This is a genomic window from Asticcacaulis endophyticus (assembly GCF_014652575.1).
Lineage (GTDB): Bacteria > Pseudomonadota > Alphaproteobacteria > Caulobacterales > Caulobacteraceae > Asticcacaulis > Asticcacaulis endophyticus.
Genome location: NZ_BMZB01000003.1, coordinates 286,006 through 343,676, shown reverse-complemented (window position 1 = coordinate 343,676; position 57,671 = coordinate 286,006). Strand labels below are relative to the sequence as shown.

At 52.6% G+C, this 57,671-nt stretch carries 55 protein-coding genes and 6 tRNA genes (2 of these 61 only partly in view); 38 read left to right on the top strand and 23 right to left on the bottom strand.

Features of this window, described 5'->3' with window-relative positions; translation table 11 throughout:
- From nuoE to IE102_RS12670, 14 genes are all read left to right on the top strand, one after another.
- On the top strand, positions 1-466 hold the 3' portion of the coding sequence (gene nuoE, locus IE102_RS12735; protein WP_189487242.1) for an NADH-quinone oxidoreductase subunit NuoE. The gene continues 200 nt to the left of window position 1, outside the view; 466 of the gene's 666 nt are visible here — the last part of the coding sequence; its start codon lies beyond the left edge, outside the window; its stop codon occupies positions 464-466.
- A gap of 1 nt (position 467) precedes the next feature.
- Positions 468-1,790: an NADH-quinone oxidoreductase subunit NuoF gene (nuoF, locus tag IE102_RS12730; RefSeq protein ID WP_189487241.1), complete on the top strand. Its 1,323-nt coding sequence runs from the start codon at positions 468-470 to the stop codon at positions 1,788-1,790.
- Positions 1,791-1,795: 5 nt separating this feature from the next.
- The gene (locus IE102_RS12725) at positions 1,796-2,236 is read left to right on the top strand and encodes a TM2 domain-containing protein (RefSeq protein ID WP_189487239.1); all 441 of its coding nucleotides are present in this window, start codon (positions 1,796-1,798) and stop codon (positions 2,234-2,236) included.
- 66 nt (positions 2,237-2,302) lie between these two features.
- Entirely contained in the window at positions 2,303-4,354 is a 2,052-nt protein-coding gene (nuoG, locus tag IE102_RS12720) for an NADH-quinone oxidoreductase subunit NuoG (protein WP_189487237.1), read from the top strand.
- A 12-nt stretch (positions 4,355-4,366) separates the two neighbouring features.
- Positions 4,367-5,428, top strand: coding sequence for an NADH-quinone oxidoreductase subunit NuoH (nuoH, locus tag IE102_RS12715; RefSeq protein WP_189487235.1), 1,062 nt, complete (start codon positions 4,367-4,369; stop codon positions 5,426-5,428).
- On the top strand, positions 5,425-5,916 hold the full coding sequence (nuoI, locus tag IE102_RS12710; protein ID WP_189487233.1) for an NADH-quinone oxidoreductase subunit NuoI: 492 nt from the start codon (positions 5,425-5,427) through the stop codon (positions 5,914-5,916). The genes nuoH and nuoI overlap by 4 nt, the downstream gene beginning before the upstream one ends.
- Before the next feature lie 11 nt (positions 5,917-5,927).
- Entirely contained in the window at positions 5,928-6,542 is a 615-nt protein-coding gene (locus IE102_RS12705) for an NADH-quinone oxidoreductase subunit J (protein ID WP_189487231.1), read from the top strand.
- Complete coding sequence (nuoK, locus tag IE102_RS12700; RefSeq protein ID WP_189487229.1) at positions 6,539-6,847, top strand: NADH-quinone oxidoreductase subunit NuoK; 309 nt, start codon at positions 6,539-6,541, stop codon at positions 6,845-6,847. Before IE102_RS12705 ends, nuoK begins: the two co-directional genes overlap by 4 nt.
- 6 nt (positions 6,848-6,853) lie before the next feature.
- On the top strand, positions 6,854-8,899 hold the full coding sequence (gene nuoL, locus IE102_RS12695) for an NADH-quinone oxidoreductase subunit L (protein ID WP_189487227.1): 2,046 nt from the start codon (positions 6,854-6,856) through the stop codon (positions 8,897-8,899).
- Between the two features lie 19 nt (positions 8,900-8,918).
- Positions 8,919-10,421, top strand: coding sequence for an NADH-quinone oxidoreductase subunit M (locus IE102_RS12690; protein WP_189487225.1), 1,503 nt, complete (start codon positions 8,919-8,921; stop codon positions 10,419-10,421).
- A gap of 12 nt (positions 10,422-10,433) precedes the next feature.
- A complete protein-coding gene (gene nuoN, locus IE102_RS12685) occupies positions 10,434-11,870 on the top strand; it encodes an NADH-quinone oxidoreductase subunit NuoN (protein WP_189487223.1) in 1,437 nt (478 codons plus the stop codon).
- A 29-nt stretch (positions 11,871-11,899) separates the two neighbouring features.
- The gene (locus IE102_RS12680) at positions 11,900-12,655 is read left to right on the top strand and encodes a biotin--[acetyl-CoA-carboxylase] ligase (RefSeq protein ID WP_189487221.1); all 756 of its coding nucleotides are present in this window, start codon (positions 11,900-11,902) and stop codon (positions 12,653-12,655) included.
- Between the two features lie 38 nt (positions 12,656-12,693).
- Positions 12,694-13,473 carry a type III pantothenate kinase gene (locus IE102_RS12675; protein ID WP_189487219.1) on the top strand — a complete coding sequence of 260 codons (780 nt, stop codon included), beginning with the start codon at positions 12,694-12,696 and terminating at the stop codon, positions 13,471-13,473.
- Positions 13,474-13,481: 8 nt separating this feature from the next.
- Positions 13,482-15,149 (top strand): ribonuclease J, encoded by a 1,668-nt coding sequence (locus IE102_RS12670; protein ID WP_189487217.1) that lies wholly within the window; start codon positions 13,482-13,484, stop codon positions 15,147-15,149.
- Here IE102_RS12670 and IE102_RS12665 read toward each other — a convergent pair.
- A complete protein-coding gene (locus IE102_RS12665; RefSeq protein WP_189487215.1) occupies positions 15,138-16,151 on the bottom strand; it encodes an Ldh family oxidoreductase in 1,014 nt (337 codons plus the stop codon). The two genes, IE102_RS12670 and IE102_RS12665, sit on opposite strands and share 12 nt — an antisense overlap.
- A gap of 62 nt (positions 16,152-16,213) precedes the next feature.
- Positions 16,214-18,262, bottom strand: a complete 2,049-nt coding sequence (gene phaC / locus IE102_RS12660) for a class I poly(R)-hydroxyalkanoic acid synthase (RefSeq protein WP_189487214.1) — start codon at positions 18,260-18,262, stop codon at positions 16,214-16,216.
- Between the two features lie 177 nt (positions 18,263-18,439).
- Here phaC and IE102_RS12655 point away from each other — a divergent pair, with 177 nt between their 5' ends.
- From IE102_RS12655 to IE102_RS12600, 12 genes are all read left to right on the top strand, one after another.
- Positions 18,440-18,949, top strand: coding sequence for a hypothetical protein (locus IE102_RS12655; protein ID WP_189487213.1), 510 nt, complete (start codon positions 18,440-18,442; stop codon positions 18,947-18,949).
- A gap of 44 nt (positions 18,950-18,993) precedes the next feature.
- Positions 18,994-19,956, top strand: a complete 963-nt coding sequence (glpX, locus tag IE102_RS12650; protein WP_189487212.1) for a class II fructose-bisphosphatase — start codon at positions 18,994-18,996, stop codon at positions 19,954-19,956.
- 142 nt (positions 19,957-20,098) lie between these two features.
- Positions 20,099-21,823: a single-stranded-DNA-specific exonuclease RecJ gene (gene recJ, locus IE102_RS12645; RefSeq protein ID WP_229807756.1), complete on the top strand. Its 1,725-nt coding sequence runs from the start codon at positions 20,099-20,101 to the stop codon at positions 21,821-21,823.
- Positions 21,824-21,905: 82 nt separating this feature from the next.
- Positions 21,906-21,980: transfer RNA gene (locus tag IE102_RS12640), tRNA-Glu, on the top strand.
- 38 nt (positions 21,981-22,018) lie between these two features.
- Positions 22,019-22,093: transfer RNA gene (locus tag IE102_RS12635), tRNA-Glu, on the top strand.
- A gap of 273 nt (positions 22,094-22,366) precedes the next feature.
- Complete coding sequence (locus tag IE102_RS12630; protein ID WP_189487210.1) at positions 22,367-22,933, top strand: cold-shock protein; 567 nt, start codon at positions 22,367-22,369, stop codon at positions 22,931-22,933.
- Between the two features lie 41 nt (positions 22,934-22,974).
- Positions 22,975-23,535, top strand: a complete 561-nt coding sequence (locus tag IE102_RS12625; RefSeq protein ID WP_229807741.1) for a DUF192 domain-containing protein — start codon at positions 22,975-22,977, stop codon at positions 23,533-23,535.
- An 80-nt stretch (positions 23,536-23,615) separates the two neighbouring features.
- Positions 23,616-23,692, top strand: a tRNA-Pro gene (locus IE102_RS12620).
- Positions 23,693-23,836: 144 nt separating this feature from the next.
- Positions 23,837-23,913, top strand: a tRNA-Pro gene (locus IE102_RS12615).
- 129 nt (positions 23,914-24,042) lie between these two features.
- Positions 24,043-24,348 carry an ETC complex I subunit gene (locus IE102_RS12610; protein WP_189487208.1) on the top strand — a complete coding sequence of 102 codons (306 nt, stop codon included), beginning with the start codon at positions 24,043-24,045 and terminating at the stop codon, positions 24,346-24,348.
- A gap of 20 nt (positions 24,349-24,368) precedes the next feature.
- A tRNA-Arg gene (locus tag IE102_RS12605) sits at positions 24,369-24,445 on the top strand.
- Between the two features lie 267 nt (positions 24,446-24,712).
- The gene (locus IE102_RS12600; protein ID WP_229807740.1) at positions 24,713-25,690 is read left to right on the top strand and encodes an amino acid ABC transporter substrate-binding protein; all 978 of its coding nucleotides are present in this window, start codon (positions 24,713-24,715) and stop codon (positions 25,688-25,690) included.
- A 2-nt stretch (positions 25,691-25,692) separates the two neighbouring features.
- Here IE102_RS12600 and sseA read toward each other — a convergent pair whose 3' ends face one another.
- Positions 25,693-26,520 (bottom strand): 3-mercaptopyruvate sulfurtransferase, encoded by an 828-nt coding sequence (sseA, locus tag IE102_RS12595; protein WP_189487206.1) that lies wholly within the window; start codon positions 26,518-26,520, stop codon positions 25,693-25,695.
- Between the two features lie 36 nt (positions 26,521-26,556).
- A complete protein-coding gene (locus tag IE102_RS12590; RefSeq protein WP_189487204.1) occupies positions 26,557-28,026 on the bottom strand; it encodes a cryptochrome/photolyase family protein in 1,470 nt (489 codons plus the stop codon).
- A 111-nt stretch (positions 28,027-28,137) separates the two neighbouring features.
- On the opposite strand from IE102_RS12590, the gene kdsA reads away from it, so the two are divergent.
- The 3 genes from kdsA (at position 28,138) to IE102_RS12575 (ending at position 31,233) form a co-directional block, all read left to right on the top strand.
- Positions 28,138-29,013 carry a 3-deoxy-8-phosphooctulonate synthase gene (gene kdsA, locus IE102_RS12585; protein WP_189487202.1) on the top strand — a complete coding sequence of 292 codons (876 nt, stop codon included), beginning with the start codon at positions 28,138-28,140 and terminating at the stop codon, positions 29,011-29,013.
- Positions 29,014-29,067: 54 nt separating this feature from the next.
- On the top strand, positions 29,068-29,991 hold the full coding sequence (locus IE102_RS12580) for a lysophospholipid acyltransferase family protein (protein WP_189487200.1): 924 nt from the start codon (positions 29,068-29,070) through the stop codon (positions 29,989-29,991).
- A 93-nt stretch (positions 29,992-30,084) separates the two neighbouring features.
- A complete protein-coding gene (locus tag IE102_RS12575) occupies positions 30,085-31,233 on the top strand; it encodes a DUF3089 domain-containing protein (protein ID WP_189487421.1) in 1,149 nt (382 codons plus the stop codon).
- On the opposite strand, the gene recG is transcribed toward IE102_RS12575, so the two are convergent.
- Positions 31,230-33,293: an ATP-dependent DNA helicase RecG gene (recG, locus tag IE102_RS12570; protein WP_189487198.1), complete on the bottom strand. Its 2,064-nt coding sequence runs from the start codon at positions 33,291-33,293 to the stop codon at positions 31,230-31,232. The two genes, IE102_RS12575 and recG, sit on opposite strands and share 4 nt — an antisense overlap.
- Before the next feature lie 100 nt (positions 33,294-33,393).
- On the opposite strand from recG, the gene IE102_RS12565 reads away from it, so the two are divergent.
- Both IE102_RS12565 and mfd read left to right on the top strand, forming a co-directional pair.
- Positions 33,394-33,681: a succinate dehydrogenase assembly factor 2 gene (locus IE102_RS12565; protein WP_189487196.1), complete on the top strand. Its 288-nt coding sequence runs from the start codon at positions 33,394-33,396 to the stop codon at positions 33,679-33,681.
- Positions 33,682-33,687: 6 nt separating this feature from the next.
- The gene (gene mfd, locus IE102_RS12560; protein ID WP_189487194.1) at positions 33,688-37,170 is read left to right on the top strand and encodes a transcription-repair coupling factor; all 3,483 of its coding nucleotides are present in this window, start codon (positions 33,688-33,690) and stop codon (positions 37,168-37,170) included.
- 10 nt (positions 37,171-37,180) lie between these two features.
- Here mfd and IE102_RS12555 read toward each other — a convergent pair whose 3' ends face one another.
- The 3 genes from IE102_RS12555 to IE102_RS12545 all read right to left on the bottom strand — a co-directional run bounded on the left by IE102_RS12555 (position 37,181) and on the right by IE102_RS12545 (position 40,253).
- Positions 37,181-38,506 carry a diguanylate cyclase domain-containing protein gene (locus tag IE102_RS12555; RefSeq protein ID WP_189487192.1) on the bottom strand — a complete coding sequence of 442 codons (1,326 nt, stop codon included), beginning with the start codon at positions 38,504-38,506 and terminating at the stop codon, positions 37,181-37,183.
- 51 nt (positions 38,507-38,557) lie between these two features.
- A complete protein-coding gene (locus IE102_RS12550) occupies positions 38,558-38,827 on the bottom strand; it encodes a sulfurtransferase TusA family protein (RefSeq protein WP_189487184.1) in 270 nt (89 codons plus the stop codon).
- 94 nt (positions 38,828-38,921) lie between these two features.
- A complete protein-coding gene (locus IE102_RS12545) occupies positions 38,922-40,253 on the bottom strand; it encodes a glycoside hydrolase 5 family protein (RefSeq protein ID WP_189487182.1) in 1,332 nt (443 codons plus the stop codon).
- Positions 40,254-40,402: 149 nt separating this feature from the next.
- Here IE102_RS12545 and IE102_RS12540 point away from each other — a divergent pair, with 149 nt between their 5' ends.
- The gene (locus IE102_RS12540; protein ID WP_189487180.1) at positions 40,403-41,182 is read left to right on the top strand and encodes a DUF3313 family protein; all 780 of its coding nucleotides are present in this window, start codon (positions 40,403-40,405) and stop codon (positions 41,180-41,182) included.
- Between the two features lie 64 nt (positions 41,183-41,246).
- Entirely contained in the window at positions 41,247-41,894 is a 648-nt protein-coding gene (locus IE102_RS12535) for a trimeric intracellular cation channel family protein (RefSeq protein ID WP_189487179.1), read from the top strand.
- Here the strand turns inward: IE102_RS12535 and nfi are convergent.
- Positions 41,883-42,566 (bottom strand): deoxyribonuclease V, encoded by a 684-nt coding sequence (gene nfi, locus IE102_RS12530; protein ID WP_229807739.1) that lies wholly within the window; start codon positions 42,564-42,566, stop codon positions 41,883-41,885. The two genes, IE102_RS12535 and nfi, sit on opposite strands and share 12 nt — an antisense overlap.
- A gap of 166 nt (positions 42,567-42,732) precedes the next feature.
- Here nfi and IE102_RS12525 point away from each other — a divergent pair, with 166 nt between their 5' ends.
- Positions 42,733-42,990: a hypothetical protein gene (locus IE102_RS12525; protein WP_189487177.1), complete on the top strand. Its 258-nt coding sequence runs from the start codon at positions 42,733-42,735 to the stop codon at positions 42,988-42,990.
- On the opposite strand, the gene IE102_RS12520 is transcribed toward IE102_RS12525, so the two are convergent.
- The 7 genes from IE102_RS12520 to IE102_RS12490 form a co-directional block, all read right to left on the bottom strand.
- Complete coding sequence (locus tag IE102_RS12520; protein ID WP_189487175.1) at positions 42,979-43,950, bottom strand: 2-hydroxyacid dehydrogenase; 972 nt, start codon at positions 43,948-43,950, stop codon at positions 42,979-42,981. The two genes, IE102_RS12525 and IE102_RS12520, sit on opposite strands and share 12 nt — an antisense overlap.
- A 75-nt stretch (positions 43,951-44,025) precedes the next feature.
- Entirely contained in the window at positions 44,026-44,517 is a 492-nt protein-coding gene (locus tag IE102_RS12515) for a glycine zipper 2TM domain-containing protein (protein ID WP_229807738.1), read from the bottom strand.
- A gap of 197 nt (positions 44,518-44,714) precedes the next feature.
- Positions 44,715-45,401 carry an MBL fold metallo-hydrolase gene (locus IE102_RS12510; RefSeq protein ID WP_308429926.1) on the bottom strand — a complete coding sequence of 229 codons (687 nt, stop codon included), beginning with the start codon at positions 45,399-45,401 and terminating at the stop codon, positions 44,715-44,717.
- Between the two features lie 125 nt (positions 45,402-45,526).
- Positions 45,527-46,315, bottom strand: coding sequence for a TatD family hydrolase (locus IE102_RS12505; RefSeq protein ID WP_189487171.1), 789 nt, complete (start codon positions 46,313-46,315; stop codon positions 45,527-45,529).
- Between the two features lie 2 nt (positions 46,316-46,317).
- Entirely contained in the window at positions 46,318-47,334 is a 1,017-nt protein-coding gene (locus IE102_RS12500; RefSeq protein WP_189487169.1) for a DNA polymerase III subunit delta', read from the bottom strand.
- A 2-nt stretch (positions 47,335-47,336) separates the two neighbouring features.
- Positions 47,337-47,975, bottom strand: coding sequence for a dTMP kinase (gene tmk, locus IE102_RS12495; protein ID WP_189487167.1), 639 nt, complete (start codon positions 47,973-47,975; stop codon positions 47,337-47,339).
- 79 nt (positions 47,976-48,054) lie between these two features.
- Complete coding sequence (locus IE102_RS12490) at positions 48,055-48,834, bottom strand: septal ring lytic transglycosylase RlpA family protein (RefSeq protein WP_189487165.1); 780 nt, start codon at positions 48,832-48,834, stop codon at positions 48,055-48,057.
- A 139-nt stretch (positions 48,835-48,973) separates the two neighbouring features.
- Between IE102_RS12490 and IE102_RS12485 the strand changes: the two genes are divergently transcribed.
- The 3 genes from IE102_RS12485 to IE102_RS12475 all read left to right on the top strand — a co-directional run bounded on the left by IE102_RS12485 (position 48,974) and on the right by IE102_RS12475 (position 50,647).
- Positions 48,974-49,063 (top strand) — tRNA-Ser (locus IE102_RS12485).
- 232 nt (positions 49,064-49,295) lie between these two features.
- Positions 49,296-49,934 (top strand): DarT ssDNA thymidine ADP-ribosyltransferase family protein, encoded by a 639-nt coding sequence (locus IE102_RS12480; RefSeq protein WP_189487163.1) that lies wholly within the window; start codon positions 49,296-49,298, stop codon positions 49,932-49,934.
- 8 nt (positions 49,935-49,942) lie between these two features.
- Positions 49,943-50,647, top strand: a complete 705-nt coding sequence (locus tag IE102_RS12475; protein WP_189487161.1) for a DarT1-associated NADAR antitoxin family protein — start codon at positions 49,943-49,945, stop codon at positions 50,645-50,647.
- A gap of 66 nt (positions 50,648-50,713) precedes the next feature.
- On the opposite strand, the gene mazG is transcribed toward IE102_RS12475, so the two are convergent.
- From mazG to IE102_RS12460, 3 genes are all read right to left on the bottom strand, one after another.
- Positions 50,714-51,529, bottom strand: coding sequence for a nucleoside triphosphate pyrophosphohydrolase (mazG, locus tag IE102_RS12470; protein WP_189487159.1), 816 nt, complete (start codon positions 51,527-51,529; stop codon positions 50,714-50,716).
- Positions 51,501-52,841, bottom strand: a complete 1,341-nt coding sequence (locus tag IE102_RS12465) for an MFS transporter (RefSeq protein ID WP_189487157.1) — start codon at positions 52,839-52,841, stop codon at positions 51,501-51,503. The genes mazG and IE102_RS12465 overlap by 29 nt, the downstream gene beginning before the upstream one ends.
- Before the next feature lie 136 nt (positions 52,842-52,977).
- Positions 52,978-53,217: a hypothetical protein gene (locus IE102_RS12460; RefSeq protein ID WP_189487155.1), complete on the bottom strand. Its 240-nt coding sequence runs from the start codon at positions 53,215-53,217 to the stop codon at positions 52,978-52,980.
- A 358-nt stretch (positions 53,218-53,575) separates the two neighbouring features.
- On the opposite strand from IE102_RS12460, the gene IE102_RS12455 reads away from it, so the two are divergent.
- A complete protein-coding gene (locus IE102_RS12455; RefSeq protein ID WP_229807737.1) occupies positions 53,576-54,007 on the top strand; it encodes a winged helix-turn-helix transcriptional regulator in 432 nt (143 codons plus the stop codon).
- A gap of 8 nt (positions 54,008-54,015) precedes the next feature.
- Here the strand turns inward: IE102_RS12455 and hflX are convergent, their stop codons facing one another.
- The 4 genes from hflX to ntrX all read right to left on the bottom strand — a co-directional run.
- Positions 54,016-55,350, bottom strand: a complete 1,335-nt coding sequence (hflX, locus tag IE102_RS12450; protein WP_189487149.1) for a GTPase HflX — start codon at positions 55,348-55,350, stop codon at positions 54,016-54,018.
- Positions 55,351-55,382: 32 nt separating this feature from the next.
- A complete protein-coding gene (hfq, locus tag IE102_RS12445) occupies positions 55,383-55,631 on the bottom strand; it encodes an RNA chaperone Hfq (protein WP_189487146.1) in 249 nt (82 codons plus the stop codon).
- A 124-nt stretch (positions 55,632-55,755) separates the two neighbouring features.
- Positions 55,756-56,613 carry a D-amino-acid transaminase gene (locus IE102_RS12440; RefSeq protein ID WP_189487130.1) on the bottom strand — a complete coding sequence of 286 codons (858 nt, stop codon included), beginning with the start codon at positions 56,611-56,613 and terminating at the stop codon, positions 55,756-55,758.
- 19 nt (positions 56,614-56,632) lie between these two features.
- Positions 56,633-57,671 carry the 3' portion of a nitrogen assimilation response regulator NtrX gene (ntrX, locus tag IE102_RS12435; RefSeq protein ID WP_189487127.1) on the bottom strand. The gene runs 365 nt beyond the window's last position, so the window shows 1,039 of its 1,404 coding nt (coding positions 366-1,404); the start codon falls outside the window, past its right edge; the stop codon is at positions 56,633-56,635.

The window sequence follows — 57,671 nt, the reverse complement described above, 5'->3', positions numbered from 1 at the left end:
CATGGCACAGATCCGTGTTTATGAGGTCGCGACCTTCTACACCATGTTCATGCTGGAGCCGGTAGGCTCTGCGGCGCTCATTCAGGTGTGTGGTACGACACCATGCATGTTGCGGGGCTCCGACAAGCTAATGGAAGTTTGTAAATCCAAGATCGGTGCCAAAGACAAGCTGTCTGCCGACGGTAAATTTACCTGGCAGGAAGTTGAGTGTCTGGGGGCCTGCACCAATGCGCCGATGGCCCAGATTAATGATTACTTCTACGAAGACCTGACGCCGGAAAATCTGGCGCAGATCATTGATGATTTTGCCGCGGGTAAGTCGCCCAAAGTTGGGCCTTATAACGGTCGTCACACGTCTGAGCCGATTGGTGGGGCGACGACCTTGCTCGATCCCAAGCTTTATGATGGCTCAGCCACCAAGCCGATCAAAATTCCGAATGCACCCGTTCCGGAGGCAAATGCGTAAAATGGCCAAAACACTGGGTATTCTCGAAGATAAAGATCGCATTTTCACCAATTTGTATGGCTTCCAGGATTGGGGTCTTGAGGGTGCGAAGCAACGCGGCTGCTGGAACGCGACCAAGGATATTCTGTCCTATGGGCGCGAGTGGATCATCACCAACGTCAAGAACTCTGGTCTGCGCGGCCGGGGCGGGGCGGGCTTTTCGACCGGCCTGAAGTGGTCGTTCATGCCGAAAGAGGTGAAGGAGCGTCCGCACTATCTGGTGGTCAATGCTGACGAATCCGAGCCCGGCACCTGCAAAGACCGGGAGATCATGCGCCACGATCCTCATCTGCTGATCGAAGGTTGCCTTATCGCCTCGTTCGCCATGCAGGCGCATGCCTGTTATATCTATCTGCGCGGCGAATATGTCTTTGAACGTGAGCGGTTAGAGGCGGCGGTTAAACAAGCCTATGAAGCGGGGCTCATCGGCAAAAACAATGTCCATGGCTGGGATTTTGACGTTTACGTCCATCACGGGGCCGGGGCCTATATCTGCGGCGAAGAAACCGCCCTTTTGGAATCGCTGGAAGGCAAAAAAGGCCAGCCGCGTCTAAAGCCACCGTTTCCTGCGGGCGCGGGGCTTTATGGCTGCCCGACGACCGTGAACAATGTCGAATCGATCGCGGTTGTTGGCACGATCCTGCGCCGCGGTGCCGAATGGTTCGCTGGTTTTGGCGCACCAAATAATACCGGCACGAAGCTGTTCTGCATTTCCGGTCACGTTGAGCGACCTTGTAACGTCGAAGAGGCCATGTCGATCCCGTTCCGTCAGTTGATCGAAGATCATTGCGGTGGGATTCGTGGCGGTTGGGGCAACCTCAAGGCCGTTATTCCGGGCGGATCATCGGTGCCGATGATTCCGGCCGAGCAGTGTGAAAATCTGCCGATGGACTTCGACAGTCTCCGAGCCTTGCGTTCTGGTTTGGGAACGGCGGCGGTTATCGTCATGGATAAATCCACCGATCTGATCCGAGCGATTGCCCGCCTCAGCTATTTTTATAAGCACGAAAGCTGCGGCCAATGCACGCCCTGCCGCGAAGGCACGGGCTGGATGTGGCGGGTGATGGAGCGCATGGTCAAGGGCGATGCCGATCCGTCCGAAATCGACATGCTGCTTGAAGTTACTACGCAAGTCGAAGGTCACACGATCTGCGCGCTGGGTGATGCCGCAGCCTGGCCGATTCAGGGGCTTATCCGTCATTTTCGCCATGAAATCGAAGATCGCATCACGCTTTACCGTTCACGTAAGTCTAACGTGGCCGGTCATTCTATAGCGGCGGAGTAGGGGATATGCGCGGAAAAGTCCTGTCATACGACGATAGCCTGGCTCAGGGCCTCATCAGCGGTGATGACGGCATGCGCTATGGCTTTACTCGCGCAGATCTTATGGGTGGTGCCCGTTCAGTCGCGACCGGATCAACCGTCGATTTTGAAGCGTCCGATGGCCGGGCCGTTAGCGTTTATGTCGTCTCCACAGGCTTGTCCGACAAGAACAAATGGGTAGCCGCCCTTTTGACCTTCTTTTTTGGCATCTGGGGCGTGCACAAGTTTTATCTGGGTAAGAACACCGCCGGTGTCATCATGCTGGTGTGCGGGACGGTGGGATGGTTTCTGGTCATCCCCGGTATCGCCGTGGCGCTGATATCGTTTATCGAGCTTATCATCTACCTGCTCAAATCCGAGCAGCAGTTCCACGAAGACTATGTCGCTGGCGACCGGTCCTGGTTCTGATAAATTGTTAGTATTTTCGCGCAGTTATCTTACGGTAGCTACGTTACTGAATGAGGTTTGAAGCCTATGGCGAAAGCAAAAGTCAACGGCGTTGAGGTCGAATTCGATCCCGGCATGACCGTGCTTCAGGTAGCTGAACTGGCGGGGGAAGAAATCCCGCGTTTCTGCTACCATGAGCGCCTGTCGATCGCGGGCAACTGCCGGATGTGTCTGGTCGAGGTCAAGCCTGGCCCGCCGAAGCCGCAAGCCTCATGCGCGCTGCCAGCCGCCGAAGGTCAGGAAATTTTCACCAATACGCCGATGGTCAAAAAGGCCCGCGAAGGGGTGATGGAGTTCCTGCTGATCAATCACCCGCTCGATTGCCCGATTTGCGATCAGGGCGGCGAATGTGATCTTCAGGATCAGGCTATGGGCTATGGCCGTGGCGGTTCGCGATATGCCGAGAACAAGCGCGCCGTTGAAGAAAAATATCTTGGCCCAACGATCAAGACCTTTATGACCCGCTGCATTCAATGCACCCGCTGCGTGCGCTTTAGCACTGAAGTCGCCGGTGTCACCGAAATGGGTATGATTTCACGCGGGGAAAATGCAGAGATCACCTCCTATCTGGAACAGGCGGTGTCGTCGGAACTGTCGGGTAATCTGAACGATCTGTGCCCGGTCGGTGCTCTGACTCATAAACCGTGGTCATTTAACTATCGCCCGTGGGAACTGCAAAAAGTTGAGTCGATCGACGTGATGGATGCGCTGGGCGCGCACATTCGTCTGGACTATCGCGGGCCGACGGTTCTGCGCGCCCTGCCGCGCCTTAAGGAAGACATCAACGAAGAATGGATCACCGACAAAACGCGCTATGCGGTCGATGGTCTGTCGCGTCAACGCCTTGATAAACCTTACGTTCGTAAAGCTGGCGGTTTGCAAGCGACCACGTGGTCGGAAGCCCTGAGCGAGGTCGCTGGCAAATTGAAAGCGACTTCGCCTGAGAAAATCGGCGTGATTGCCGGTGACCTGATCGATGCCGAAGGTTTGAAGGCAACCAAGGATATGTTCTCCTCATTGGGCGTTAACAATTTGGATTGCCGTCAGGACGGCTCCAAGATCGGTCGCGGCGCTCGCGAAACCTACCTGTTCAATACGGGCATTGCCGGCATTGAAGATGCTGACGCGATCCTGATGATCGGCACTGACCTGCGCAATGAAGCGTCGCTGATTAATGCCCGTATTCGTAAATCGTGGCTCAAGGGTGACGTGCAGGTGGCGGTTATCGGTGAGCCCTATGATCTTACCTATGATTACGTCCACTTAGGTGCAGGGCCGAAGGCACTGAAAGACCTTAAGAAGCACGCTTTCCGTGATGTGCTGAAAAACGCGGAAAAGCCCGTCGTTCTGGTGGGTAACGGCGCGATTTCGGGTAGTGACGGAGCCGCGGTTCTGAACCTGATCGCTTCTGAAGTCCTGAGTGCTTATGATGTCGTGCGCGCTGACTGGAACGGCTTCAATATCGTCCACCAAGCTGCGTCGCGTGTTGCCGGGTTGGATATCGGCTTCGTGCCTCATGGCGATGGCCTCGACACTGAGGCGATGCTGGCTGGTGGGTTAGACGTTGTCGTACTGCTAGGGGCCGATGAAATAGATACGTCTAAGCTTAAAGGCAGCTTTGTCGTGTATATCGGTCATCACGGTGATGCAGGTGCTGCTATTGCGGATGTGATCTTGCCATCAGCTGCTTACACCGAAAAGTCAGGCATCTATGTTAACCTTGAGGGCAGGGTTCAGATCGCTGAACGCGCAGTGTTCCCAAAGGGGGATGCCAAAGAGGAATGGGCCATCATGCGGGCCCTGTCCGAAGCTGTGGGCAAGACCTTGCCTTATGACAGCCAGTCTGATCTTCGGGCCAAACTGATCGCCGATCATCCAACCTTTGGGCGGATAGATGTGAAGCCTTCACAAAAAAGCTTTGATGTCAAAACCCTGGGTGCTAAGGGCGAGGTCTCTGACCGAGTCTTCGCGTCAAATATCAAGGATTTCTACCTGACCAACCCGATAGCCAGAGCCAGCGTGGCCATGGCGGAATGTTCCGCTGCCCGTGCGCCGAAGCTATCTGTGGCCGCCGAGTAAGAGAGACGACTGATGGAAGCAACTTCATTTTGGGCCACACCTTGGGGCTGGACGATCATTACGATCGGGCAGGCTCTGGCGGTTATTGTGGGTGTGATGGTCTCTCTGGCCTTCCTGCTATGGGGCGACCGTAAGGTCTGGGCGGGCGTGCAGATGCGTAAAGGGCCCAACGTCGTGGGTCCGTTCGGTCTGATGCAATCCTTTGCTGACTTCTTCAAGTTTGTGCTGAAGGAAGTCGTCATCCCGGCTGGTGCCGATAAGATCGTGTTCCTGCTGGCGCCGCTGATCACCTTTATTCTGGCGTTTATGTCATGGGCGGTTATTCCATTCGCGCCGGGCTGGGTCGTATCGGACATCAATGTCGGCATTCTTTACCTGTTTGCGATCTCATCTCTGGGTGTCTACGGCATCATCATGGGCGGTTGGGCATCGAACTCAAAGTATCCCTTCCTGGGGGCGCTGCGCTCGGCGGCTCAGATGGTGTCTTATGAAGTCTCTATCGGTCTGATCGTCATCTGTGTGATCCTGCTGGTCGGCGACATGAACCTGTCGCGGATCGTAGAGCATCAGGCCGGCGGCTTCTGGAACTGGCATGCGTTTGCGCCCAAGACCATCATCGTCATGTTTCCGGTTATGATCATGTTTTATGTGTCGGCACTCGCGGAAACTAACCGTCCGCCGTTTGACTTGCCGGAAGCTGAATCGGAGTTGGTGGCGGGTTATCAGGTCGAGTATTCCTCGACTCCGTATCTGCTGTTCATGATCGGTGAATATGCCAACATCGTGCTGATGTGCGCGCTCATCACCATTCTGTTCTTTGGCGGCTGGCAGGCGCCATATCCAACGGCTGGTTTTATCGAACCCGGCTCGGTGTTTGAGGCTATTCACGGCCTGCTGTGGTTTATCATTAAAGTCGTGTTCTGGTTTGTGATGTTCGCCATCGCTAAAGCTATCGTTCCGCGTTATCGCTACGACCAATTGATGCGTTTGGGGTGGAAAGTGTTCCTGCCCGCCTCATTAGTGGCTGTGGTTTTGATTGCGGCCTACCGCGTATTCGGAGGTGATTTGATATGATGTCCCGTATCGGCCAAGCCATCAAAGGCGCCATGCTGATGGATTTCATCGGGGCCACAGGCCTTGCAGTGAAATACATGTTCAAGCCCAAGGCGACGATCAACTATCCGTTTGAAAAAGGCCCGATCAGCCCGCGCTTTCGCGGTGAGCATGCGCTGCGCCGCTATGCCAATGGCGAAGAACGCTGCATTGCCTGTAAGCTGTGCGAAGCCATCTGCCCGGCTCAAGCTATCACTATCGAAGCTGAGCCGCGTGATGACGGTTCGCGCCGCACGACACGTTACGATATCGACATGGTTAAGTGCATCTATTGCGGCCTGTGTCAGGAAGCCTGCCCGGTTGATGCGATTGTCGAAGGGCCGAACTTTGAATTTGCGACCGAAACCCGTGAAGAACTCTACTACGACAAGGAACGCCTGTTGGCGAACGGCGACCGTTGGGAACGCGTTATTGCGCGTAACCTCGAACTTGACGCGCCTTACCGGTAAAGGATGACGCTATGACTTTGATGGCTATAGCCTTTTACATCATGGCCCTGATTACGGTCGCATCCGGGTTTTTGGTGATTACCGCCAAAAACCCGGTGCATTCGGTGCTGTTTCTGATCCTGGCCTTCTTTTCGGCAGCCGGACTGTTTGTACTGCTGGGGGCGGAGTTCCTGGCCATGCTTCTGGTCGTGGTCTATGTCGGCGCGGTGGCGGTTCTGTTCCTGTTCGTCGTTATGATGCTGGATGTGGACTTCAGCAAGCTGCGCCAAGGGTTTGCTAACTATCTGCCGATTGGCGGTGTTGTGGCGTTACTGTTGATGACGGAACTGATCATGATCAGCTTTGCTGTCGCTGATCGCGGTGCGGCCGCAGGTAATGAGCCGCAAGCCTTTACGGCTGATGCGACCAATATCGAAACCATCGGTCGCGTACTTTACACAGACTATGTCTATCTGTTCCAGGCGGCAGGGTTTGTGCTGCTGGTGGCTATGATCGGTGCCATCGTGCTGACGCTCAAGCATCGCACCAATGTCAAGCGTCAGGATATTTCTAAACAGGTCGGTCGTCAGCGCAAAAACGCTGTGGCCATCGTCAAGGTCAAAACCGGCGAAGGGATCAAAGAATGACTATCGGCCTCGCGCACTATCTCACCGTTTCGGCCATCTTGTTCACAATCGGGGTGCTGGGCATCTTCGTGAACCGTCGCAACGTCATTATCATCCTGATGTCGATCGAACTGATCCTTTTGGCGGTCAATATCAACTTCGTGGCGTTCTCAAGCTATCTGCATAATGTGCAGGGGCAGATCATGGCCATGTTTGTCCTGACGGTTGCCGCCGCCGAGGCCGCGGTCGGTCTGGCTATCCTCGTCACCTTCTTCCGTAATCGCGGCGATATCGAAGTCGATGACGCCAGCATGATGAAAGGCTAATCCATCATGCCGAGCATAGTTACTGTTCTGGTTCTGGCGCCGATGGTCGGCGCGCTGATTGCGGGCCTGTTTGGCCGCCGCATTGGCAATATTGCCTCCCAAGGGGTAACGACCGGGCTGTTGTTCCTGTCGTGCGCCCTGTCGTGGTATGTATTCGGGGCCCACACTTGGGGCGGCATGTCGGATTTTACCGTCAAGTTGCTGGACTTCATCAATATCGGTACCTTCCAATCGGCGTGGTCGATCCGGATCGATGCCCTATCGGCCACCATGCTGATCGTCGTGACGTCGGTGTCTTCGCTGGTTCACCTCTATAGCTGGGGCTATATGGCCGAAGACCCGTCGCGGCCGCGCTTCTTTGCCTATCTGTCTCTGTTTACCTTCGCCATGCTGATGTTGGTGACAGCGGCTGACTTCATGCAGTTGTTCTTTGGCTGGGAAGGGGTAGGGCTGGCGTCCTATCTGCTGATCGGCTTCTGGTTCAATAAGGCTAGTGCAAACAATGCGTCCATCAAGGCGTTCGTCGTCAACCGGGTCGGGGATTTCGGCTTCGCGCTGGGGATCATGACCGTTTACTGGATGTTCGGCACGATAAATTTCGCCGAACTCTTCCCGATGATCGAAGCCAAGGCCGGGACGACCTGGATGTTCCTTGGCTATTCACTCAGTGCCATTGATCTGGCCTGCTTTCTGCTGTTCATCGGTGCCATGGGTAAGTCGGCGCAGTTCTTCCTGCACACATGGCTGCCAGACGCGATGGAAGGCCCGACCCCTGTGTCGGCCCTGATCCATGCGGCAACCATGGTGACCGCCGGTGTCTATATGGTCTGCCTGTTGTCACACATGTTTGAATATGCGCCGGTCGCCAAGATGATTGTCGCTTATGTTGGCGCGATTACGGCGATCTTTGCGGCCTCGATCGGCTTTACCCAAAACGACATCAAGCGGGTCATCGCGTTTTCGACCTGTTCTCAACTTGGCTACATGTTCTTTGCCGCCGGTATTGGCGCCTATCAGGCCGCCATGTTCCACCTGTTCACGCACGCTTTCTTTAAAGCGCTGCTGTTTCTGGGCGCCGGTTCGGTTATCCACGGCATGCATCATGAGCAAGATATGCGCAAAATGGGCGGACTATATAAGTATATGCCGATCACCTATGCTGTCATGACCATTGGCACCATCGCCATTACCGGCCTTGGGATTCCGGGCACGCAGATCGGCTTTGCGGGCTTCTTCTCCAAAGATGCGATCATCGAATCCGCCTGGGCGATGAGCCAAACCCCGCAAGGTATGTTCGCCTTCATCATGGGCCTGTCGGCAGCGCTTTTGACATCATTCTATAGCTGGCGTCTGGCCTTCATGACCTTCCACGGCAAGAAGCAGTGGGAACATGCGCACGACGATCATCATGCCCACGCAGAGGCTCACGGCCATGACGATCACGCCGATGCGCATGGGCACGATGATCATGGACACCACGCTCATAAGCCTCACGAAAGTCCTTTGATCATGCTGGTGCCTTTGCTGGCCTTGGCTGTGGGGGCGGTCGCAGCCGGCTTTATCTTCGCGCCTTACTTTGTCGGTGATCACGCTCACGATTTCTGGGGGCATGCGATCTTTACCGCACCGACCAATCACGTTATGCACGACGCGCACCATGTTGAGACGTGGGTTAAGTTTGCGCCATTGGTTGTGACCTTGCTGGGTCTGGTGCTGGCTTGGTTCTTCTACCTTAAGCGCCCGGATCTGCCGAGGAAGATGGCCGCGAACGAGGGGCCGCTCTATACCTTCCTGTATAATAAGTGGTTCTTTGATGAGATTTATAAGGCCACGTTGGTTAAGGGCTTGCGCGCAATAGGTAATGTCTTCTGGAAAATCGGTGATGTTAAAATCATTGATGGTCTGGGTCCCAATGGGGCGGCGTGGTCAGCCTTGAAAGCCGCTAAGAATCTGGTCAAGACCCAGACGGGTTATGTCTATCACTATGCGTTCGTTATGTTCTTAGGTGTCGCGGGTCTTTTGACCTGGGTCGTATTCTGGCTGGCCGCTTAAGAGGGGATAAGTTTCAACAATGTCACTGGTTATACCTAATCTCCTGAGCGTCATTACCTTCCTGCCTTTGGCGGGGGCGCTGGTCATACTTGTTCTGCGAGCGATGTCGCGCAAGGATGATGAAGCCGCGATCGACACCAATGCCAAGTGGATCAGCCTGTGGACGACACTGGCGACGCTGGCTTTGAGCGTGGTCATGCTGGTGGGCTTTGACCGCACCACGACCGAATATCAGTTTGTCGAGAAAATTCATTGGTTTGGGCCCTTGTCCTACCATTTGGGTATCGACGGCATTTCGATCCTGTTTGTGGCCTTGACCGCATTCCTGATGCCGCTGTGTATCCTGGCGTCCTGGACCTCGATCAAAACGCGTCTGGTCGAATACATGATCGCGTTTCTTATTCTGGAAACCCTGGTCATTGGCGTGTTCACTGCGCTTGATCTGTTCCTGTTCTACGTCTTCTTCGAAGGCGGTCTGGTGCCGATGTTCCTGATTATCGGTATCTGGGGCGGTAAGAACCGAATCTACGCCGCCTATAAGTTCTTCCTCTATACCCTGCTGGGGTCGGTGCTGATGCTGGCCGCCATGCTCTACATGGTGAATGTCGCTGGCACCTCCAGCATTCCTGAATTGTCTAAATTCGCCTTTGCTGAGAATGCCCAGCCGTGGCTGTGGTTTGCCTTCTTTGCCTCATTTGCGGTCAAAATGCCGATGTGGCCGGTACATACCTGGTTGCCGGATGCCCACGTTGAGGCGCCGACCGCGGGTTCGGTCATGTTGGCGGGTATCCTGCTGAAACTTGGCGGTTACGGCTTCATACGCTTTAACCTGCCTATGTTCCCGCAGGCATCGGAAATGTTCACGCCGTTCGTGCTGGCCTTGTCGGTGATCGCCATTGTCTATACGTCACTGGTCGCCTGGCGTCAGACCGATATCAAAAAGCTGATTGCTTACTCGTCTGTTGCGCACATGGGTTTTGTGACCATGGGTATCTTCGCCGGCAATCAGGCAGGTATTCAGGGCGCGGTCTATCAAATGATCAGCCACGGCATCATTTCTGGCGCTTTGTTCCTCTGTGTTGGCGTGGTTTATGACCGGATGCACACCCGTGAGATCAGCTTCTACGGCGGCCTGACTAACCTGATGCCGCACTATGCCTTTGTGTTCCTGCTGTTTACGATGGCCAATGTCGGCTTGCCGGGGACATCGGGGTTTGTCGGGGAAATCCTGACCATGACGGGGGCTTATCAGGCCTCGACCTGGACGGCCCTGATCGCAGCCTCTGGTGTGATCTGGTCAGCGGTCTATGCGCTCAATTTGTTCAAGAATGTCATGTACGGGCCGGTAACCAATCCGAAGCTTGACGGCATTAAGGACCTGAACGCGCGCGAAACTCTGATTTTTGTGCCGCTGGTTGCGGGGACGCTGCTGCTGGGTATCTATCCGGCGTTTATATTTGATTTTACGACCGTCAGTGTGGATGCCCTCGTTGGCGTCTACCAAGCGGCTATCGGCGGTTAAGGGTGGCTTGAAATGGACTTGAACCTCGGTCTGAATTTGGCGCTGCCAGAACTGATCATCGCCGTGGGTGCGCTGGTTATTCTGGTATTTGGTGCCTTCCGCGGCGATAAAGGGATGACATCAGTCAGCGCCTTGTGCGGCGTGGTGCTTATTGCCGCTGCTTATTTTGCCGCTTTTGTTGAACACGGCACGGCTTTTTCCGGTTCGTTCGTCATTGATGGCGTGGCGGCTTTTGCTAAGGTCTTCATCTACATTTCTGCCGTTTTTGTGATTGTGCTGGGGCAGGGTTATTTTGACCGTGTCGGCAATCGCCGCTTTGAGTTTCCGATCCTGATCTTGCTGGCGACGCTGGGCATGAGCATGATGGTGTCGGCGGGTGATCTGATTGCGCTCTATATCGGTATCGAACTGCAATCGCTGGCGCTTTATGTCCTGGCCGCCTTCCGTCGCGATGACCCGAAGGGCTCCGAAGCTGGCTTGAAATATTTCGTACTTGGGGCGCTGTCGTCCGGCTTGCTTCTCTACGGTGCATCGCTGGTGTATGGCTTCACCGGCTCGATGAATTTCAATGACATCGCGGTCGCGGCGGCAGCTAATCAACAAACGGGTCTGATCTTTGGTCTGGTGTTCCTGATCTGTGGTCTGGCGTTCAAAATTTCAGCCGCGCCCTTCCATATGTGGACGCCGGATGTCTACGAAGGTGCACCGACCCCGGTTGTGGCCTTTGCGGCAGGCGCGCCTAAATTTGCGGCTTTAGTGCTGATCGCCCGTGTCCTTATGGGCGGCTTTGAGGATTCGATCGAGCAATGGCGTCAGGTCATTCTGGCCATTTCAGTTATGTCGTTTATCGTCGGTGGCTTAGGCGGCTTGATGCAAAAGAACATCAAGCGTCTGATGGCCTATTCATCTATCGCCAATATGGGCTATGCGTTGCTGGCCATCGCCGCCGGTACTGAATACGGCGTTCAGGCGCTGCTGCTGTTCTCTGTACTTTACATGGTCGATACGCTCGGCATGTTCGCCGTGCAAATGGCTCTGTCGCGCAAAGGTCAGCCGGTTGAAAATGTTGCCGATCTTACCGGCATGTCCAAAATCAGCATGCCCACGACCATCGTCATTACTATTCTGATGCTGTCGCTGCTGGGTATGCCGCCACTGGGCGGGTTCTGGGGCAAGTATTACATCTTTGGTTCGGCTTTGGCGGTCGAGGGTTTGTGGCCATTTGCGGCGCTCGGTCTGGCCGCATCAGTTCTGTCGGCCTTCTACTATCTGCGCATCCTTAAGGTTATGTGGTTTGATGCCCCGACCGATGAACTGGATAAAGCACCGGCTGAGGCCAAATGGATTGCCTATGGGGCGGCGGCGTTTGCCTTCCCGATCGCCATGTTGGCCCTTCACTGGCTTGATCCGTTAGCGCAAATGGCGGCCAGCAGTTTCGGTCTTAAATAAAGAAAGGTGTCCGGGTACGGTCGGCGACTATGGCATCTTACTCTTCGTCCCGAATTGAAGTTTTTGATGTCCTGCCGTCCACCCAGACGCTGGCTGTAGAACGGCTGCGATCCGGGGCCGTTGGATCAGGCTGGATTCAGGCTCGGATGCAAACGGACGGCATCGGTCGCCGGGGGCGGGCGTGGCTTGGTTTCTCCGGGAACCTGATGGCGTCCTGGTACGGCCTGCTGCGCTTAGATGTCGGTCATGTGACCCAACTCTCGTTTGTGGCAGCCCTTGCCGTTACTGATTTATTGCGGCCGCTGGTGCGTGACAAGGCCGATCTGGCGATCAAATGGCCCAACGATATCCTTTATAAAAACCAAAAACTTTGCGGCATTTTAGTGCAGAGTGAACCGACCGAAGTCGAAGGCTATCTAGGCATCGTCGTCGGCATCGGTCTGAATGTCGCCGCTGCACCAGAACTTGAAGCCTATGCGACCGCGGCCTTAAAGCACGTTGTTCTGACGCCCGAAGATTTTGATCCCTTACTTTTGCTTGAAGACCTGAGCGTTTATTTCGATCAGCGCTTAAAGCTTTGGCAGGAAGCGGGGTTTGGCCATGTCGCTCAGGATTGGCTTGAACAGGCCTATGGTCGCGATCATCTGATTGAAGCCGAAGATGCGAGTGGCCCCATTACGGGTAAACTTCAAGGCCTTGACCAATATGGTGCCCTTAAGATCATGGGCGCATCGGGCGTGGTTCATCACTTTAGCGGCGGTGAAATTGCCTATAAAGCGATCTAACGGACGCAACTCACTGCGGAACCGGCGAAAGAAATGATATGCTGTTAGCTATTGAACAGGGCAATACCAACACTTTGTTTGCTGTCCATGACGGGGATACCTGGGTCGCACAGTGGCGCGCGTCGACCGATTCGACCAAGACGGCGGATGAATATGCCGTCTACCTGTACCAGTTGCTGCAAATGAGCGGGCTTGATTTCAAATCGATAACCGACTGTATCATCTCATCGGTTGTGCCGCAGTCTTTGTTTAACTTACGCAAACTGGCGCAGCGTTATTTTCACAAACAACCCTATGTCGTCGGTGATAATACCGTGCTTGGCATCGAAGTGCGCATCGATAAGCCGAAAGAGGCGGGGGCTGATCGACTGGTCAATGCTATTGGGGCTCATATCGCCTACTCAGGGCCATTGATCGTCATCGATTCCGGTACGGCCACCACCTTTGATGTCGTCGCCGCCGATGGCGCGCTGGAGGGTACCGCGATTGCCCCCGGCATCAACCTGTCCGTTCAGGCCCTTCACCTCGCGGCCGCTAAACTGCCACGCATAGCTATTGAGCGACCGGCGCACATAATCGGCAAAGATACGGTCTCGGCCATGCAGTCGGGCATATTCTGGGGCTATGTCGGCCTGATTGAATACCTTGTGACCTCTATTCAGGCAGAGTATGGTCAAAAAATGAGTGTAATCGCAACGGGCGGCGTTGCCTCTCTGTTTGAGGGCGCAACCGACAAAATCGACCACTTTGATCCCGATCTGACCTTGCGCGGCCTCCTTGAAATTTACCAGCGCACCGTAGGCGCTTCAAAAGCATAAAAGAAAATATGAAAAAACATAAAGATGAACTCGTGTTCCTGCCGCTAGGCGGCTCGAACGAAATTGGCATGAACCTGAATCTCTATGGCTTCGGGCCGGAAGATAACCGGCAATGGATTCTGGTTGATGTCGGCGTGACCTTTGGCGACCTGACGACGCCCGGTATTGAGGTCATCGTACCCGATCCGAAATTTCTGGAAGGCGAGACTATCCTAGGTGTGGTGCTGACCCATGCCCACGAAGACCATATCGGCGCCTTGGGCTGGCTGTGGGATAAGATCAAAGCGCCCCTTTATGCCACACCTTTTACGGCATTTCTGATCCGGGAAAAGCTTCGTGAGGCTGGGGTCGATGATTTCGATCTCACAGAGGTCCCGTTAGGCGGCAGTATTAAGATTGGGCCGTTTGAGATTGATTATATTACGATAACCCATTCTATACCAGAACCCAATGGGCTGGCTATCCGTACCCCCCTTGGGACGATCCTGCACACCGGTGACTGGAAAATAGATCCCGACCCGATCACCGGTAAAGCGACCGACATCAGCGCCATCACAAAGCTGGGTGATGACGGCGTTCTGGCCATGATTTGCGATTCCACGAATGTGTTTGTTGAAGGTGCATCAGGCTCAGAGGCTGGCGTTCGTGACGAACTAGCTAAAGTGATAAAGACCCTAAAAGGCAAGGTGGCTGTGGCCTGTTTTGCGTCTAACGTCGCGCGTATGGACAGCGTGATCCGGGCCGCCGAAGCGTGTGGGCGCAGGGTATGTCTGGTCGGTCGTTCCATGCACCGTATGACGGCTGCGGCGAAACACGTTGGTTTATTAAATGGCGTCAGTGAATTTGTGACCGAAGGCGAAGCGTCCAAGATGAAGTCCACCGAAGTGCTTTATCTGTGTACGGGTTCTCAAGGGGAGCCACGGGCCGCGCTGTCGCGGATAGCGGACGGCAATCACCCGCTAGTCAAACTTAAATCCGGTGATGCCTGTGTGTTTTCCTCGCGCGTCATTCCGGGGAATGAAATCTCCATTCGCTCCCTGCAAAATCGCCTGTCGGATTTAGGTGTTGAAATTCATACGGAAAAAGACCACCCGGGCATTCACGTCTCCGGGCACCCGGCACGCGACGAATTGCGTCAGATGTACGAGTGGGCACGTCCGCGTATTGCGGTGCCAACTCACGGTGAACGCAGGCATCTTCAAAAACATGCGGCTTTGGCGGCTGAAATCGGCGTGCCTGAGCAAGTTACGCCCCGAAACGGTGACATGGTGCGTCTGGCACCCGGTCGGGCTGAAATTATTGATGAGGTTCCGGCGGGGCGATTGTTTGTGGATGGCGGCATGCTGGTTCCGGAAGGTGCAGATGCTCTGCGCGAACGCCGTCACGCCGCCCATAATGGCATGCTGTTTTGCTCGTTTGCGCTGGATCGTAAAAATAAACTGGCCTCGATTGTCGAAGTCCGCGGTTTGGGGCTGGCCTTCGAAGATGACGACACAATCTCCGATCAACTGGAAAATATGTGCGATCTGGTTGAAAAGGCGCTCCAAAAATTGTCGCCTGAAGAACGGGATGATGATGTCACGGTTGAGAAAACCGTGGCACGCGTACTGAAAAAAGCGGCCCAGAATATCTGGGACCGCCGCCCGATCGTGGAAACGATTATACTACGGCTTTAGCAGGGCCAAAATGTCTTCATATAGCTTGGCCGGGATCGTTACGGTTCCGGTCTCAAGACTGCGGGCGCGGGCCTCATAGCGTCGCTGTGACGGCAGGCGCGCGCCCTGGTCGATGATCGCCTCAAAAAGCGCTTCAGCGCGATCTGTATGCCGCGTCCAATCCGGCCCCATGAAGGTTTTGGGATCAATAGCAATAATCAATTCGCCATGATAGGGCGTGGCACCTGCACCAGCGTCATATGCCTGCGATTCCAGGCTCAGGAAATCTCCGATCAGCGGGCCGGCCATAAGTTCGATCATGGCCGACAGAGCAGAACCCTTATAGCCCCCAAAGGTGAGCATGGCACCGGCCATAGCGGCTTGCGCATCCGTTGTCGGGTTGCCATCCTTATCGACGGCCCAGCCTTCCGGGATAGCTTTACCTGCCCGGCGATGGAGTTCGATTTCTCCGCGCGCGGCAGCGCTGGTGGCAAAATCAAAAACAAATGGCTGACCGCCCGGTCTTGGCCACGCAAAAGCGAGGGGGTTAGTGCCGAACACGCCCTTGGTGCCCCCGTAAGGCGCAACCCAGCTATGGCTTGGGGTCATCGCAATAGCCACTAGCCCCTCCGCAGCGATGGCCTCAATTTCAGGCCACAAAGCTGAGAAGTGATAACAATGATTGATGGCGAGTGCTGCCATGCCGTGACGTCTGGATTTTTCAACTAAAAGCGGGCGGCCCATGTCAAAAGCCAGCAGAGAGTAGGCCCCTCTGGCATCCACGCGCACGAGCGTGTCCGCGGCATCACTGATTTCGGGTTCTGCATCTGGCGAAACCTTGCCGGAACGGAGAGTATGAACGCACACCAGCAGCCGATAAAGACCGTGGGATTGGCACTCATCTCTCTGACAGGCCCATATAACCCTAGCTATGGATTGAGCATGATTTTTTGAAAAACCATTATCTATTAATACGCTAATAGAAAGATTTAAAGCTTCATCCAAGGTAATAGTCGTGGTCATGTCTTAGCTCCGGTAACACGACCTTACCCTTACTTTGAGTGTATACAATATACAAGTCCAGCTTAGGATTTGACCATCACATAGCTGCCCGGTGCGTCCATAATGGGTTTGAGCTGGCCTTTGGAGGGATCGCGCGCCTCAACCCAATCACCGGATTTGGCATGCAGCCACTCAGCCCAATAGGGCCACCATGATCCGGCATGCTCGGACGCTTTTGAGAACCAGTCATCATAACTTGCCGCGGTAGACAGATTATCATTGATCCAGTGCATGTACTTATGCGCGGCGGGTGGATTGACGACACCGGCAATGTGCCCTGACCCGGCGAGAACATAGGTGACGTCTCCGCCAAACATTTTCGCCCCTTTAAACACAGATAGAGGGGGGGCAATGTGATCTTCGCGACCGGCCTGAGTAAATATCGGAATTTTTACGTTTTTAAGATCAATCTTAATGCCGCCCAGTTCCAGTTCGCCTTTGGAAAGGGCGTTTTCATTGTAGAATTTACGCAGATAAAACATATGCAATGCCTTGGGCATACGCGTTTGATCAGCGTTCCAACACAACAGATCAAATGCCGTAAGGTCCTTACCCATCAGGTAGTTATTCACAAAGAATGACCAGACAAGATCATTGGCGCGCAAAGCGTTGAACGTATCGGCCATAGCCGCACCCGGCAAAACCCCGCCCGCCGCATCCATCTGCCGCTCCAGCTCGTCGATCCATGCGTTGTTGGTAAAAAGGAGCAAATCGCCCGCTTCGGAGAAGTCGTGCTGAGCTGTAAAAAAGGTGGCTGAGCCTATGCTTTTGTCACCTTTGGCGGCCATATGAGCCAGAGCCGTGCCCAATAACGTCCCGCCGATGCAGTAACCGACAGCATTAACGGTTTTGGTACCGCACTGGGCCATGACTTGCTTTATGGCTTCATAGACACCTTGGGTAAGATAGTCCTCAAAGGTGACATCCTTCATAGATGCATCTGGGTTTACCCAGGAGGTCACGAAAACTGAAAATCCCTGATCTGTCAGCCATTTAATCAGGGAGTTCTTAGGTTGTAGATCAAGTATGTAGAACTTGTTGATCCACGGCGGGAAAATGAGCAGGGGGATTTCACGCACGTTTTCGGTCGTAGGCGTGTACTGCAAAAGTTCAAAAAAGGCATTTCGATAAATAACTTTTCCCGGCGTCGTGGCGACGTTCTTGCCGACTTCAAAGTGTGCGTAGTCAGCTTGTGAAATCTTGAGCTTGCCATCACCGCGCGCGAGATCCTCGGCAAATTTCTGCATCCCCTTGACCAGACTTTCGCCGTTTGTGCTCATTAGCGTGTCGAGTGCGGCCGGGTTGGACATCAGGAAATTTGACGGTGAAAAGGCATCGGTTACCAGTTTTGTGAAAAACTCGGCACGCCTTTTAGCAATGGGATCAATGCCTTCTACGGATGAAATAAGGTTGTTTAACCAGTTAGACGACAGCAAATAGGATTGCCGCATCATATCGAAAATGACATTTTGCTCCCACCTGGGATCAGAAAACCGTTTATCCTTGATTTTGGCTGAGGGCATTTCGGTATTGTCATCGGCGCCGAGACTGCGCCGGGTCATAGCAGCCCAAAGCTGTAAGTAGCCCGTCATGAGTTCGGTTTGCGCATTAACGAGCTTATCAGGATTTGACGCCAGAGCATTGGCCACTGTGGTCATGGCGGGGCCGACCTGAAACGGATCGGACGGCACATTCTCCGTCACATCATGAGGTTTGAATAGGGTTTGAGCCAGAGCGCTCTGTGCCGTCATCGCCGCCTTGGCCAGATTTAGTGACAGGTCTTCAAGATTTTTCAGGGCATCCGGATTAAATGCTGAAGCCGTGCCATCTTTAGGTATATCAGGCTGTGGCTGAGGCGATTTGTGATGTTCTGCCTCATCTGACGTTGGTTTTATGGATGCTTTGGGAGTAGATTTTTTCGGAGGCGCCTTGCGCGAGGGCGCTTCTTCTTTAGCCAATAAAACCTTTTTAGTCTTATTGTTACTATCTTTTTCTAATGTTTTTGTTTCGGTCTGTAACTTCGGAGCAGAGCCAGTTTGGGATTTCGCTTTAGGGGGGCGGGCAGGCGGCATGTAAATCCCTTTGCTATGAATTATGACCTTTTGAGTGATCATATCAACATAATCAGGCGATGGGCAGATTGTGTGACATCGTTAGGTCATTTTTTTCCTTTCAGATCGTGTCATAGGGTTTTATTACTGCCGATCTGGTGAGGGCGTATGGTAAGCTCACACAAAGGAGCCGCTGATATGAATAGGCGTTACATTTCTATTATTGCGCTTAGTGCATTAGGCCTGCTGCCGCATTCGGCATTTTCGCAGACACAAGCCCCTATTCGAGGCGATGTTATCTGCCGTGCCGATACACCTTCTGTCGCGGCTGCGCCTTTAGTCACGACATCAGATGCGCCAGAATCGGCCCCATCAATTCCCACCGCGACAGTTGTCAGGGATATTGAGCGTGATGAAAAGGGCTTTCCCAAATGGTCCAATTTTCCCGCGGCGCCTGACAATATTCCGACATCATCCGATATCAAACAGCGGGTGAGCGATATCAAAGCTCGCGAGGATACACTGGAGCAAGCCGTGACGGGTCTGAAGTGGGATGCTATCGACCCCGCCTCCTACAGCTCAAGCGTCCGTGCGCGTCTCAATGCCGATCTTAGCCAGCCCGTGACAAAGAACAATTGCGGTGACATCCATCAGTTTGCTCTGTCTACCCGCGCCAGGGTAGCTCTCCCGCCATCTCCAGACAGATAACATAATTTAAAAACTAAACTCAGGCCAGGAAGCATAAGAAAAACATGCCAATTACAGATTTTACGCTCAGCCTTGACGTCGTGCGTGTGGCTGAAGAAGCTGCTATTGCGGCCTTTTCTCAGGTGGGGGGCGGTGATGAAAAGGCCGCAGATCAGGCGGCCGTTGATGCTATGCGTACGGCGCTTAATTCTATCGATATGGATGGCCGCATTGTTATAGGCGAAGGAGAGCGCGACGAGGCCCCGATGCTTTATATCGGGGAAACCGTCGGCACGGGCAAAGGGCCGCAGATTGATATAGCCCTTGATCCACTAGAGGGCACCACGCTTGCGGCAAAGGCGATGGCTAATGCGTTGGCGGTAATCGCTTTTGCCCCGCGCGGGGGGCTTTTGCATGCGCCCGACACCTATATGGACAAAATAGCTATCGGTCCCGGTTATCCCGAAGGCACTATAGATCTGGATGCGACACCTGAAGAAAATGTCCATAACCTTGCTAAAGCCAAGGGGGTAAAGGTCAATGAAATCGTGGCGTGCGTGTTGGATAGACCCCGTCACGAGCAGATCATTTCGTCACTTCGTAAATCAGGCGCGCGGGTTCACCTTATAACTGATGGCGACGTGGCCGGCGTCATTCACACGGCTCAGCCTGAAACGGCTATTGATATTTATCTTGGTCAGGGGGGCGCGCCGGAAGGTGTTTTGGCCTGCGCCGCCTTAAAATGTGTTGGCGGGCAATTTCAGGGGCGTCTGGTGTTTAGAAACGATGATGAGCGCGGTCGCGCCGTCAGGTTGGGTGTAACTGATTTCGACCGCAAATACATGCTGGACGATCTGGTAAGCTCTGATGCTGTTTTTATAGCGACCGGTGTAACCCACGGCGCCCTCTTGAAGGGGGTTCAAAAAGAACTGTCAGGACGTGGGGAAGCGTTTGTCACAACTGAGACTCTGGTTATGATGTCAAAGACCCGCACGATCCGTAAGTTATCGATGCGCAGACCCCTTTGATGGACATATTGTGACGCCAGATTCTCAGACTATTACCGCCTATCTTGATGTAAGCCGTTCCGCAACGGGGCGCATCTGGAGTCAACGTCACGGCCTGAACACTCCGTCAGATGATGTGCATCGGATCACAAATCTGCTTACCATGAAAGGCGAGATACCCGGAGCGTATCTGGAGCCGATAGCCCAATCCATTGCGGGTCGCGGTATTACCCCAGAGGGGCTTGAGGATTACCTGCAACCGACCCTGAAGGCCTTGTTTCCCGATCCGGAAGGGTTTGCGGACATGCCGGTTCTGGTTGCGGCCATGCTGGATGCGCTGGAACATAACAAGTCGATCTACGTTTTTGCGGATTACGATGTCGATGGTGCGACCAGTGCCGCCCAGTTGGTGCGCTGGTATCGTCATATGGGTCATGAACTTCAGGTCTACGTGCCTGACCGGCTGACGGAGGGGTATGGACCGTCTGTCGCGGCCTTTGATACATTAAAAGCCAATGGCGCTGATCTGGTGGTCACAGTTGATTGCGGGGCTTCGGCGCATCATGCCCTTGAGTATGCGGCATCCATTGGCCTTGATGTAGTTGTGATTGATCACCACCTGATGCGTGAAGCCCCACCGAAATGTCTGGCCGTCGTAAACCCTAACCGACCAGACTGTCAGTCCGGGCAAGGAAACCTGGCCGCGGCTGGTGTTGTGTTCGTGGTTCTGGCGGCCCTCAATCGTGAGGCCGAGCGGCGAGGGCTTTTTGCCGCACGCGCCAAACCGGATTTGCGCCAGTGGCTGGATCTGGCGGCCCTTGGGGCCATTTGTGACGTCACGGCGCTTACCGGCTTTAACCGTGCGCTGGCTTCGCAGGGGCTTAAGGTCATGTCGCGCCTTGATAATACCGGCATCAAGGCACTGATTGAAGTGGCGGGGTTGGATCTTAAACAAAAGGATGGCGCCAACAGCCTGATGAGCGTTTTTCATTCAGGTTTTGTCATTGGTCCCCGGATAAATGCTGGCGGCCGGGTAGGGCGCGCCGATCTTGGGGTGCGGCTACTGTCAACTGATGACGCGGGTGAAGCGCGGCTTCTGGCGCAGGAACTGGATGAACTCAACAAGACCCGTCGTGAGGTCGAAGCTGAAGTGCTGGAGCAGGCGATTGCCATAGCTGAGCGCGAAAATCTGCTGGCTAAGGACGATGATGTAATTATCGTGGCTCATGAGGGCTGGCATCCGGGGGTCATCGGAATCGTCGCCGGTCGTTTACGTGAGCGTTGGCGTAAGCCGGTTATCGTTATCGGCATTGATCCCATTTCGGGGATAGGCAAGGGCTCCGGGCGGTCTCAGCCGGGGATAAATCTGGGCCATGCCGTGGGGGCTGCCTTTGAGGCCGGTATCGCTATTTCCGGTGGCGGCCATGCTATGGCGGCGGGACTTAGCGTCATGCGCGATAGGATTGATGAATTGCGCAGTTTTCTGAACGCGCAGGTGCGCCAGCAAGTAGGTAATGAAGCCGTGCGGGAGAGGCTGGAAATAGACGCCGCCCTAAGCTGTGCCGGGGCTACGCGTGATCTTCTGGAGCAATTTGAGATTATGGCACCGTTCGGACAAGGTAACCCGGAGCCCGTGTTTGCCTTCTCTCATATGCTTGTCAGCTATGCGACTGTCATGAAGGGCGGCCACATTCGGGTTCAACTGGATGATGACCGCGGCCATAGAATAAAGGCTATAGCCTGGCGCGCAGAAGATACCGCTATTGGAGAGATGCTGCTTCGCCCGCCCGGCCGGGTACATGTCGCCGGACGATTGAAAGCGGACGATTATATGGGCCGCAAAGGGGTGCAGCTTGAGATCGAGGACGTCGCCCAAGTCCGAACTTAGATATTCACAAGTCGATTTAAAATACCGAAAATAAGGCTTGCATCGTTTATTTTGTGACGCTATCAAGCGCACCTCTTGATGTGGTCCCTTCGTCTATCGGTTAGGACGTCAGGTTTTCAACCTGAAGAGAGGGGTTCGACTCCCCTAGGGACTACCAAGAGATTGCCGGTTAAACGGCTTAATAGATGCGCACGTGGTCCCTTCGTCTATCGGTTAGGACGTCAGGTTTTCAACCTGAAGAGAGGGGTTCGACTCCCCTAGGGACTACCAGCGCCTGACTGTTTCCCTGAAAAACGATAGTGTTGATTTTAAGCCACTATCGCAAAGGTTTTGAAACAAGACTGACATATTCGCTAAATTTAATATATATTACGTGTTCGATTAACCTTAAGCCGTGATGACAGCGCAGGGTTACCGGGGGTTGTTGCACGGGGGATACTTTCGCATTTTTTGAGAAAAAGAATCAAAAGAGCCTCCCTATTTTGGGATATCCGTGTTATTAATATTTATGCTTGATGAAGTTATATGGCGTGGTGAGGGATTATGAGTTTGTACGAATTGAATAATCGAGCTGAAGCTGAGCCGCTCGTCGAAATCAATGGTCATGTCAAGTGGTTTGATACAACCAAGGGTTACGGATTTATTGTCCCGCAGGATTCTTCACTCACCAGTATGCGTGATGTGCTTTTGCATATTTCAAGTTTACGCGACATCGGTCGTGACGCGGCGAACGAAGGTGCTGAGATAAGCTGTAAGATCGCTAAACGCGCTAAAGGATGGCAGGTTATCCAGATTGATCATTTGGGTGAACAAGGTGCTGTCTCGCCGGTACGTTCGACTGTATCAGATGCAAAGCCTCATTCCAGTGCCGCCGTAAACGCCATAACCGTGGGCGACTTGGAAGCCGCCACCATAAAATGGTTTAATCGTACCAAAGGCTACGGTTTCGTTGTGCGCGGAAATGATCCGACCGACATTTTCATTCATATTGAGACGCTTCGCCGCTTTGGGCTCGAAGATGTCCAGCAAGGTGAAATTATCATGGTTCGTTTTGGGGAAGGCCCTAAAGGCCTGGTTGTTACGGAAGTTCAGCCCAAGGCTTTTGCCTGATTGCATTGTGGCCGGGTTACTCTGGCCATAGGTGAGTCTCTATGTCATACATTCCTGAGTTATTCAGGAAGGTATTTTTTATGCCGAATCTTCATCTAAAAACTGGCTCTGTAGCATCATCCCTGACCGCAGTTATGCTATCTGTGGCGGTGGCGTTCGCCGGTCTTAGCGCATGTGCAAAACCGCTTGCTGACAATGCTCAAATAAAGCCGTATTCGGCGCTTGAGCCATTAACCGTAAAAACGCCGACCGCCTTGCATGAGTTCCGGGTTGAAATCGCCGATGACTTTTCTGAGCGTGAGCAGGGCCTGATGTATCGTAAAAATCTGCCGGAAGATCAGGGGATGCTGTTTGAGTTTCCGGATACATCCGAGCGTGCCTTCTGGATGAAGAATACAGTTATTCCTCTTGATATTATTTACATTTCACCCCAAGGCCGAATTGTCTCCATTCAAAAACAGGCGCAACCGTTTGACGAGACCCCGTTACCATCATTCGCGCCCGCCAAAGGGGTGCTCGAAATCCAAGGGGGGCTTGCTGACAAGATGGGCATTAAGGTCGGAGATCAGATTATACACCCCTTTTTCACAGTAAAATCGTAAAACCTGCTTTACGTGAGCAAATAGGGCTTGCGGCGCAAAGGCTTAAGTGGCAATAAGCGCGCCTCTTACACAAGAGACGTCGGGGTGTAGCGCAGCCTGGTAGCGCAGCTGTTTTGGGTGCAGCAGGTCGGAGGTTCGAATCCTCTCGCCCCGACCATTTAAAGAGAGCGGTTCGTTTCGAGCCGCTTTTTTTATGTCTGAGTTTCAGACTTCCACTGAAAAATAAAAACCCAAAAGAATTTATACGCGTAACTCTTGCCAAAGAAATGCGCGGCGACTAAACAACCGCTTCCCAGAGCGTCGGGGTGTGGCGCAGCCTGGTAGCGCGCCTCGTTCGGGACGAGGAGGCCGGAGGTTCGAATCCTCTCACCCCGACCATTTAAAAAAGCGGTTCGTTTAGAGCCGCTTTTTTAATGTGCAAACCATATGGCTGGGTTTGCTTTTGCCGGACTTTGATAGTAACTAGCCAAAGAGAAGCCTTTTCGGATTCTTGCAGGAGACGTGAGTATGTTTGCACGCATTTTCAAACCCGCTAAAACCGCCATGCAGTCGGGCAAGGCGAAGACTCAGGATTGGGTATTGGAGTTTGAACCTGCGTCAGCGCGTCATCCTGATCCGCTCATGGGGTGGATTAGTTCTGCCGATACGCGTGCGCAAGTGCGTCTGACCTTTGAAACCAAGGATCAGGCCATCAATTATGCCGAACATCATGGCATTGCCTTTCGCCTGATCGAGCCTGAAGTGCCGCCCAAGATCATTAAGGCCTATGCTGATAACTTTGCCTACAATCGCAGGCAGTCCTGGACGCACTAAGGCTTTTAAACGCCATAAAAGACTCCGTAGCTCAGTTGGATAGAGCATCCGCCTTCTAAGCGGACGGTCGCAGGTTCGAATCCTGCCGGGGTCGCCAATGGCCGTAAGGTTGGGCCGCGAAATGGTCAGATTAGCTGCTAATTGCCTTTGACCCGTGTTTTGAAGCATCCTATGGTTTGGTCTTCACCCTTCTGAGGATCAAGGTGGCCCAATGCCGTTGCGGCATTCCAATAATCTGACACCTTATGGTTTGACGGTCGCAATGACCGCGGCAATGTTCGTTGCTGCCTGTTCGCCAGGACCTTCTGGGGATAGGGCAGCGCCGGCAGCCAAATCTTCTGAGCATAGCGCCTCAGCTGAAAAAATGGCACGAAGCACCTATGGGGGCACTTTAAAAGCCGTGCGCGCGCGCGGCAGATTGAATTGTGGGGTTCATCCGGGGCTTATCGGGTTTTCGTACCGAGATAATCGCGGCGAATGGAAAGGATTCGATGTCGATTTTTGCCGGGCCATGGCTGCGGCCATATTTGGTGATCCCGACCGTATCAATTTTGTCCCATTGGAAACCGATAAACGTTTTGACGCTTTGCGACGCGGTCAGATCGATGTGTTATGGCGCAATTCATCCTGGACATTGTCACGTGATACGTCAGAGGGCTTAAACTTTGTCGGCATAAACTACTATGATGGTCAAGGGTTTCTGGTGCGCCGTAGCCTTCGCTTAAACAGTGCTACGGAGCTAAACGGCGCACGTATATGTGTTCAGAGCGGGTCGACAACTGAGCTTAATCTGGCCGACTATTTTCGGGCTAAATCCATTAAATATACCCCGGTCGTCGTGGCCACTGAGGATGAGGCACGCGGCCTATATGCCCGCGAAGCCTGTGATGCCTTCAGTTCCGACATATCGGCCTTGGCTGCCGCGCGCACAACTCTGGATGACCCTCAAAACCATGTCATCTTACCGGATGTGATTTCCAAGGAACCTTTGGGGCCCGTCGTGCGCGAAGGTGATGCGCAGTGGGATGACATCGTGCGCTGGACGTTAAATGCGGTCGTGCTGGCCGAAGAATACGGCGTGTCATCACAGAACGTTGACGATAAAATAAAAACGGCTCAAAACTCAGAGGCCGTAAGGCTTCTCGGTGGGGATAGCGGTTGGGGCCAGGCCATGGGGCTTGACGCTAGATGGGCCTATAACGCTGTAAAGCGCGTCGGCAACTATGGGGAAATTTTCGATAGAAATATTGGCCGTCACTCTCCGCTTAATCTGGATCGCGGCTTGAATGCACAATGGAATGGCGCTCCGCCGGGCCTAATTTATGCGCCCCCGGCACGTTAAGTTTAGATCGATATAGGGGTGCTAAGCTGTTCTTGCCCCCATTGCGCCCATGAACCGTCATACAGTCGCACCTTTTCATGGCCGATTTCGCTCAATGCAAAAGCCAGTATTGCGGCGGTGACCCCAGAACCGCATGTGGTGACAACGGTTTTGTCAGGCGTTAAGCCCGTTTGGGCGAATATGGCGTGCAACTCATCTTTCGACTTGAGTTGGCCCTCTGTAATCAGTTCTGTGTACGGCAGGCTGTGGCTTTGAGGAATATGCCCGCCGCGTAATCCGGCTCTGGGCTCAGGCACCAGGCCGTGAAAGCGCGCGCGGGGACGAGCATCAAATATCATGAATTGATCATGATCAAGCCCCGCGATGATTTCATCCATTCCGATGACCATGCGGTCCTGAAAATCAGGCCTGTAAGCGGCCTGCCTGGGGCTATGTATGTCTTCGGTTACAGATTGATCCGCTGCTTGCCAGGCCGGAAATCCGCCTTTAAGGACCTGAACTTTGGCGTGCCCCATCAGTTTGAATGTCCACCAAACTCGCGCGGCCGAGAATAAACCTTGCTGATCATAGATCACCACGTGATCAGTTTCGGAAATGCCCATCTCACCCATAGCTTCTGCAAACTTTGCCGGTGAGGGGGCCATATGTGGCAGGTCTATATTGTGGTCGCGAATAGCCTCGATATCAAAGAACTGCGCGGTTGTGATGTGCGCCGTTAAAAAGGAGGCTTTCATATCTGTTCCGTCCAGCGCCCAACTGCCGTCGATGATTTTCACGTGCGCTGAAAGCAATTTAGAAAGACACTCAACACCGATCTGAGATGAGGACATGTCGGCTCCGAACCTTATGAAGGTAATATGTCTAGCCTATTTATGCCGGTTATCAAACGCTTCCAACGCGCGTTCTCGTGCAAAGGTGTGATCGACAATAGGGTGGGTGTTCAGATCGGTTTCAACCTCATCAAACAATCCCGCAGATGCGTGTTTAGATTTCTGGCTATGGCTGCCGGGTTGAAAGCCCGGTATGAATTTTCGCCGGTACAAAGCCTTCGGATCAAAGGTTTCAGCCTGAGTGATCGGATTGAAAATCCGAAAATAGGGGGCTGCATCCGCACCTGAGCCCGCCACCCACTGCCAGCTTGCCGGGTTGCTGGCGGGGTCCGCATCGACCAGGCAATCCCAGAACCAGTTTTCACCCCATCGCCAGTCAATCAAAAGATGCTTGATCAGAAAGGACGCCGTGATCATGCGCACCCGATTATGCATGATCCCGGTCTGCCATAGCTCGCGCATTCCCGCATCAACTAAGCTATAACCGGTTGTACCACTCTGCCATGCCCTGAATTCTTTGGTATTATTGCGCCATTTTATGCCGTCAAAACCGGCTTTGAAGTTTTCTTGGTGTAACTTTGGTTGCTGATCCAAAAGCCCATACGAAAATTCCCGCCAAACTAATTCTGAACGTAACTTATCTGCATGAACCGTTAAGCTTGGATGGTGAAACTGCGCCTCGTAGATGGCTTTAAGCACCCTGTGAGGGCTGATTTCTCCGAAACGCAGATGTGCCGAAAGCTTGGATGTGGCCTCCATGTCTGTGCGATCGCGATAGTCGGCATAATATTTAAGGCCGTTTTCGATGAAATGAGCCAACCGCTTCAGGGCGCCGGCTTCACCTGGCGTCCAGATGTCAAAACTTTCCGCCCAATTGCGGCCTGATGCTGTTGTTGTGTGATCCAGTCCCAACGCACTGATCGGCTCTGTTTCCGGCCATTTTACAGGCGGGCGCCAGTTGACGGTTTGATTCGGCTCGATTTGGCGTTCAGTGTAGCCCCCCGCAACGAGTGCACGATAGAATGGTGTGAAGACGCGATAAGGGTCACCTGTCTTTGTGCGGACATGATTCGGGGGGGATAGCAGGCAGGTATTCAGTCGATCAAATTTGATCCCCTTAGTCTCAAGGCGTCGGCTTAAAGACTCATCCTGCAATTCAAGCTTTGGATCAAAACTATGAGAGCAAATTATTCTTTTTACATTGTATTCTTCGGATAATGTTTCAAGAATTTCGGTTGCGTTCCCCTTCCTGACGATCAGGCGAGACCCGCACATTTTCAAATCCTTATCCAAAGCCATAAGTGATCGGTGCAGCCACCATTTGGATGCCGCACCTAACGGACGAGTTCCAAGTGTTTCATCGTAAATGTAAATCGGAATAACGGGTAAGCCCGATTTCAGGGCCATCTTGACGCCATCATGATCCATAAGCCTCAGATCAAATCGAAACCACAGCAGGCAGGCGGGGGAGGTTGAAAGGTCATTATTTGGCTGTTTTTGGCTCATAGATCGGATACTCTTAAAAAGCGCTTGCCAAAGCGACTAGCAGTGACCATCTGATACGTCAAAATCACAGTTTGGGATTAGCGTCCCGTAAAAATTCAGGAGTTATAGGCCTTGGTACAGCCGAATGCGGTCATTAATGTGAAAACCCCATGGGGCAAGCCGGTGGTCATCGGCGGCACTCACAAAATCGCTATCATTGCCGGCCCATGCCAGATGCAAAGTCGCGAGCACGCGCTTGAAACGGCGTATGCGCTTAAAGATATCGCGGACCGACTGGATATCGGCCTGATTTACAAAACGTCTTACGATAAAGCCAACCGCACATCGGCCAGCGCGCAACGCGGAATTGGTATGGAAAAGTCTCTGGAGATTTTTCAGGAAATACGCGAAGCAACGGGTTTGCCGACCCTGACCGATGTTCACGAATCAGCACACTGCGACATCATTAAGGATGTCATTGACGTTATTCAGATTCCTGCATTTCTCTGCCGTCAGACCGATTTGCTGATTGCGGCCGCACAGACTGGGCGCGCTATCAATGTGAAAAAAGGGCAGTTTTTAGCGCCGTGGGATATGAAAAACGTTATTGCCAAGATCAACAGTGCTGGCAATCCCAACGCCATGGTCTGCGAACGCGGCACGTCTTTTGGCTACAATACGCTGATTTCCGACATGCGCGGTCTGCCCATTATGCGCGAAATTGGATGCCCGATTATATTTGATGCCACCCATTCGGTTCAACAACCGGGCGGGCAGGGCACGTCTTCGGGGGGGCAGCGTGAATTCGTACCTGTGCTGGCACGCGCGGCCGTAGCCGTTGGCGTTTCAGGCGTCTTCATTGAAACTCACGAAGATCCCGATAATGCACCGTCTGATGGCCCAAACATGGTGCCACTAAGTCAGTTTGAAAGCTTGGTGTCTGAACTTCTTGAGTTTGACGCTATAGCCAAGTCAAAGCTTAAAACTCAGCAGCCCGCTACGGCTTAAGCCAGAGTGGCAACGTGTCATGACCTTTAAAGCTTTATATTAGTTCACTCATCTATGGCGCTTAAAAAAACTACATTTTTACAGGATATAGGCTGGCGGATAGAAGCGGTTTTTTACGACCTGTTTGTCGCCGTGATCCGCAGCTTACCCGTAGATACGGCGTCAGACTTAGGCGGATGGTTGCTGAAGACCTTTGGGCCTCTAACCAGTGTGCAAAAGACTGTGCGCCGCAATCTCGATATAGCGTTTCCAGATCAGGATGAGGCCTGGAAGCGGAACATTGTCACCGCCCAATGGGAAAATCTGGGCCGTACATTTGCGGAATTTCCGATCATGGACCGCATCCGTATCTCTAACGGACGGGTAGAGGTGGTGGGCGGTGAGCGACTAGAGGCACTGGAGCAGGCAAATGCACCGGTAGTTTTTATTTCCGGTCATTTTGCGAACTGGGAAATCATGCCATCTACCATAGTGGATTATAAAGTGCCGTGCCTCATGACCTATCGTGCAGCGAATAATCCTTACGTAGATCAACGTATTAAAGATGGCCGCTTTCGTTATGGTGTAAGATTGTTCGCACCCAAAGGTGGTGATGGTGCCAAGGATCTGCTGCTGGCTATGGGGCGCGGCGAATCCGTTGCCCTAATGAACGATCAGAAATTCAACAAGGGCGTCCCTACGCCGTTTTTCGACAGTGTTGTTTACACGGCGCCGGGCCCAACGCGTCTGGCTATGCGCTTTGGAACGGTTTTACAGCCTATGTCGGTTGAGCGTACGCACAAAGCCCGTTTCCGTGTGATCGTACATCCCGCTATCGAAGTCGATAATACTGGCAATCGCGGAACTGACATTGAAACAACCGTCTGTAAGGTTAGCAAGTTTGTTGAGGATTGCGTCCTAAAGCGGCCGGAAGAATGGTTTTGGGCGCACAAACGCTGGCCTAAAGAAACGTATAAAGTTCAGACGGATCAAAACTGACGGCAATGTCATCATATGAAACCGGAGGTGTTTTGCCACCGGGGCAGGGGAGCTTATGATGCATGCATTATCAAACGAGGCCATAGCACGTTCATGCTGAGACCAGGTTGGTTAAAGGGCAATTGGGCCATTATTGCACTCGTGGCACTTACGTCTGTGTTGGCGGTGGCACTGATTCTGTTCAGTGATGATATCAAGCGGCACAATCTCGATCCTAAAGTGCCATTCCAGACTTATAGACGCCCTGCTGCACCCGATTATAGTAAGTCATCATCGTGGTACATGAATCCGGCTTTATCGGGGGGAATGTCCTCACGCAAAGCCGATGTCTTTTTTGTCCACGCCACAAGCTATACAGGCGGAAAAGAATGGCTGGGGGCGATTGATGATCGCGCCACAACGATTGAAATCGAACAAGCGCAACTACCAAACTATGCGGCGCCTTTTGCCACGGAGGGTAATGTCTACGCACCGCGTTACCGGCAGGCCAGCCTTTACAGCATGCTCACCCGCCGCGAGGATGCCCGCGAAGCCCGTCAATTTGCCTATGGGGACGTTGAAAAAGCGTTCGAGGCCTTCTTGAGTCAGCGACGCAGCCCGCGCGGATTCGTAGTTGTTGGCGTGGAGCAGGGTGGTGTATTGCTGGATCGCCTCATCAAAACTAAAATCATGCCTGACGCGCAACTGTCATCGCAAATGATAGCTGCTTATATGATTGAAACCCTTGTGCCTGCATCAGATTATAATGGCGCAAAAGGCATAAAGGCGTGCCAAAATCGCAATGAAACCGGGTGCATACTGGCTTATCTGAGCGTCGATGACGGACGCCCTGATCAGGCGCTTCAGGCTGAGCGTCGCGCGCTTATCTGGAATGAAAACCATAATCTTGTGGTTTTGGGTAAGGAAGAGACTCTTTGTGTCAATCCGCTAATAGGGGGCGTTTCCGAAGCGGATACAGACGAACGCCAAAGCCTTGGGGCCGCTAATGCAACGGGGCTGGAGTGGGACACTCCGCCGGCCTTGGTGTCACGTAAGGTCAGTGCCCATTGCCGGGGCGGCATCCTTTATGTCGTGCGACCTAATTCTCCAACATTTCGTGACGACGGTACCTGGACCACACGCGTGAAGGTCAATAGTTACAATCTCTTTTACGGCGATCTTAAAACCGATTTTCGTGATAGGCTCTATAATTTCCCCTATAATCAAAAAGTTCGGGCCATGACTAGTAAGCAGGGTAATTAGTCATTTTTATCAGAGACTTCTATTCTCCAGTCAAAAAGATACTTTAAGATATTCAAGGCTTGTTGTCGCGCCTGCGGCAAACTTTTTTCTCGCTGAAGAATGTAGACGGCATCTCTGGCGGCCATAGCGACCAAATCGCCATGCTTTTCCGAATCAACAAACCTGTAGTCTGGAAAGCCCGATTGTTTTGCGCCCAGAACATCACCTTCACCGCGCAGTTTCCAGTCGGCTTCGGCGATCGCAAAGCCATCTTCGGTATCACGTAGAAGTTCAAGTCGTGCCTGAGCTGTTTTGCTTAAAGGCGCATCATACAACAGAATGCATACACTCTTATCCGATCCACGCCCTACGCGTCCCCGTAACTGATGCAGTTGCGCCAGACCGAACCTTTCAGCCTGTTCGATGATAATGATCGTAGCATTGGGCACATCAATGCCAACCTCAACTACGGTCGTTGCGCACAGCAATTTAAGTTCGTTTCGCGCGAACCGACTGACCACGGCATCTTTCTCAATAGACGGCATGCGTCCGTGAACCAGACCGATTTCTGTCCCGAAAATCTCGGTTAGCTCGCGGTGACGGGCCTCGACCGCGATCAAGTCGCTTTCGGCGGTCTCCTCCACCAGAGGGCAAATCCAATAGGCCTGTGCGCCGTCGGAAATAGCCGTTTTCAACCGATTAAACACATCTCCGAGGCGGGCACGAGGAATGACGGCCGTTTGTATAGGCTGACGTCCCGCCGGCTTTTCATCAAGTACGCTCAGATCCGCCTCACCATAGCTCGTAAGGGCCAAGGTGCGCGGTATGGGCGTCGCCGACATCGAAAGATAATGAACGCTGTCGCCCTTGAGGAACAGCTTCTGGCGCTGACCTACGCCAAAGCGGTGCTGCTCATCAATGACGGCCAGTTGCAATCCTTTGAAATCTACGCCGTCCTGAAAAACGGCGTGGGTGCCAAAAATGATGGCGGCTTCACCCGTGGCGACGGCGGCGCGTTTTTGTTCGCGCACGGCGCCCTTGTCGCGTCCAGTCATCAAAATAGATGTCAGCCCAAGAGATTCAAGAATAGGCTGGGTTTTTTCATAATGCTGCCGTGCCAGAATTTCGGTAGGCGCCATCATGACACTCTGAAAACCATTATCGGCGACGTCGATCATGGCCATGAGCGCCACCAGAGTCTTACCGGAACCGACATCACCCTGGATCAGTCGGTTCATCCGATAACCTGACGACAAATCGTGCCGGATATCCTCCAGCGCGCGATGTTGCGCGCCAGTAAACGTGAACGGCAGGCAGGCTTGCGCTTTGCTGGCTAAATCATAGCTTTTCAATATCAGGGCGGGGCTAGCCTGACGGTTAGCTTTTCGGCCCTTTAACGCCAGTTGATGCGCCAGAGCTTCATCATAGGCCAATCGGCGTCGGTAAAGATGGTTGGGGTCTATATCCGTAAGAGCCTGTGGGGCATGCGCGCCATGCAGCGAAGCGTTGAAAGGGGACCACCCCTCTTTGCGCAGAATTTCAGCATCAATCCATTCCGGAAGATCCGGCAGGTTTGCCATTGCCGAATTAACAAAACGGCGAAGCATCCGCGAACTTATGGCCTGAGTGGCGGGGTAAATCGTTTCATAGCGGGGAATATCTGAGGCATGATCTTCATCCACCACATAATCAGGATGAGTGATCTGCAATGATCCGTTAAAGCTTTCCACGCGGCCGCTAACCCACCGTTTAGTCCCAACAGGATGTTTTTGTTCAAACCCTTTGATCTTATGAAAATAAACCAACTGAAGATCGCCGTCGGGATCTGAGGTCATTATGCGCTGAGGTCCACGCAGGTTGCCGGGATAGGCTTTAATAGTGATTTCAATTGTCTGGACCTGCCCCACAATGGCTTTGTCGAGTGTAGTTACTGGCCGCTCAATAACATTCGCGGGGAGTGTGAACACCAGATCGCGAACAAACGCCCCAATGTGCTTGATTAAAAGCGGCGCAATTTTAGGTCCAACCCCTTTCAGGGCGGATAAAGACGTGTAATAGGGGAACAGAATCTCCGGTCTCATCGGAATTGATCATGCCGCATGGTCATGCATATGAATAGTCACCGCAGATCCATTATATTCGCCTTATCCCCCTCTTTCGGAGGGCTGGAGCCACAAACTCATGACCGAAGCCCGCAATGAAAATCGTCTGGCGCGTGAGCGTAAATTATCTTTTCGTGCATGGCGTCGCGGCTTTAAAGAGGCGGACATCATATTAGGTAATTATGCGGACGATCGTCTAAGCACCATGACCGAAGAAGAACTTGATATCTTCGAAGTTTTGATCGAAGTTCCGGATCAGGATCTTTACGGCTGGATCATTGAGCGCGACCCAACACCCGATGAGTTTAAGTCAGTAATTATGAATGAACTCAATCAATATTATAAAAAAGCTTATACGAAACTTTAATCCAGTATGACTGATTTAGCGACCGTTTCAGGCAAGTCTCACCAATTAACGCTGACCGGATGTCCGCCGGGTTTTGACAGCCTTATTCTGTCGGATATGGTGCGTTCAGAAGGCTTTGGCGTCTTTGTGGCGCGCGATTATGGCCGTATGAACGCAGTCGTGGAAGAGCTTAATTTTTACGCGCCTGATCTGGAGGTCATAAAGCTGCCGGCATGGGACTGCTTGCCCTATGACCGCGTTAGCCCCAGCGGTGGGCTGGTGGCCCAGCGTATGGCCAGCCTGACAAGGCTTCAGGCTTCTGTCGATCAGAAAAATCGCATAAAGCCAATGCTGGTACTTACTACGGCCGCGGCCATCACTCAGAAAGTGCCCCCCAGGGAGGCTACCCAGGATAGTTATCTGTCCCTGCGCCCAGGCCAGACGATCGATATCTCAAAACTCGAAAGCTATTTTACCCGCAACGGCTACAATCGCGTATCAACAGTTTCCGAACGGGGCGAATTCGCGGTCAGGGGCGGCATTGTAGACGTTTTCTCCCCCAGTCAGGATGAGCCGGTTCGCCTTGATTTTTTCGGCGATACGCTTGAGTCGTTACGTAGTTTTGATCCTGAAACCCAGAGATCTCTGAAGACTATACATAGCCTTAATTTTATGGCCGTCAGTGAAGTGTTACTTGATGACGAAAGCATTAAACGCTTTCGTCAGGGATACTTAGAGGCTTTTGGTACAGCGGGGGATGACCCACTTTACGCTGCCATATCCAGCGGAATACGTCGTCAGGGCATGGAGCATATGCTGCCTTTGTTTTATCCAAAACTTGGTAGCGTTTTTGACTATTTTCCGGCTGATAGCCTGATCTTTTTGGACCCGCTGGCAGAGGCCGCCTTCGAAGAGCGCCAGGTTAGTATTGAGGATGCCTATCAGGCCCGAAAGTCGGCCTCAGAACAAAAGGGCGGAGCATCTTATCGGGCCTTGCCACCTGGCAGATTGTATTTGGCTGTAGATGAGTGGCATACGGCCCTAGCGCGATGCCGCATCCGCCGCTTTGAGGCTATGCATCGTGAGGGGAACGGCGTAGTCGATCTGGGCGCGCGGGCCGGTAGAAGCTTTGCGGCTGAAAGGCTTCAGGACAGCGTAAATTTGTTTACCGCCGTTGCGGACCACGCCAAAGCACTATCCAAAGCCGGTAAGCGCGTCATCTTCGCGTCGTGGACAGATGGCTCATCTGAACGGCTTTCGATTTTATTAAATGATCATGGTCTGGGGACCGTCCGGCAGGCGACGACATGGTCAGAAGCCATGACGTTCGGGGTGGCCGGCACCAAAGCTAAACCGATTCAGCGGGCTGTTTTACCGCTTGATCAAGGCTTTGAAACCGAAACTCTGGCAATAATTTCAGAAACCGATGTCTTAGGTGACAGGTTAGCTAGACCACGTAAGCGTCGAAGGGCTAACAATTTTCTGGCCGAAGCTTCAGCTCTGTCTCAAGGTGATTTGGTCGTTCACATTGAGCATGGCATCGGCCGTTATGATGGTCTGAAAACACTGACCGTAGACCAGGCACCTCATGATTGCCTTGAACTGCAATATGCCAGTGATGCTAAACTGTATCTGCCGGTGGAAAATATTGACCTCCTGACCCGTTATGGTGCCGATAGTGATAGCGCCCAATTGGATCGTCTTGGCTCGGCCAGTTGGCAGGCCCGTAAGGCCAAGGCTAAAGACCGTCTGCGTGAGATGGCGGACGGGCTCATTCAATTGGCGGCGGCCAGAGCGCTCAAGGTTGGGGTTCAGATTGATCCGCCGTCCGGGCTTTATGATGAGTTTTGCGCTCAGTTTCCGTATGAGGAGAACGAAGACCAGCTTAATGCTATTGCCGATGTGCTCGAAGATCTGTCTAAGGGCCATCCTATGGACAGGCTCATTTGCGGTGATGTTGGCTTTGGTAAAACTGAAGTGGCGCTTCGGGCCGCATTTGTAGTCGCCATGTCAGGGCAGCAGGTGGCGATAGTTTGCCCCACGACATTGCTGGCACGGCAGCACTTCAAGACCTTCAGTCAGCGTTTCCAGGGCTGGCCTGTGCGCGTCCGCCATTTATCGCGTATGGTCACTCGAAAAGAGGCTGATGAAACTCGCGAGGGCTTGAAAAACGGCGAAATTGAAATCGTTATAGGCACGCATGCTATCCTGTCTGAACAGGTGAGCTTTAAGAATTTAGGCATTGTAATTGTTGATGAAGAGCAACATTTTGGAGTCAAGCACAAAGAGAAATTAAAAACACTGCGGGCGGATGTTCATATGCTGTCGCTATCGGCGACGCCTATCCCGCGCACCCTGCAAATGGCCTTGTCCGGTATCCGGGAAATGTCAATTATTGCCACACCACCTGTTGATAGGCTGGCGGTACGCACCTATGTCCTGCCGTTTGATCAGGTGTCTGTGCGTGAAGCCTTGTTGCGAGAAAAATACCGCGGAGGGCAGGCCTATTATGTCGTGCCACGCCTAAGCGATTTACCGGATATAGAGGCGTTTTTACGCGAGCAAGTACCTGAGATCAAATTTATCGTAGGCCACGGCCAGTTATCTCCCACACAGTTAGAAGATGTCATGACGGCCTTTTATGAGGGCCAGTATGATGTACTTGTGTCAACGACGATCGTTGAATCGGGGCTTGATGTCCCCACGGCCAATACCCTCATCGTCCATCGGGCTGATATGTTCGGATTATCACAGCTTTATCAGATCCGTGGACGGGTGGGGCGCTCTAAGACCCGTGCGTTTGCCTATCTGACAACGCCGCCCAACAAAACCTTAAGTGTCGCCTCAGAAAAACGGCTTAGGGTACTGCAGTCCCTTGATAATCTTGGAGCAGGTTTCCAGCTTGCCAGCCATGATCTGGATATTCGTGGTGGGGGGAATTTGCTGGGTAATGAACAGTCCGGTCACATTCGTGAAATTGGCGTGGAGTTGTATCAGCAAATGCTCGAAGATGCCGTTGCAGAGCTAAGAGCTAAAGGTGAAACCGTTATCGATGACCGCGGGTGGTCACCGCAAATCAATGCCGGTGCTGCGGTTATGATCCCGGAAGAGTATATTCAGGACCTAAATATTCGTTTGTCACTCTATCGCCGTGTGTCTGAGGCTGAAAAACTGGAAGATCGCGAAGCGCTGGCGGCTGAGTTAATCGATCGCTTCGGCCCCATACCTGATGAAGCTCAGCAATTGCTCAAGGTGGTCGGGATTAAAGGGCTTTGCCGTCAGGCCAATGTCGCAAAGATTGATGTGGGGCCAAAAGGCGCCGTTATCACGTTCCGTAATGATCATTTTGCCAACCCCGGCAGCCTGATAGGGCTAATTCAGGCGCGACCCGGTGACTGGCGCCTGCGTCCCGATCAGAAGCTTCTGGTTAAGGGGGAATGGGAAAGCGGTGCTGAGCGTCTTCAGGCGGCGGAGAAAATAATGAAAGATCTGGCGGCTTTGGTGGTTTAAGGCCGCCAGACTAAACCGCTTCTTGGCGACGGTTTACGGACTCAGCGGCTCGCATCAGGGCTGAAGCGGCGGGCTCGTTAGGCTTAAGCTCCGCTACGCCTACATCGAATTCAACGATGAAGGGCGATTTGCCGGAGCCCGCCTCGAAGGCTGTACACCCGATAACCGCCGCGATGCGTTCACCGACATTCTGGGCCGCTGCGTAAGGAGTGGCGGGAAGGGCCAGTGCGAAGACTTCAGGGGACAGGCGTCCAGCCGTATCTTCGGCGCGAACCAGACGTGAAATCATAGACCCGATTTGCGGCATAGCGCGTTCCAGCGCCTTACGCGAGCGGGCAGCGGCAATATCCGGCGTTTCACTAATTTTAAGAACGCAGACACTTAGGGGGCGATTGCGTTCTGCGGCTGTGCGGGACAACCGGGCCAGATGGGATGCGAAAATGTCGCGGCTGAATAACCCGGTCCCTTTGTCCATCTTAGGGCCATTACGCAGGCTTTCCAGAGCTTTGCGGATGGTGAATTGACGTCGATAAGACCTGGCTAATCGCAGTATACGGTCAGCAATTTCAGGCTCAGATGTATCGGGATATGATATGTCGCTCACCCCGCGTAAATAGGCCTCACCGACATCGATCTCCACGGCTTTTTGTAACCGTAAGAATACAGGCGTGTGATAGAGACGGGTGTTGCGACGCATCCCGGCGGCAACGGATAGGGCTTCGGCCGGGGTCGACCCACCCCATAACACTACCGTATCAAATTCTGTCTCATGCAAATAATCAAAGGCGCTGTAGCTGGAAAACGCTGCGATCACTTCTGTACCTTGTCCACGTAGCGTATTCATGAGGCTTAGAAACGCCGGGTCGGGATCACCCACAGAAAGTACGCGCAAGCCTGCCCCTAACCCAAGGGATTCAAGGGAGGGCATTTTCAGATCGACGAAGGTTTCCCGGCGAAGGTCATACTCTTCTTCGGCTACATTCGCCCGCACCATGTGTTCAAGTCTTAACATGATCTGATGCGGGTGAGCCTGCGGACTGAACACCATGTCCCACCCCGACGGGATGTCATAGGCTGACTGATTGGTAACCAGAATAATGGGCAGGCGCCTCGGTTGGCAGGCGGTTCGCAGATCATAAACCAGATCAGCCGACGCAGCCGGGTGTTCGGCATCAATCAGCACAGCTTCGACCTGCAGATCACTGATGGCGGCCATAGCTGCACGTTCGTGCTTAGCCGTAATGGTGCGCCACCCCAGACGATCCAGCGCGTCGCTGAGGTGTGAAGACCAGCCGTCATTCCGGCTCAGTATGAGGAGGCGCGCATTCAGCGTCACTTTTGGCTCCTGCAGAATCGATACGCAAATTACATGGGCTAATTATGATTCTTATACAGAAGTTACGCCCATAAGATAGGGTTTAATCCGCGGGGCACAGGTTACCACGAATACCCAAAACTCATCTGTTTTGTAAGATGATTCCAGTATGTAATTATTTTTAATGCAAAAATGTGGAACGTCTATCTGCACCATGGGATCGTCCGCCCATAAGGTTACTTGCGCTTCGGCGGAAAGACTTTCCAGATATTTTCGTAGTTTCAAGGTTGGCACGGGGCAACGGTGACCTCGTGCGTCAATGAAGTGTTCAGGCTCGTTCATGAGTAGATTATGACAGTGATGGCAAACCGTAGCATCATATTTTGACAGGCACGTATTAAAAAACCGCACCGAATTAATCGGTGCGGTTTGATTGTTAAACCGTTTTAATGGCCTCAGCATGAGCCTTGATCAAAGCCTGAGTGCTGGTGTCAGTATTGAAGACGCTGTACCAACCTTGAGGCTCATGAGGTGGGTCACCGACATACGAAGTTTCGCCACGCCGCATGTGGTAATCCTTATGGAGTGCGCGGCCAGCACCGCCCCAAGCCCAGAAATTGGAACCCATAACTGGACCTCCGGTTTTAATAGCCGTCTCAACTGCCCCATATATCATGCTGTAAAATCTATCTTTCCACTCAGTTGATGTGCCGGGTTCATAGGCCACCTTGTCGCGTGGAAAACCGAACTCTTCGAACACCAGGGGCTTTTTAATCTTCTCAGCTATAGCGATGTGGTCATCGATGTATTTGCGAACCTTGGCCTCGCCGCCGGCAAAAGTACCCGGCAGATCAGTGCCATCGACCCAACTCCAGTTCTGGGGCCAGATGTGTGCGGTCAGATAATCGATATCTTTATGGGCATCGATGACAAATTGTTCGTTTCCAACGGCGCCCATAAGGCCTTCGTGGCCTAGCGAGACGAGGTGGTTTTTATCCAGATTGCGGATTATGGTTGCGGTTCGAGAAATCCACTCCAGATAAACCGGCATATTTTGTGCCGCGACTTCCGGTCCACCACCTGGCCGGGGCTCATTCGACAACTGCCACGCCATGATAGTCTGATCATTGACGTAGGCTTGCCGGGTTACAGAGTTGGTGCGCGCCACCAACATCCGCACGTAATCATGATAGAGCTTTACGGCGACCTTGTTGGCATAGAATTGTGAGGCATAATCCGCATAGGCTGGCCACGGGTATTTAGGATCGCCATTATTGATAAACTTGCCCGTCGTGTAATCAATATAGGCCATCATGCCACCTGACCACTCCCAGAAATTGGTCAGGTAAAGTACGGCCTTCATGTCTCGCTTTGCCATTTCTGACAGCAAGAAATCCAGCCCCACCAGTAGATCCTGATTGTAGACACCCTTGTCTCTGGAGCTAAATGCTGGATCTAAGGAGTTGTTGATCGGAGACAGTTCCGATGATGCCAGCACGCGCAAATTGGTGACGCCCAGAGCCTTCAGGTCATCCAGTTCCTTAAGCAGACGTGCCCGATTTCCAAACGCCGCCGGCGCCCCAAGGTAGGCCCCGTACCAGATATTGGCCCCGACGAAACGATAGGTTTGACCTTTAAGTTTAAAATGCAGACCGTCTACCGTCACAAACTCACTGCCGGGCTGCGCGGCCTTGGTAGCGCAGGCGGTGCCGGTCAGTGCCATTCCGGCTGCCGTAGCGATAAGCCTTCGGCGCGATAGGTTACTCATAGCGTTCCTCCCTTATTTTAATTGTATGTTCGTGCGTTTGATCGTCATAACTCAGATTAATTAAAATTGAAATATTTAATGTGCGCGCAATTCGGCTCGCATCCAATTTCCTCCGTTGAGCGTAAACGTCAAAAGAGGGGAAAATATAAATGCTTTCACATTGCAAACCAGCCGTAATTCTAATGTGCGTAATAGGCCTTTCAGGATGTACTAGTGCGCCTGACATAAGTCATTCAACCTTATCCAGCCTTGAAGGATTTTCCGATCAAAAAACCGGACGCGCACGGTTTAAGGCGAAGCGTGACGTTAGCAGCCTGAACGAGGTCAAACGGATTTATCTTCATCCGGCCAAATTAACTACTGGCGAACATACACGCTATGTACTTACTGATAAGGAGAAACGCGTCGTCTTAGGGGAAATCGAAGCTCAGTTATGTTTTGAGCTTTCTGAACGCTACGAGATTATGACAACTCAAACCGAAAGCGATGCTGAAATTCATTCTGCCGTAACCTGGTTTGAACCGACCGGTGCTGCGGCTTCAGGGGTTGCGGCTGTCGCAGGTCAGTTCATCCCTGGCCCCATTGGCCTGAGACTGCCCGGATCATTAGGTGGCTTAGGCGCCGAGGCCGAAATGATTCGCGATGATCAGCAAGTCGCGGCCATTATATGGGCGCGGCGTGCTCAGACTGTGGGTACGGATACCCCTTCATTATCCCGCTTAGGGGACGCGCTTCAATTTGCAGAGCCGTTCGCCGATGAGGCCGCCCGAATCATGTCACCCGAACCGGCTCCCGCTAAGCGAACCTATAGCAGAGATACCGACCCTTGCCTTAAGCACGGTAGTCGCGTGGATGCGGGGGGGATTGCCGCAAGGATTGTCACCGGGCTATATGCGCCGACAGATCGCGACGCGGATTCTGAGCCTTAATCGATTCGGTAAAATTTCAGATTTCTGATAGAGAGGGCGCCTCACTATTTTAGGCATTGTCTCTATGCTGGACCAAATTATCGATCCTGTTGTTCACTGGCTTAACCTGGCAGGTACAGTTGTTTTTGCCGTAAGTGGTGGGTTAGTTGCTGCACGTAAGAATCTGGATATAATAAGTTTTATTCTAATCGGAACTATCACAGCGATTGGAGGCGGCACGTTACGAGATCTGATGCTGGGGATTGGCCCAGTGGGATGGGTAGGCGCGCCTCATATTCTATGGATATGCATCATAAGCGCCGTGCTCACCTATTTTGCCGCTCACCTCATCGAGCTTAGGCAAAGATGGCTTTTGTGGGCAGACGCGGCGGGGTTGGCACTATTTGCGGTTGTTGGCGCCGAAGTGGCGCTATCTAACGGCACATCAGGTATGGTTGCCATCGGCATGGGTGTTGTGACGGCCACTTTCGGGGGGATCATCCGCGACGTCCTGTGCCAGGAGACCTCACTCGTCCTTCAGCAGGAAATATATGCTACTGCGGCCGTAATCGGTGCCGGCAGCTATGTTCTCATGACCGACTGGCTTCATATAGATCGGCCTTTGGCCGTCGCTGTGGCCTTTGGTGCGGGATTTATAATACGAGCGCTGGCGATCGTTTTCAGACTTTCACTGCCGGGCTACAGCCGCAAAAATTCAATATCAGGCACTTAGCAGGGTCATCTGCTTAACCGGACGAACTTTAGACAGTTTGTCGGCCAATCGCGTAGGTTCCGGCAGTTTAAAGCGCGTCAGACAGCGTAAGGTTATGTCCACTGCGGTCTTCATGCTCAGCCGATGGCCGGGTGATATGAAAAGCGGATTAACATCATCCTTGCTTCTTAAAACGACACCAATCTGCTCACTGCCGGCCATAAGCGCCGACTGTTCACCCTTATGCATGCCCGGCATGTCGTATCGCCCGGTTAAGCGGGATTTGGCCACGCCAATAGCAGGCTTGTTCAGCAAAACCCCTATGTGAGCCGCGATCCCCATACGTCGCGGGTGAGCAATACCCTGCCCATCCACCATGAATAAATCCGGACGCGTCACGAGGCCATCAAGAGCATCCAGAACCGCCGGTATTTCACGAAAAGCCAGAAGGCCAGGAATGTAGGGAAAATCAACAGGCACTGAGGCTTCTACCGCCTCGATCGGCTTAAGGTCATCCATCGACATGGTTACAATCGATGCATGGGCCAAGCCATTCTCGATGTCATAGCCCACATCGATGCCGGCTATAGTTTCAAGCTTGTCAAAATCATCAAACAAGCGAATTTCGCGGCGCAATTCTTCTTGAATCGCCCGCGCTTCACTTTCGGATTTAGGCATGTAGAAGCGATGCATAGCTAAAATCTAAGCGATAGGCTTATAAAAAATCGATATAGCTTGAACGCTTAACGCTAATTGAATCGAACCTGTCGGGCTTACTTCATACTTACAGAGGGCCTGTAAGCCGGAATTTCGTGCTTATGCGTGTTGTGACACTCTGCACCTGAACATGGAGGTAGAAATGACAACCAAGACTCAGGATGAACGGTTAACAGATGGCGATCACAACGGACAAGGTATCGTCAACGACAGCTATTCCAAGAGCGCATCCGCCAGACCTCAGATTAATACGTCGTATGACACGCGCTCGGAGACAAAATCCAACCCTAAAGACACGAGCGACGAAAAAAGCAGTTCAGGCAAAATGGCAAAGTCTAATGGCAATCCTGATGAACATTCTGACGCCGCCCGAAAATCAAAGATCAAATCAAAGGCCTAAGCATTCAGGGACCGGGGTGAGGGGGCTATGGCCCGATAGCCAGGCCTCGACATTGTCGACGACTAACCGGGCCATTGCCTTACGGGTTGGGAGGGTCGCAGATCCAATATGAGGGAGTAGAACCGTATTATCGAGGTCAATAAGCGCCTTCGGGACGTTTGGTTCATCTTCATAAACATCAAGTCCTGCGGCGAATATCGTTCCAGAACTAAGTGCGGAAATTAAAGCGTCCTGATCAATTAGACTGCCGCGCGATACATTAATGATTACCCCCGCAGGCCCTAGAGCTTTAAGAATGCTTTCGTTGATCATGTGGCGGGTGGCATCCGTTGCGGGCGCCGTAACCATCAAGGTATCGCAGTCTTTTGCCATTGTGAGCAAATCTGGATGATAGCTGTAGTCAACTTTCGCCTGCCGGTGGCGTCCATGATATGTGATATGCAAACCAAAAGCTTTCGCGCGAAACGCTACGGCATGGCCTATACGCCCCAATCCTACAATGCCCATGGTGCGGCCCTGTAAAGAACCGGATAAGGGGAAGGGGGCTTTCAACCAGCGCTCCTGACGTACAAATTGGTCCGCTTGCGGTATGAGCCTGACCGTTGCTAACAGCAATGCCATAGCCAGATCAGCGACATCTTCGGTCAAAACGTCAGGTGTATTGGTAACTATAATGCCACGACGCGCGGCCTCCACAGCATCAATATTATCATAGCCGACACCGTGGTTTGATATTAATGACAGATTGGGGAAGCGGTTCATGTAATCCGTATCGATATTCACCCGCGAACTGCAATTGATGATGGCGCGGACGCGACTGGCTGCGGAAGCTATGATCGTTTCGGGATTGTCTGACGTCCACGGATTTATAATCTGTGTCTGAAGGCTTGTGATTTCTTCGCGAACAAAAGCGGTCGGAGGCGATGACAGCAGGATTACAGCTTCGGGCGGAATAGTCATATGGCCTCAATATCGCTTTACAGCTTTGCGTGCGATAAAAAAAGCGCCCGAAATATTCCGGGCGCTTAAAACTGATTAGTATCGATCACGATTGCCGTGCTTACGGCGATCCCAACGCTCTTCGCGGCCATTGTGACGCACATAATAGTTATCGTATTGAGGGCGGTCGGTGAAATAGACCGTCCGATAACCATTCGGTGGAGACGGTGGGTCATAATAGCCCCGGTCGTAGATATAATAGCGACTGTTCAGGCAGTTAGCGCGGGATGTTTCTTTATGCTCCTTGCCAATCTGATTACCAATCGCGCCACCCACGATGGCCCCCAGGATGCCACCTTCGGTTTTAGCGCCTTTTCCGGCAACACCTGAGCCTACGGCAGCCCCGGCGACGGCACCGATGACTGTGCCTTTGGTGCGGGCATTGCTGCTTTTTTGATAGCAATAACCATCATAGTTTTGTGCCTGAGCGGCCAGAGGGGCGCCCATTAGCAGACCAAAGCCTAAAACGGCGGCGGCAATTGATGCGGATTTGCTGTTTGAAAAATTCGATTGATTCTTGCGTGACATTGGAAACCTCACATTTTTGTTCAGAGCGTCACTACGATCTGAAACCACGCATTCAGTTTGAAGCTTCGATGCTGAACGTCACCTGAATGAATTGTGCCAACTTATTGGTTTTTATATAAAGCTTCCATAAGGATGGTGTGACGAGAAGATAAGATGGATGCCGTGTCTATTTCCGCATAATATATATTATGAGAAATTTATTGTGCGGTTAGTTTGATTTTCATGCCGTCATACGCCGGTTCTACATGTTCAGGCAGCATGGATTTCAAAGCGTTGTAATCCAAGTCCTGATGCAAGTTGGTCAGGATAGCTCTTTCGGGTTTCACCCGCTCGATCCAGCTTAATGTCTTTTCAACATGTGAGTGCGTCGGATGTGGTGCCAAACGCAAAGCGTCGACGATCCATAGCTTCAGGCCTTTTAAGTGCTCGAAATTATCATCACTGATATCAGAGACATCACTGGAATATGCAAAGTCACCAATGCGATAGCCTACAGATTTTATCGGGCCATGCTCCTGTCCAAAGGTGCGAACCGGCATTACGCCCCCATTTCCCATAACATCCCAAACTATCCCGTGATCAGGAATGATATGGGCTGTGCAAATTGGCGGATAACCAAATTTTCCCGTGAAAACATACTCAAAGCGATGAAAAAGGCCGTTATAGGTTGCCTGATCCATATAGCCATCAATGTTACGGCGATTGGCAATGGCGAAAAATCTCATATCATCAATGCCGTGGGACTGATCTGCGTGATCATGGGTCCACAATATCGCATCCAGATGTTTGATTTCAGTGCGCAGCACCTGTTCCCGGAACTCTGGCGATGTGTCTATAATGACCTGAGTGCGCTGATCTGGCGTTTGATCATCATAAATGGCCACCGCAGCGCTGCACCGGGATCTGCGGTTTCTGGGGTTTGTGGGATCACAAGCCCCCCAGTAGCCATCAACCCTTGGGACGCCACTTGAGCATCCAGACCCAAGGACATCAATTTCAATGATTTTTGTCATGAGGATACAGAGTTGGGAATGCGATTAAACAGCTCAAAAAAAGCATCTTCAGTCAGTTTTCGGGTCTCTTCAAGGCTCCACCCGCGAATTTCCGCCAGTTTGTCATAAACGTGCGTGACATAGGCCGGTTCATTGCGTCGGCCCCGCCAGGGTATGGGTGCCAGATACGGACAGTCGGTTTCGACGATAATCCGGTCTGCGGGCATGTCTTTGATGATGGCGCGCACATCCTGAGCGGCCTTGAAGGTCGCAATGCCTGAGACGGAAAACCACGCCCCTATATCGGCCGCTTTGCGCGCCAGCTCCGCGCCACTAGTGTAACAATGCAGCAGAAACTTGAATTCGCCGTTGCGATGTTCGCTGCTCAATATATCCCACATGACCTCATCGGCTTCACGGGTGTGAACCACCAAAGGCAATCCGCTGTCGCGGGCGGCCTCGATGTGCGTTCGAAACACCTTTACCTGAATATCGCGTGGGCTGTAGTCGTAGTGAAAATCGAGACCGCACTCCCCTATTCCCACCACTTTGGGTAATTTGGCTAAATCGATCAGGGTGGCCGCGCTGAGTTCGGGATTTTCTCTGGCTTCGTGCGGATGTGTCCCGACCGTTGCCCAGATATCCGGATTGTCGCGAGCAATCTTATAACAGGCCTCGAAATTTGATACGCGGTCGCAGATATTGACCATAAGGCCCACGCCCGCTGTACGAGCACGATTTATGGTATCTTCGCGATCTTCATCATATTGAGGGGCGTGAAGATTTACATGGCTATCGATAAGCATAGTCAGGCAATCTCTCTGATATCCCGGCATAAAGCCCAGAAATATTCTCCGCGATCAAGGTTCACGGCTTCGGTTTCAGCGGTGACCGTGCTTAACCGCGCCCATAAATCCGCCCATTGTTTTGCGCGACCATAGGGATGGCTACTCAGGGCGCGCTCGCGTACCTGCTCGCACAGCATATCCATAAATAGGCTGAATTTTTTGGCGCCATCACTACGTGCTGAACTGGTTTTAAACTCGGTGGCATAACGGATCAATTCAGCACGGGGCGGCGGTGAAGACGACAGAATACGAGCCGCCAGATCATCCATATCGAGTGCCTTATCCTGCCAGAGTTTCAGAGCCTTGCCCGGAGAACCTTTTGCCATGCTAATCAGGCGAGCTAGATCATCCCCACGAACATCAACATCGGGTTCAATGAAGGCGCGTACAGCCTCATCCTGCCACGGCGCAAAAGTCAGGCGACGGCAACGCGACCGAATGGTAGCAAGCAGTTTCCCCGGCGAATGAGATACCAGAAACAATATTCCCCGCTCAGGTGGCTCCTCAAGAATTTTCAATAAAGCATTGGCTGAATTTATGTTTAAATCATCAACGGAGTCGATTATGGCCACACGATATGGTGACCGGGACGGCGCTTTTGAAAAAAAGGTGCCGACCTCGCGTATCGCTTCGACGCTAATGTTTTTCTTGAGCTTGCCGCTGTCATTGGCTTCGCGTTCTATGGCCAACAGGTCAGGATGAGATTGAGCGGCAATGAGTTTGGCATCCGGATCTTGCGATGAAATACCCATAAGCCCCAAAGACGGATCGCGAGCTCTCCCCATCAGGAATCTGGCGGCCCGGTAAGCAAAGGTCGCTTTTCCCAGCCCTTGTGGACCACATAACAGCCAGGCATGGTGCAGACGCCCGCGTCCATAGGCATCCATAAACGCCTGCTCGGCGACCTCATTCTGACGATACTCATAAGTATTGCGCGGATGAAGCGTTGCATCCTCGACCAAGGCTGGGGAGGCCATTTTTATGCCCCTTTAAGTTCTGAAAACTGCGTCATCGCTTGCGACCATATATCTGAAGATATACTTTCAATGCTTTGATTAGCATCAATAATTTTATATCTGTCGGGAGCTATGGCTGCACGTTTCACGAACCCCTGCCGCAGGCGCTCATGAAAGCCGATACCCTTGGCTTCAAACCGATCCTCATCGCCGCCACGCCCTTTGGCACGCATAAGGCCGACCTCGACCGGCATGTCTAAAATCAATGTCAGATCAGGTTGGGTATCCCCTACAACCACCTGATCAACCTGCTCGATGAAGTCAGGCGAAATCCCTCCGCCCGCGCCCTGATAAGCGCGGGTCGAATCAGCAAACCGATCGCAGACAACCCATGCGCCGCGCTCCAGCGCCGGCCGGATGACCTTCTCCAGATGGTCGGCACGCGATGCGTACATCATCAGGGTCTCAGATACCGGTGACCAGCGCGATGCGTCGCCCTTAACCAGAAGGTCGCGCAAGGCTTCAGCGCCGGGTGATCCGCCAGGCTCACGCGTCTGCACGACCTCTAATCCCAGATCACGCAATCGCTTGACCAGGAGTTTAACCTGAGTGGACTTGCCCGCCCCCTCACCGCCTTCAAATGTAATGAATTTCCCGCGCATGACCGGAACTTAAAGCGCAATCCCCAAAGTGTGAAGCGATTTTCAGGAACCATGCACGTTTAAACGGGTTCATCGCAAATTACTCTCTGCGCAGAACCGCATCGAAAAAGCCTTCGGATAAGGCTTTTTGCCGGGCACGCTCAGCCTTGTCCGGACCGTCATAGGGCCCCATGGATACGACATAAAGCTCACCCTTCCGCTCTATGGAAATATCACTAAGCCTATCACGGGCACGATCAGCGTTTTCCTTAACGGCAAAACTGCCCAGCAGGACGCGGTAACGACCATCATTTGCGGCAATCGAAGCGCTCTGCTGACCTTGTACGGCGGGGCCCAAAAAGGTGACACGCACCTTGGCTGTCCCCGTCCCCAGCACACCCAGTTCACGAGCCGCCCCTTTTGACAGGTCAATCAGTCTGCCATCAATGAAAGGCCCGCGATCATTGACCCGCAGGACTAAAATTTTACCATTATCCAAATTTTTGACTTCGACGATTGACGGTAAAGGCAGGGTTTTATGGGCTGCGGAAACGGCGTTGGGGTTGAAATATTCGCCATTGGCTGTGGTCGGGTTAGGTGATTCTGCGCCATACCATGAGGCGGTGCCCACCCAGCTATCACCTTTGTTGGGGATGCTGGGCCTGTAGGTTTGGCCGCGAATTTTGTAGGGCTTGAGGGTGCCAGAATGATAGGTGCCATTTCCGGCGACGGGTGGATAGCTGTTGATTTTGTATTTCGGTCCGGCGCAGGCGCTCATCAGGGCAAAGCAGATGATTGCTAACACCCACAACAGATGGCGCGCCCCGGATTTGAGCCATTCAGAACGCCTGACTTTTCCCATATCGGAATATATCGTCATCCCGTACCCTACGCATTACACATTGCCGCCCCCATCAAGTGATGAGGCTTGTGTATAATTTATTGAAAATGAGAAAAATCTTAGTTAACGGCTTGGAATTGCGGGAAAGTCGGGTTATGACCCAAAACCTTGCTCGTGCGGACAGATGGCCGAGTGGTTTAAGGCAGCGGTCTTGAAAACCGCCGTAGGTGGAAGCCTACCGTGAGTTCGAATCTCACTCTGTCCGCCACTTCAATAAAAATGGCCCCGTTATGGGGCCTTTTTTATTGAAGTGCTGAGCGTGGACTTGAGCTCACGGATGAAAGCGAGTTCGAAAACCGTAGCGCCCTAGCGCGTAGGTTTCGGCGCAGCGAAGCGCAGCCAATCTCACTCTGTCCGCCGGTATACGCAACGATCCGCACTTGCCATTTGGTTGTGATTGCGCGACCATCCCGAGCTAGCATACAATGACTGGGCGAAATATGTCTAAGCAGGCGATTCAGGCACACGCAAAAGCGATCGAAGTTCCCTATCTGTTACATTTTACGCGTGTTGCAAACCTGCCCTCGATCATGCAGCATGGACTTTATCCAATTAGTCGGAGCAATGAGATTGGTGTTGCACCGCAAATAAATGATGAAATCCGCTTGGACGGCCACCCCGATGGAACATCGGTTTCCATCGGCTTTCCGAACAGTCAGATGTTTTACAAGTACAGGATGGACTGCAAAGATGTTGATTGGACTGTGCTCGTGCTTCGCCCGTCAGTGCTCTGGACTAAGGATTGTGCGTTCTGCCGCCACAATGCGGCAGATGCTCGTATAAGTAATTTGCATATTGACGTACTTAAGGCATCTCAGGCCTTTGTAGGGATGTTCGAGGAAATCGAAGATCATTCCCCACGAGAAGACCAGAAACTCAAAGCATTCGACCCCACTGATGTTCAAGCAGAAGTTCTTGTCTTTGATGTGGTGGAACCACAGGACATCATCGGAGCTGTCTTTGAGAAAGCGGCAGTGCGTGACACCTACGTCGCTCATCTTGGCGACAGAAAGACTTACATTCACGCGAATAACAAGGGGATGTTTGCCACTCGTGGATATTTTAGGAAGTATCAATAGGTAAGTTAATGGCAGAGAGACCTATCTTTATCCCCGTCACTGAAGGATCTGCATTAGTTCGCACGAAGTACGTTGATTTCCAGTGGTTTCCCGGTATGGCTGCATCGCAGAAGCAAAAATCAGTCGATTCCTTGCACGCTGCTGCGAGCAGACTGCCCAGTATCAGCAAGATTCTTGAGGTGTCCAGTAAGTCTCGCGATGAACTAGGGGTGGCGCTCAGCGCATTCAATCTGTCATTCACAACCATAAAATATAAAAAAACATTTTGCGTGGAGTGTGCGTATCAAAGCAGCAAAGTCTTTGAGCGTGGCGGTCCTTTTACTGACATTTTAGGCATGACATCACTCGAAGCGAAAAAAGACGAGCGGTTGCGATCGTCTGGCCGTCTGACTGGATTTCGTTTTTTCGGCACGGATTGGGCACTTGAACCACAAACTGCGTTCTATGATTGGCTCTATATAAATGCACTAAAAAAGCAGCCCAGCTTGGCCGAACCGGTTCTAAATTATTCAGCTTTTACCGACATTGAGTTCAATCCTGAACGCTCGATCAATTGCCAAGCCTATTCCGTCGCTCTCTATGTTTCCCTGTATAAGCGTCATCTTCTTGATGAAGCTACATCCTCAAAGGAAGCTTTCCTGCGCACTGTAGGCAAAGCAGCGATCAGCAACGCTCGACGAGATGAAACTATTCAGAGCGGTTTTCGCCTCTGATACGTAAGCGGTCTGCTTACCATTCGCACTTTTACCGACTTTGCGGCCGTAGATGGGTATCAGGATTTAACTCAGGTCGGATGCCGCATCGCGCTCGGCCTTTTTAGCTTCGTTCCAGAGCGCGTCCATGTCTTCCAGATTGGACTGATCCGGCGTCAGGCCGCGTTCGGCAAGTGCGCTTTCAATCACTGAAAACCGGCGGACGAATTTTGCATTAGTCCCCCGTAGAGCTTCCTCAGGGTCTACATCAAGTTTTCTGGCTAAATTAGCCATTACAAACAACAAATCTCCCAGTTCAGCCTTGGCATTTTCGAGATTACCCGCCTCGATCTCAACCTTTAGTTCCTCGGTTTCTTCATCCAGTTTGGCTAGCACATCCCGAAGATCCGGCCAGTCAAAACCAACCCGTGCGGCGCGTTTGGTAAGTTTCGCGGCACGGGTAAGCGCTGGCAGCCCAATAGGCACATCATCCAGAATGCCATGTTTGGCTTTGGATTTGCGTTCCTCAGCCTTTATGGCCTCCCAGGCCACGGTCTGTTCGTCAGAAGTCCGCTCAGACTCAGCCCCAAAAACATGCGGGTGTCTGCGGATCAATTTATCCGTCATCGCACGGGCAATATCATCAAAATCGAACAGCCCCTGCTCCTTGGCGATATGGCCATGGAATACGACCTGAAACAGCAGATCCCCTAGTTCTTCCTTTAGGTCACGCATATCCTTGCGCGCAATCGCATCTGCGACTTCGTAGGCCTCTTCGATGGTGTAAGGCGCTATGGTATCGAAGGTCTGCTCAATATCCCATGGGCAACCGCCTTCCCTTGCCCGCAGCCGGTTCATAACTTCCAAAAGGTCGTCAATGGCCGGGCGATTGGGAAGGGGCATGGCGTATCAATCCTTTGTCGGCGAGCATGGCCTGAATTTTCGCGAACCGTTCAGGCGTCAGGTCATAGGATTTCATAGCCCACGCCCCCAGCAAAAGAAAGACGACCGGCAGCCCTATGAAAAATATCTGAACCCACATCAAAGCCTCAGGCGTGTTGTAAGCCGCCTTGTTATCAAATCCCAAAGCGGCCAATGCCGACATGGTAAGAACCGAAAATGCGTACCCCAGCTTGGTGGTGGCCGACAATATCGACATTAGCGCACCTTTGTGGTCCTGCCCGGACTCAGCCAGCACTTCGTCGCCGATATCGGCCATCAGGGCGCGCGTCAGCAGTAAGGAGGCGGCATAGGGAATGCCTGCCAGAAACACCAAAAAGGCGGCCAGCAGGAAGTTTCCAGCAGGCAGGAAGGCCAGCAACGCATAGACCGCCGCAAAAATCAGCGCCGAGACAATAAGTGTACGATGCTTATTGTACTTTTTAGAGGCCCAGGTCCACAACGGTGCCCCGACCAGTCCTGCGACGAAATACAGGAACATGCTGATTGAGCACTGCTCGCGCGTTAGCCCTTTGGTCTGCATAAAATAGAAAAAGAACAAAGCGCCCATGATGCCCGGAGCCAGACCTAACCAAAGATCGGCAAGCAGCACCCGAATGACATTCGGTCGTTTAAGCATTCGGAAATAGTCGCTGATGCGGACATTGTGAAGTGGCGCATCGGATTGCGTCTCCGGCACCTTCCAGAGGGCGATACCGATCATAATGGGCAACAAAACCATTATGAACAGGCCCATATATTGTACGGCCTGACGATAGGTTCCGTGTAAAACCGACTGAACTATAACCGGAATTAGCAAAACGGCGATTATGCCGACAATATTGGCCATCTGCCACCAGGCAAAGATTTTAGTTCGCTCATCGTAGTCAGTCGATAACACTGAGCCCCAGCTAGACTGCGACAGGGCCGCAATTGAAAAGCCAATATAGATAACCAGTAACCACACCCACAGGTAAGCGGGCGACGCGCCTGTGGGGGCTAAGAAGATGAATCCCGTGCTGACAAAAAGGATGGGCAGGCAAATGGCCATCCAGACTTTAAACCGCCCAAACCGCGTACGTGTCTTGTCCATCGCCCAGCCAACAACCGGATCAACGAATATATCGACAAGTCTGACGCTCATGAAAATCAGGCCAACCGTTCCAAGGCTGAGACCAATTTCGCTGGCATAATATTCAGACAATATAACGGCCAACGGTAAGCCAAGGGCGGCGAACGGCAGGCACGGCCCGACAAAGGCCAATAACTGAGCCATGTTGACTTGGGATGATGACTGCGTAGGATTTATGGATTTAGACACTGATTTCCGCCCCGAATTTTATCGTGAACAATGTTCACTATCTTGGCTATCATGGCTAATCACATTTTTTTGAGTGAGTACGCACAGACGCTTAGGCGGTCAGGGTGCCAATAGCGCCAAAGGGGGTAAACGTAACCGGGCTGCGGCAAACCTGACGGTCGCACTCAAAAGCCCGTTCCAACTGGTCGAGTTTTATATTGGCATTGAAACGCCCGACACGCATCAGGTCGCGTGGTGTCGTTTGGCGCATTAATCCGCATTTCGTGCAGCGGATTTGGATGCGCCCCGATTCCGGCAAGTCAGACAGTGGTGTGTCACATTTAAATGTCATGGCGAGCCCCTGCAAAAACGTGTCATGATGTTTGGCGGAGTCGCACGCTCTGACAAGCGATCGATGTCAAGGGGCATGATTTTAATGTGGATTATGCTGTGAATTGAAAATAGTCCGGTGATGGCTTCAATTCCATTTTGCAAGTAGCCTTGTCGCGATCCTCCAGAATCGGATAAGGCTTTTGCATCACAAGTAAATCAGGCGTGGTGTTAATATGGCAAAAGCGCTTCAAAATCAGCCACGGAAAACCAGTAAATCTCCGGCCAAGGCTCTGAAGAAAGCGTCCCCGAAGGCCACCAAAACATCAGTATCCAAAGTGCCGCGCTCACGGTGCGCCATAAATCTGGCGTTGGAGGCTGTGGGCGATAACTGGTCACTGCTGATCATTCGCGATCTGATGTTCAAGGGGCGAAAAAGCTTTCAGGCCTTCCTGAACGCCGAGGAAAAAATCGCCACAAATATTCTGACGGATCGCCTGGTAAAGCTCGAAGCCTACGGCCTGATTTCACGCCAGATCGACCCAACTGATAAGCGTAAAGTTATCTATGGCTTGACCTCAAAGGGCGCAGATCTGGCGCCGGTACTGGTCGAGTTTATGTCCTGGACTCATAAGTACGAATTGACAGACACACCCAAAGACTTGCGAATTGAAATTGAAAAAAACAAACCCGCCTTTGCCAACCGCATGATAAAGGGGCTGCAAACCGCGACCCCTTCTAACTCTAATCCTGCCGTGTCTAAAATTGTGGCTCAGGTGGAGTTTTCCGACGAAACACTGAGTCTATTTTAGGGCGTGTTTTAGGCTTCTGCCGCCATCCGCTCATAACGCCCCAAGGCCTGATCTGACAATTTGACATGAAGCTGGACGCGGCCATCTTCATAGTCAAAACGGTCAAGCACACGTCCATTCTGATATACCCATGCCATAAGGCTGCCTTGCGAGGGATCAAGGGTGATATCAAGCTCAGTACCCTCCTGATCGACCTTGCGGGCGATGGCTTGCAAAAGTGCATCAATCCCCTCTCCCGTAATAGCAGACACCAGATAGGGTTTGGTTTCGGCCTTATGCAGGATGCCGCGCGTCTGTAAAACGTCGCGACTATCGTCATCCATCAGGTCGATCTTGTTCCACACTTCCATCATCCGGCTGCGATCCAAATCCGGCAGGATGACTTTAAGCACCTGCTCGACGTCTTTACCCTGGGCATCAGCTTCCGGATTCGACATATCACGAACGTGCAAGATCAAATCCGCTTCCATGACCTCTTCAAGCGTTGCGCGAAACGCAGCTACCAACTCGTGCGGCAGATCGGAAATAAATCCAACTGTATCCGAAATGATCGCTGAGCGTCCATTGGGCAGCTTAAGCGTACGCAGCGTTGTATCAAGTGTCGCAAACAGCATGTCCTTTGCCAGAACCTCAGCCTGCGTCAGATGATTGAACAGGGTCGATTTGCCGGCGTTGGTGTATCCGACCAAAGCGACAACCGGATATGGCACTTTTTTCCGCGCAGACCTGTGCAGTCCGCGTGTCCGGCGCACTTCTTCCAGCTCACTTTTTAGCTGCTTGATCTTGTCCGCAATCATGCGCCGGTCGAGTTCGATCTGAGTTTCCCCAGGGCCGCCGGTTGTACCTGTGGCGCGTTGCCGCTCAAGGTGGGTCCAGGTGCGCACCAATCTTGATTTTTCGTACTCAAGGCGCGCCAGTTCAACCTGTAGCTTGCCTTCGTTAGTACGGGCCCTGCGTCCGAAAATTTCAAGAATGAGGCCGGTCCGGTCAATGACCTTTACACCCCATTCCTTTTCCAGATTGCGCTGCTGAACCGGAGACAAGCTGCCGTTAACAACGACCAGATTGGCCTCAAGCTCTTCACACATGACGCGCACATCATCGACCTTACCCTGGCCAAACAATGTAGCCGGATTAAGCTTGCGTACGCGCACAGTCAAAGTGCCCACGATCTCAAGGTCAAGCGCAAGTGCCAGGCCCACAGCTTCATCAAGACGTGAGTCATCATATTTACGCTCAATGGCTTGTTCTACTTTTTGAGACGAGCCGTGAAACGAAATTTCAGGATCAACCACGACCGTGCGCTGAATGTCAGGTGTGTGATCTACGTATTTACCGGTCAATATCAATCCTTATGCCCGGAAAAGTTCCGGACTTAATCGTCGGAATCGTCCTCTTGCTCATAGAGCTGCACCGGTGCGGCGGGCATGATGGTCGATATCGCATGCTTGTAAACCAGTTGCGACTGACCGTCACGGCGGAGCAGGACACAGAAATTGTCAAACCAGCTGACAATGCCCTGAAGCTTCACACCATTGATGAGGAAGATGGTCAAAGGGGTTTTGGTTTTGCGGACACTGTTCAAAAACGTGTCTTGCAGGTTTTGTTTTTTATCGTGGGACATTGGTTGGCCCTTCTCGTTGAATCCTGAGAGGCACATTACCTCTCACACAGACATAGATGTGTATCATAAGCCACATCACAAGCTAAGAGCAACACTTTACACGATAAATTTTCGATCCGAAATGTCAGGCGTTCGCAATTGCATTCTCGATATAGGCGGCCCGTAGAGCCGTCGCCACCGGCCCCGGTTTGCCATCAGCGATTTTATGGCCGTCGATGTCAACGATCGGCATAACCAGGCTGGTGGCCGCCGTGACAAACACTTCTTTGGCGCCCAGGGCTTGCGCGACTGAAAACGCCTCTTCTTTGACCTGAATATCCGTGCTGCCTAAAATCTTCAGGAGCTGTGCACGCGTTATACCTGCCAGTATATTTGCCGTCAGACTGCGCGTGCGGATTACACCGGCCTGATCCACGATATAGGCATTGGCCGAGCCGCCTTCGGTGATAAAACCTTCGCTATCGACAAACAGAACATCCGAAGCTCCTGCGTCTTTGGCGGCTTGTTTAGCCAATACATTTGGCAGCAAACCTACGGTTTTGATATCACATCTTCCCCAGCGAATATCGGGTTGAGTAATGACTTTTATACCAGTTTCGGCCTTGGCTGCGGCTACTTTGCGGTCAACAGATCGGGCCGTTATCACCAAAGTGGGCTTTACGCCAGCAGGGAAAAAATGATCGCGAGGGGCCGCGCCACGGCTGACCTGAAGGTAAACCATGCCGTCCTTGATACGGTTGCGGCGAATGACCTCATAGAGCACCACCAATAGCGCCGGACGTGTCATTGGTGTCTCAATGCGCAGCTCATTCAGGCTGCGATCAAGCCGGTCAAGATGGCCTTGTGTGTCGGCCAAACGGCCATTGAATACCGACCAAACCTCATAAACGGCATCAGCGAACTGATACCCCCGGTCTTCGATATGAACACAGGCATTGGCATGACGTACATATCGGCCATCGACATAGGCAATTCTGGACATAGCTTTATCTCAAACTCAGTTACATATCTTCGTCTTCGGCACCACGGATATGGGCCAGACCAAGGCTTTTCAGCTTACGGTGCAGGGCTGACCGCTCCATGCCAATAAAGTTGGCCGTGCGCGAGATATTTCCGCCAAACCGAACGATTTGCGACGACAGATATTCACGCTCGAATACTTCCCGCGCCTCTCTGAGCGGTAGCGCTATGATGCGTTCAGGACGTATCGCGCCTGCGACGGCGGATTCAACCACTTCCGATGGCAACATATGGGAGGTGATTGGGTCGTTCGGGTCACCGGAGGCCAGTATCAGCAACCGCTCAATATTATTGCGTAACTGGCGCACATTACCCGGCCATTCATGTACCTGTAGCGTCGCCATAGCATCTTCGCTTAAGATTCGCTTGGGCAGGCCCTGTGCTGAGGCAATGCGCTCAATAAAATACTGCACCAGTTCGGCGATATCGCTGCGACGCTCGGAAAGGCCCGGCACACGCACAGGCACCACATTCAGGCGATGGAACAAATCTTCGCGGAAGCGTCCGGCGGCGATTTCCTGTTGCAGATCTTTGGAGGTCGACGAAATAACCCGCACATCAACCTGAACATCGTTAACACCGCCGACGCGTACAAAACGCTGCTCTACTAAAACCCGCAAAATTCGGCTTTGTGACTCCATCGGCATGTCGGCCACTTCATCGAGGAACAGTGTGCCGCCATGCGCGCGCTCAAACACCCCGATTTTGCGTGGCCGACCGCCCTCGCCTTCTTCGCCGAACAACTCAACGTCCAGTCGCTCCGGCGTCATACCGGCAGATGATATGGGTACGAACTCGCACTTGGCGCGCGGCGACGCATCATGGATCATGCGCGCGACCAGTTCTTTTCCCGATCCAGCAGGGCCAGAAATCATGATGCGTGAATTGGCGCCAGCGACCTTGGTAATCGTTGTCCGCAATAGCTGTGCTGCGGCGGAATTACCCACGAGACCGTCCGGTACAACGGCTTGATTCCGTAAGCGGCGATTTTCACGTTTCAACGAAGCCACTTCAAGCGAT

Coding starts and splice junctions, on each gene's coding strand:
- nuoI (WP_189487233.1), top strand. CDS start 5,425: ATGATGTCCCGTATCGGCCAAGCCATCAAAGGCGCCATGCTGATGGAT.
- IE102_RS12670 (WP_189487217.1), top strand. CDS start 13,482: ATGAAAAAACATAAAGATGAACTCGTGTTCCTGCCGCTAGGCGGCTCG.
- IE102_RS12580 (WP_189487200.1), top strand. CDS start 29,068: ATGGCGCTTAAAAAAACTACATTTTTACAGGATATAGGCTGGCGGATA.
- IE102_RS12535 (WP_189487179.1), top strand. CDS start 41,247: ATGCTGGACCAAATTATCGATCCTGTTGTTCACTGGCTTAACCTGGCA.
- IE102_RS12565 (WP_189487196.1), top strand. CDS start 33,394: ATGACCGAAGCCCGCAATGAAAATCGTCTGGCGCGTGAGCGTAAATTA.
- nuoF (WP_189487241.1), top strand. CDS start 468: ATGGCCAAAACACTGGGTATTCTCGAAGATAAAGATCGCATTTTCACC.
- IE102_RS12600 (WP_229807740.1), top strand. CDS start 24,713: ATGGCACGAAGCACCTATGGGGGCACTTTAAAAGCCGTGCGCGCGCGC.
- mazG (WP_189487159.1), bottom strand. CDS start 51,529: ATGCCCCTTCCCAATCGCCCGGCCATTGACGACCTTTTGGAAGTTATG.
- IE102_RS12440 (WP_189487130.1), bottom strand. CDS start 56,613: ATGTCCAGAATTGCCTATGTCGATGGCCGATATGTACGTCATGCCAAT.
- mfd (WP_189487194.1), top strand. CDS start 33,688: ATGACTGATTTAGCGACCGTTTCAGGCAAGTCTCACCAATTAACGCTG.
- IE102_RS12725 (WP_189487239.1), top strand. CDS start 1,796: ATGCGCGGAAAAGTCCTGTCATACGACGATAGCCTGGCTCAGGGCCTC.
- IE102_RS12705 (WP_189487231.1), top strand. CDS start 5,928: ATGACTTTGATGGCTATAGCCTTTTACATCATGGCCCTGATTACGGTC.
- IE102_RS12625 (WP_229807741.1), top strand. CDS start 22,975: ATGTCATACATTCCTGAGTTATTCAGGAAGGTATTTTTTATGCCGAAT.
- nuoN (WP_189487223.1), top strand. CDS start 10,434: ATGGACTTGAACCTCGGTCTGAATTTGGCGCTGCCAGAACTGATCATC.
- IE102_RS12630 (WP_189487210.1), top strand. CDS start 22,367: ATGAGTTTGTACGAATTGAATAATCGAGCTGAAGCTGAGCCGCTCGTC.
- IE102_RS12675 (WP_189487219.1), top strand. CDS start 12,694: ATGCTGTTAGCTATTGAACAGGGCAATACCAACACTTTGTTTGCTGTC.
- IE102_RS12540 (WP_189487180.1), top strand. CDS start 40,403: ATGCTTTCACATTGCAAACCAGCCGTAATTCTAATGTGCGTAATAGGC.
- IE102_RS12545 (WP_189487182.1), bottom strand. CDS start 40,253: ATGAGTAACCTATCGCGCCGAAGGCTTATCGCTACGGCAGCCGGAATG.
- IE102_RS12610 (WP_189487208.1), top strand. CDS start 24,043: ATGTTTGCACGCATTTTCAAACCCGCTAAAACCGCCATGCAGTCGGGC.
- IE102_RS12665 (WP_189487215.1), bottom strand. CDS start 16,151: ATGACCACGACTATTACCTTGGATGAAGCTTTAAATCTTTCTATTAGC.
- sseA (WP_189487206.1), bottom strand. CDS start 26,520: ATGTCCTCATCTCAGATCGGTGTTGAGTGTCTTTCTAAATTGCTTTCA.
- IE102_RS12515 (WP_229807738.1), bottom strand. CDS start 44,517: ATGTCACGCAAGAATCAATCGAATTTTTCAAACAGCAAATCCGCATCA.
- glpX (WP_189487212.1), top strand. CDS start 18,994: ATGCCAATTACAGATTTTACGCTCAGCCTTGACGTCGTGCGTGTGGCT.
- IE102_RS12500 (WP_189487169.1), bottom strand. CDS start 47,334: ATGGCCTCCCCAGCCTTGGTCGAGGATGCAACGCTTCATCCGCGCAAT.
- nuoH (WP_189487235.1), top strand. CDS start 4,367: ATGGAAGCAACTTCATTTTGGGCCACACCTTGGGGCTGGACGATCATT.
- IE102_RS12590 (WP_189487204.1), bottom strand. CDS start 28,026: ATGAGCCAAAAACAGCCAAATAATGACCTTTCAACCTCCCCCGCCTGC.
- nuoL (WP_189487227.1), top strand. CDS start 6,854: ATGCCGAGCATAGTTACTGTTCTGGTTCTGGCGCCGATGGTCGGCGCG.
- nfi (WP_229807739.1), bottom strand. CDS start 42,566: ATGCATCGCTTCTACATGCCTAAATCCGAAAGTGAAGCGCGGGCGATT.
- IE102_RS12505 (WP_189487171.1), bottom strand. CDS start 46,315: ATGCTTATCGATAGCCATGTAAATCTTCACGCCCCTCAATATGATGAA.
- IE102_RS12480 (WP_189487163.1), top strand. CDS start 49,296: ATGTCTAAGCAGGCGATTCAGGCACACGCAAAAGCGATCGAAGTTCCC.
- nuoG (WP_189487237.1), top strand. CDS start 2,303: ATGGCGAAAGCAAAAGTCAACGGCGTTGAGGTCGAATTCGATCCCGGC.
- IE102_RS12475 (WP_189487161.1), top strand. CDS start 49,943: ATGGCAGAGAGACCTATCTTTATCCCCGTCACTGAAGGATCTGCATTA.
- IE102_RS12525 (WP_189487177.1), top strand. CDS start 42,733: ATGACAACCAAGACTCAGGATGAACGGTTAACAGATGGCGATCACAAC.
- tmk (WP_189487167.1), bottom strand. CDS start 47,975: ATGCGCGGGAAATTCATTACATTTGAAGGCGGTGAGGGGGCGGGCAAG.
- IE102_RS12465 (WP_189487157.1), bottom strand. CDS start 52,841: ATGGCTCAGTTATTGGCCTTTGTCGGGCCGTGCCTGCCGTTCGCCGCC.
- IE102_RS12550 (WP_189487184.1), bottom strand. CDS start 38,827: ATGAACGAGCCTGAACACTTCATTGACGCACGAGGTCACCGTTGCCCC.
- recJ (WP_229807756.1), top strand. CDS start 20,099: ATGAAAGGCGAGATACCCGGAGCGTATCTGGAGCCGATAGCCCAATCC.
- IE102_RS12655 (WP_189487213.1), top strand. CDS start 18,440: ATGAATAGGCGTTACATTTCTATTATTGCGCTTAGTGCATTAGGCCTG.
- hfq (WP_189487146.1), bottom strand. CDS start 55,631: ATGTCCCACGATAAAAAACAAAACCTGCAAGACACGTTTTTGAACAGT.
- IE102_RS12460 (WP_189487155.1), bottom strand. CDS start 53,217: ATGACATTTAAATGTGACACACCACTGTCTGACTTGCCGGAATCGGGG.
- IE102_RS12520 (WP_189487175.1), bottom strand. CDS start 43,950: ATGACTATTCCGCCCGAAGCTGTAATCCTGCTGTCATCGCCTCCGACC.
- phaC (WP_189487214.1), bottom strand. CDS start 18,262: ATGCCGCCTGCCCGCCCCCCTAAAGCGAAATCCCAAACTGGCTCTGCT.
- IE102_RS12575 (WP_189487421.1), top strand. CDS start 30,085: ATGCTGAGACCAGGTTGGTTAAAGGGCAATTGGGCCATTATTGCACTC.
- IE102_RS12490 (WP_189487165.1), bottom strand. CDS start 48,834: ATGACGATATATTCCGATATGGGAAAAGTCAGGCGTTCTGAATGGCTC.
- nuoK (WP_189487229.1), top strand. CDS start 6,539: ATGACTATCGGCCTCGCGCACTATCTCACCGTTTCGGCCATCTTGTTC.
- IE102_RS12680 (WP_189487221.1), top strand. CDS start 11,900: ATGGCATCTTACTCTTCGTCCCGAATTGAAGTTTTTGATGTCCTGCCG.
- IE102_RS12690 (WP_189487225.1), top strand. CDS start 8,919: ATGTCACTGGTTATACCTAATCTCCTGAGCGTCATTACCTTCCTGCCT.
- recG (WP_189487198.1), bottom strand. CDS start 33,293: ATGAGACCGGAGATTCTGTTCCCCTATTACACGTCTTTATCCGCCCTG.